The 57671-nt window shown below is 61.1% G+C and carries 47 protein-coding genes and 4 pseudogenes (1 of these 51 running past the window's edge); 25 read left to right on the top strand and 26 right to left on the bottom strand.

What is annotated here, in order from left to right; all coding sequences use genetic code 11:
• Positions 1-1325: 1325 nt before the first annotated feature.
• Positions 1326-1811 carry a transposase gene (locus GL300_RS27455; RefSeq protein WP_425495924.1) on the bottom strand — a complete coding sequence of 162 codons (486 nt, stop codon included), beginning with the start codon at positions 1809-1811 and terminating at the stop codon, positions 1326-1328.
• A gap of 894 nt (positions 1812-2705) precedes the next feature.
• Here GL300_RS27455 and GL300_RS16700 point away from each other — a divergent pair.
• Positions 2706-3455 carry an alpha/beta hydrolase gene (locus GL300_RS16700; RefSeq protein WP_155040803.1) on the top strand — a complete coding sequence of 250 codons (750 nt, stop codon included), beginning with the start codon at positions 2706-2708 and terminating at the stop codon, positions 3453-3455.
• A gap of 6 nt (positions 3456-3461) precedes the next feature.
• Positions 3462-4766 (top strand): glycoside hydrolase family 15 protein, encoded by a 1305-nt coding sequence (locus GL300_RS27295; protein ID WP_343043097.1) that lies wholly within the window; start codon positions 3462-3464, stop codon positions 4764-4766.
• A 55-nt stretch (positions 4767-4821) separates the two neighbouring features.
• Here GL300_RS27295 and GL300_RS16710 read toward each other — a convergent pair.
• From GL300_RS16710 to GL300_RS16720, 3 genes and pseudogenes are all read right to left on the bottom strand, one after another.
• A pseudogene (locus GL300_RS16710) lies at positions 4822-6063 on the bottom strand (glucoamylase family protein); the annotation flags it as partial.
• Positions 5976-8219, bottom strand: a complete 2244-nt coding sequence (locus GL300_RS16715) for a glycoside hydrolase family 3 N-terminal domain-containing protein (RefSeq protein WP_155040806.1) — start codon at positions 8217-8219, stop codon at positions 5976-5978. The pseudogene GL300_RS16710 and the gene GL300_RS16715, both read right to left, overlap by 88 nt.
• Before the next feature lie 24 nt (positions 8220-8243).
• Positions 8244-10136: an ATP-binding cassette domain-containing protein gene (locus GL300_RS16720; RefSeq protein ID WP_155040807.1), complete on the bottom strand. Its 1893-nt coding sequence runs from the start codon at positions 10134-10136 to the stop codon at positions 8244-8246.
• A 1628-nt stretch (positions 10137-11764) separates the two neighbouring features.
• Here GL300_RS16720 and GL300_RS26745 point away from each other — a divergent pair.
• A pseudogene (locus GL300_RS26745) lies at positions 11765-12087 on the top strand (IS3 family transposase); the annotation flags it as partial.
• Positions 12088-12775: 688 nt separating this feature from the next.
• A complete protein-coding gene (locus GL300_RS16730) occupies positions 12776-13303 on the top strand; it encodes a hypothetical protein (protein WP_155040809.1) in 528 nt (175 codons plus the stop codon).
• Between the two features lie 170 nt (positions 13304-13473).
• Here GL300_RS16730 and GL300_RS16735 read toward each other — a convergent pair whose 3' ends face one another.
• From GL300_RS16735 to GL300_RS16745, 3 genes are all read right to left on the bottom strand, one after another.
• Positions 13474-15084: a calcium-binding protein gene (locus GL300_RS16735; protein WP_155040810.1), complete on the bottom strand. Its 1611-nt coding sequence runs from the start codon at positions 15082-15084 to the stop codon at positions 13474-13476.
• 190 nt (positions 15085-15274) lie between these two features.
• Positions 15275-15454, bottom strand: a complete 180-nt coding sequence (locus tag GL300_RS16740; protein WP_155040811.1) for a hypothetical protein — start codon at positions 15452-15454, stop codon at positions 15275-15277.
• 772 nt (positions 15455-16226) lie between these two features.
• Positions 16227-16718, bottom strand: a complete 492-nt coding sequence (locus GL300_RS16745) for a hypothetical protein (RefSeq protein ID WP_155040812.1) — start codon at positions 16716-16718, stop codon at positions 16227-16229.
• Between the two features lie 147 nt (positions 16719-16865).
• On the opposite strand from GL300_RS16745, the gene GL300_RS16750 reads away from it, so the two are divergent.
• The gene (locus GL300_RS16750; protein WP_343043098.1) at positions 16866-17318 is read left to right on the top strand and encodes a LysR substrate-binding domain-containing protein; all 453 of its coding nucleotides are present in this window, start codon (positions 16866-16868) and stop codon (positions 17316-17318) included.
• 310 nt (positions 17319-17628) lie between these two features.
• On the opposite strand, the gene GL300_RS16755 is transcribed toward GL300_RS16750, so the two are convergent.
• A complete protein-coding gene (locus GL300_RS16755; protein ID WP_155040814.1) occupies positions 17629-18543 on the bottom strand; it encodes a LysR family transcriptional regulator in 915 nt (304 codons plus the stop codon).
• A 105-nt stretch (positions 18544-18648) separates the two neighbouring features.
• Between GL300_RS16755 and GL300_RS16760 the strand changes: the two genes are divergently transcribed.
• From GL300_RS16760 to GL300_RS16775, 4 genes are all read left to right on the top strand, one after another.
• A complete protein-coding gene (locus GL300_RS16760; protein WP_155040815.1) occupies positions 18649-19239 on the top strand; it encodes an isochorismatase family protein in 591 nt (196 codons plus the stop codon).
• A 68-nt stretch (positions 19240-19307) separates the two neighbouring features.
• A complete protein-coding gene (locus tag GL300_RS16765) occupies positions 19308-20387 on the top strand; it encodes an alkene reductase (protein WP_155040816.1) in 1080 nt (359 codons plus the stop codon).
• Complete coding sequence (locus tag GL300_RS16770) at positions 20384-21127, top strand: pirin family protein (RefSeq protein WP_155040817.1); 744 nt, start codon at positions 20384-20386, stop codon at positions 21125-21127. The genes GL300_RS16765 and GL300_RS16770 overlap by 4 nt, the downstream gene beginning before the upstream one ends.
• Positions 21128-21187: 60 nt before the next feature.
• Positions 21188-21388, top strand: a complete 201-nt coding sequence (locus GL300_RS16775) for an SDR family NAD(P)-dependent oxidoreductase (protein ID WP_211595158.1) — start codon at positions 21188-21190, stop codon at positions 21386-21388.
• 308 nt (positions 21389-21696) lie between these two features.
• On the opposite strand, the pseudogene GL300_RS16780 reads toward GL300_RS16775, so the two are convergent.
• Positions 21697-22098: pseudogene (locus GL300_RS16780) on the bottom strand (transposase); the annotation flags it as partial.
• A gap of 264 nt (positions 22099-22362) precedes the next feature.
• Positions 22363-23271: a LysR family transcriptional regulator gene (locus GL300_RS16785; RefSeq protein WP_155040818.1), complete on the bottom strand. Its 909-nt coding sequence runs from the start codon at positions 23269-23271 to the stop codon at positions 22363-22365.
• A gap of 115 nt (positions 23272-23386) precedes the next feature.
• On the opposite strand from GL300_RS16785, the gene GL300_RS16790 reads away from it, so the two are divergent.
• From GL300_RS16790 to GL300_RS16830, 9 genes and pseudogenes are all read left to right on the top strand, one after another.
• Positions 23387-24022: an RraA family protein gene (locus tag GL300_RS16790; RefSeq protein WP_155040819.1), complete on the top strand. Its 636-nt coding sequence runs from the start codon at positions 23387-23389 to the stop codon at positions 24020-24022.
• A 54-nt stretch (positions 24023-24076) separates the two neighbouring features.
• Positions 24077-25555 carry an ABC transporter substrate-binding protein gene (locus GL300_RS16795; RefSeq protein WP_155040915.1) on the top strand — a complete coding sequence of 493 codons (1479 nt, stop codon included), beginning with the start codon at positions 24077-24079 and terminating at the stop codon, positions 25553-25555.
• A gap of 16 nt (positions 25556-25571) precedes the next feature.
• The gene (locus GL300_RS16800; protein WP_246195222.1) at positions 25572-26525 is read left to right on the top strand and encodes an ABC transporter permease; all 954 of its coding nucleotides are present in this window, start codon (positions 25572-25574) and stop codon (positions 26523-26525) included.
• Between the two features lie 40 nt (positions 26526-26565).
• A complete protein-coding gene (locus tag GL300_RS16805) occupies positions 26566-27420 on the top strand; it encodes an ABC transporter permease (protein WP_246195223.1) in 855 nt (284 codons plus the stop codon).
• A 3-nt stretch (positions 27421-27423) separates the two neighbouring features.
• Positions 27424-29040 carry an ABC transporter ATP-binding protein gene (locus GL300_RS16810; protein ID WP_155040822.1) on the top strand — a complete coding sequence of 539 codons (1617 nt, stop codon included), beginning with the start codon at positions 27424-27426 and terminating at the stop codon, positions 29038-29040.
• Between the two features lies 1 nt (position 29041).
• Positions 29042-30190, top strand: a complete 1149-nt coding sequence (locus GL300_RS16815; protein ID WP_155040823.1) for an MFS transporter — start codon at positions 29042-29044, stop codon at positions 30188-30190.
• A gap of 600 nt (positions 30191-30790) precedes the next feature.
• Positions 30791-31147 carry a TA system antitoxin ParD family protein gene (locus tag GL300_RS16820; RefSeq protein ID WP_155040824.1) on the top strand — a complete coding sequence of 119 codons (357 nt, stop codon included), beginning with the start codon at positions 30791-30793 and terminating at the stop codon, positions 31145-31147.
• Complete coding sequence (locus GL300_RS16825; protein WP_155040825.1) at positions 31144-31746, top strand: ATPase; 603 nt, start codon at positions 31144-31146, stop codon at positions 31744-31746. The genes GL300_RS16820 and GL300_RS16825 overlap by 4 nt, the downstream gene beginning before the upstream one ends.
• Positions 31747-31924: 178 nt before the next feature.
• A pseudogene (locus tag GL300_RS16830) lies at positions 31925-32200 on the top strand (helix-turn-helix domain-containing protein); the annotation flags it as partial.
• A 245-nt stretch (positions 32201-32445) separates the two neighbouring features.
• Here GL300_RS16830 and GL300_RS16835 read toward each other — a convergent pair.
• The 7 genes from GL300_RS16835 to tnpA all read right to left on the bottom strand — a co-directional run bounded on the left by GL300_RS16835 (position 32446) and on the right by tnpA (position 40082).
• Positions 32446-34020: a thermonuclease family protein gene (locus GL300_RS16835; protein ID WP_155040826.1), complete on the bottom strand. Its 1575-nt coding sequence runs from the start codon at positions 34018-34020 to the stop codon at positions 32446-32448.
• 36 nt (positions 34021-34056) lie between these two features.
• Complete coding sequence (locus tag GL300_RS16840; protein WP_155040827.1) at positions 34057-35274, bottom strand: hypothetical protein; 1218 nt, start codon at positions 35272-35274, stop codon at positions 34057-34059.
• A complete protein-coding gene (locus GL300_RS16845; RefSeq protein WP_155040828.1) occupies positions 35274-36035 on the bottom strand; it encodes a hypothetical protein in 762 nt (253 codons plus the stop codon). Before GL300_RS16845 ends, GL300_RS16840 begins: the two co-directional genes overlap by 1 nt.
• A 77-nt stretch (positions 36036-36112) precedes the next feature.
• The gene (locus GL300_RS16850) at positions 36113-37522 is read right to left on the bottom strand and encodes a hypothetical protein (RefSeq protein ID WP_155040829.1); all 1410 of its coding nucleotides are present in this window, start codon (positions 37520-37522) and stop codon (positions 36113-36115) included.
• 256 nt (positions 37523-37778) lie between these two features.
• Positions 37779-39278 carry an IS66 family transposase gene (gene tnpC, locus GL300_RS16855; RefSeq protein ID WP_155040830.1) on the bottom strand — a complete coding sequence of 500 codons (1500 nt, stop codon included), beginning with the start codon at positions 39276-39278 and terminating at the stop codon, positions 37779-37781.
• A gap of 58 nt (positions 39279-39336) precedes the next feature.
• Positions 39337-39684, bottom strand: coding sequence for an IS66 family insertion sequence element accessory protein TnpB (gene tnpB / locus GL300_RS16860; RefSeq protein ID WP_155040831.1), 348 nt, complete (start codon positions 39682-39684; stop codon positions 39337-39339).
• Positions 39681-40082 carry an IS66-like element accessory protein TnpA gene (gene tnpA, locus GL300_RS16865; protein WP_343043091.1) on the bottom strand — a complete coding sequence of 134 codons (402 nt, stop codon included), beginning with the start codon at positions 40080-40082 and terminating at the stop codon, positions 39681-39683. Before tnpA ends, tnpB begins: the two co-directional genes overlap by 4 nt.
• An 847-nt stretch (positions 40083-40929) precedes the next feature.
• Here tnpA and GL300_RS16870 point away from each other — a divergent pair.
• Positions 40930-41961 (top strand): IS110 family RNA-guided transposase, encoded by a 1032-nt coding sequence (locus tag GL300_RS16870; RefSeq protein ID WP_155040832.1) that lies wholly within the window; start codon positions 40930-40932, stop codon positions 41959-41961.
• A 334-nt stretch (positions 41962-42295) separates the two neighbouring features.
• Here the strand turns inward: GL300_RS16870 and GL300_RS16875 are convergent, their stop codons facing one another.
• The gene (locus tag GL300_RS16875; RefSeq protein ID WP_155040833.1) at positions 42296-42733 is read right to left on the bottom strand and encodes a hypothetical protein; all 438 of its coding nucleotides are present in this window, start codon (positions 42731-42733) and stop codon (positions 42296-42298) included.
• 24 nt (positions 42734-42757) lie between these two features.
• Positions 42758-42934, bottom strand: a complete 177-nt coding sequence (locus GL300_RS16880) for a hypothetical protein (protein WP_155040834.1) — start codon at positions 42932-42934, stop codon at positions 42758-42760.
• Between the two features lie 704 nt (positions 42935-43638).
• Between GL300_RS16880 and GL300_RS16885 the strand changes: the two genes are divergently transcribed.
• Complete coding sequence (locus GL300_RS16885) at positions 43639-44121, top strand: DUF6634 family protein (protein ID WP_155040835.1); 483 nt, start codon at positions 43639-43641, stop codon at positions 44119-44121.
• A gap of 341 nt (positions 44122-44462) precedes the next feature.
• Here the strand turns inward: GL300_RS16885 and GL300_RS16895 are convergent, their stop codons facing one another.
• On the bottom strand, positions 44463-44840 hold the full coding sequence (locus GL300_RS16895) for a transposase (RefSeq protein WP_155040836.1): 378 nt from the start codon (positions 44838-44840) through the stop codon (positions 44463-44465).
• Between the two features lie 1500 nt (positions 44841-46340).
• On the opposite strand from GL300_RS16895, the gene GL300_RS27300 reads away from it, so the two are divergent.
• The 5 genes from GL300_RS27300 (at position 46341) to GL300_RS16920 (ending at position 51783) form a co-directional block, all read left to right on the top strand.
• The gene (locus GL300_RS27300; RefSeq protein WP_211595159.1) at positions 46341-46916 is read left to right on the top strand and encodes a DUF305 domain-containing protein; all 576 of its coding nucleotides are present in this window, start codon (positions 46341-46343) and stop codon (positions 46914-46916) included.
• A gap of 141 nt (positions 46917-47057) precedes the next feature.
• On the top strand, positions 47058-49424 hold the full coding sequence (locus GL300_RS16905; protein WP_155040837.1) for a heavy metal translocating P-type ATPase: 2367 nt from the start codon (positions 47058-47060) through the stop codon (positions 49422-49424).
• 226 nt (positions 49425-49650) lie between these two features.
• Positions 49651-50079 carry a hypothetical protein gene (locus GL300_RS16910; RefSeq protein ID WP_155040838.1) on the top strand — a complete coding sequence of 143 codons (429 nt, stop codon included), beginning with the start codon at positions 49651-49653 and terminating at the stop codon, positions 50077-50079.
• A 132-nt stretch (positions 50080-50211) separates the two neighbouring features.
• Complete coding sequence (locus tag GL300_RS16915; protein ID WP_155040839.1) at positions 50212-51288, top strand: YncE family protein; 1077 nt, start codon at positions 50212-50214, stop codon at positions 51286-51288.
• A 24-nt stretch (positions 51289-51312) separates the two neighbouring features.
• The gene (locus GL300_RS16920) at positions 51313-51783 is read left to right on the top strand and encodes a c-type cytochrome (RefSeq protein WP_246195224.1); all 471 of its coding nucleotides are present in this window, start codon (positions 51313-51315) and stop codon (positions 51781-51783) included.
• A 51-nt stretch (positions 51784-51834) separates the two neighbouring features.
• On the opposite strand, the gene GL300_RS16925 is transcribed toward GL300_RS16920, so the two are convergent.
• The 6 genes from GL300_RS16925 to GL300_RS16950 all read right to left on the bottom strand — a co-directional run.
• Entirely contained in the window at positions 51835-52245 is a 411-nt protein-coding gene (locus GL300_RS16925; RefSeq protein WP_155040919.1) for a c-type cytochrome, read from the bottom strand.
• 141 nt (positions 52246-52386) lie between these two features.
• Entirely contained in the window at positions 52387-53385 is a 999-nt protein-coding gene (gene dmeF / locus GL300_RS16930) for a CDF family Co(II)/Ni(II) efflux transporter DmeF (protein WP_155040840.1), read from the bottom strand.
• Positions 53382-53660 carry a metal/formaldehyde-sensitive transcriptional repressor gene (locus GL300_RS16935; protein WP_155040841.1) on the bottom strand — a complete coding sequence of 93 codons (279 nt, stop codon included), beginning with the start codon at positions 53658-53660 and terminating at the stop codon, positions 53382-53384. Before GL300_RS16935 ends, dmeF begins: the two co-directional genes overlap by 4 nt.
• A gap of 252 nt (positions 53661-53912) precedes the next feature.
• On the bottom strand, positions 53913-54878 hold the full coding sequence (locus GL300_RS16940; RefSeq protein ID WP_246195225.1) for an ATP-binding protein: 966 nt from the start codon (positions 54876-54878) through the stop codon (positions 53913-53915).
• Positions 54875-57040 (bottom strand): DDE-type integrase/transposase/recombinase, encoded by a 2166-nt coding sequence (locus tag GL300_RS26755; RefSeq protein ID WP_155040843.1) that lies wholly within the window; start codon positions 57038-57040, stop codon positions 54875-54877. Before GL300_RS26755 ends, GL300_RS16940 begins: the two co-directional genes overlap by 4 nt.
• Positions 57037-57671 carry the 3' portion of a hypothetical protein gene (locus GL300_RS16950; RefSeq protein ID WP_155040844.1) on the bottom strand. 100 nt of this gene lie beyond the right edge of the window, so only the last 635 of its 735 coding nucleotides appear in the window; its start codon lies beyond the right edge, outside the window — the gene reads right to left on this strand; its stop codon occupies positions 57037-57039. The genes GL300_RS26755 and GL300_RS16950 overlap by 4 nt, the downstream gene beginning before the upstream one ends.

The following is a 57671-nucleotide window of genomic DNA, read 5'->3' on the forward strand; positions in this document are numbered from 1 at the left end:
CCACAGCGCCATCGGATACAACGTCCCGAGCGCGCTGCACTTTCCCGGCGGCGTCACCAGCCCGCCGCCATGGCCAAGGCCGGAAACTCCGGCTTTAGATGGTCCAAAATTGGTAGGCAGGGCACAGGAGAGCAGGCTCCTATCGTGGCTGGATGAAAATTCAGTGGCAGGTCAATAACACGACGCAGTGATAATGCTACAGCACCCCAATCGGCACATTGCTGAGATTTTTAATAATACTGCTTTTCAGGACGAAGAATTCGAAGGGTGGTGTATGGCCTCGGCCGATGTCTTCAGCACCATGTTCAAGGGCGAGGTTCCGAGCGCAAGCTGAGCGTGGTCGCGAACTTGTCGCCGAAATTCTTGCATCTTGTTCTGCCCGCGTCGCGAGAGCTGAATGATTTGTCCGAGATAAAGGCCAGCGCGGCGGGATTGTCGGCCTGTACTACACGATGTCGCTGCAAGCGCTGGGGGCAGGCTGGTTGAGCCGAAAGATCCGAGGCAAGGGGGGTATCGGTGGGAGTGCCCGAGTGATCTCGTGGTGATCTCGTACTGATCTTTTACCCCGCAAGCGTTGCCAAGTATCGCCCGCGCATTGCCCGGCTATTGCTTGGGGTGGGGTAGGCGCGCGGGCTTGCCGGGCGACATCGGTCGCCATCTTGCGCATCGGATGCAGGCACGTGCAGGCGCGGGGCGGCAGGTTGAGTCGCGACCGTGTTTTAGGTCTGGCCCGAAGGGGAGAGGATGGGTTGTGCAAACCGCTCAACTGTGATCACCAACCCCACTGTGGTGATCGCTGCAATGACGTGATCAAAGCAATTGCTGCCCCGTCTAGCTACGTCTCCGCTGTCTTTTACAAGGGTTATTCTACGCGCTCAGAGACGCCGGGACGTTTATTGTGATCGGGACGCCCAAAGGTGGTCACGAGGTCTGAAAACGTCGGTGAACAAGCTCTGATGCGCGGGCTGGATCCCGCATGAGCGATTATGCGCCTCGGGGCTATTTCTGTCCTACAACGGGTATCAGAATGAATCTGGCCACAAAGCGATTCCCCCTGCCGTCGACCTCGCGCCCGCCATTTAGCGCATAAGGGGCCGCGTTCGGAGCGCGAGCATGGTGCGGCGGGAGATATCGCACATGAACGCTACCATTTCCCGCGCGATGGCCGTTTTCACGACGGTCGATTTCTTTCCGCGTCGCATAAGCTGACAATATCTTGTCGTCGGACGAGACTGCACTTTCCAGGCAATGACCTGAACCTATGGCAACTTCTCCTTGAGGATGTTGAGCTTTCGTTCGCCCTGTAGCGCCTGCAGACAGTAGCTTCAGGCCCCTCGATCAGTTTGTGGCGCACGCGGGCATTGCCTGCCCGGGTGAGGTCGCCGTGCTTTGGCGTCAAATGTTCGCTCGGGACCAGCCCCCAGATAGGCTATCAACTTGACCGGCGACTCGAACCGCCGCACATGGCTGATCTTGGCCATGAACGTGACGGCGCTGATCAGCGCGACACCCCTCAATGCTTGGAGCGCGTTCACCGCCGGTGCGAGATCCCATTCCGGCAAAATGCCTCGATGTGCCCGGTCCGCCGCTCCAGACGTTCCGTTCGGTCTGCAGCTTCTCTTGAACGGCGATTTGATGCGCGGGATTTGAGACCAGTGGCGACACCGCATCGTCAAGGGCTTGGTCCGCTGGTAGATACGTCCACGGCGCAGTACGAAGGCTGCTACGAGTTGTCGCCTATGCTGCGGATTCCCTGCCGCGCTTTCGCAGGCACGGACCAAATCACGCATCGCTCGCCAGACACAGGGCATCCAGTCGATCTGTCATGCCTCGCTCTCCGGCGCGAACGGGGATCAGCGATGGTGCGACCGCGCAGCATTCGTAGCCGAAGGCCCGCAGCTGCCTATAGAGACCGTATCCTGCTGGTCCGGCCAATAGCAGATAGAAAAGTCACCCCTCCCGGAAAGCTTCTTCAGGAATTTGTCGACGCTGCCAGAGGTATTCTCGAATGTGCCCTCATCACGATGCTGGGCATCAGCGGTCGCAACCGCGAATTTGTCCTTGGACACATCAATTCCAACGTAGATCGTTGGTCGTGCTGTGGGCATCTCTGTCTCCATCGTGAAAAGGACGGCACCTACCGCCCCGCGATCAGAGCACGGGATGAATCCTCATCGGCTGACAGGTGAAAAAGACATGCGGCATCACTCATTCGATCATGGAGATTGATCGCAGCATAGTCGCCACCTTCATGCTTGAAGGGCTTAGTTTGCCGTGCCCAATGCGCCGGTTTCGGTACGGATGAACCGGATATTGGGCAGGCCGAGCGCCGGGCGCTGCCGGGACCTGAAGATACGTCCTGTTCCGGCTTGACGAGGGCAGGAACCTTGATGTCCGGCAGACCGCTTCTTGGTGGACGTATAACCGGGTCTTCTCGCGACCTTCGACCATTCGCATTATGGCCTGATAGCCGGCCCCGCCTCGGGAGAGTTGCTCATCAATTGGATCGCAGCTGAAACATCCGAAGGTAACCGCATTAGCTGCCGCCATGATCGGTTCCACTGACCGGATCGATCCGGGTCATCACTTGGCAACTTGGTGTGGGTGTGGCGCGGATATATGATATCGGTGGTCCAGCGAGTTGGCATTTTGATCATACTGGCGTCCTATTGGAGCGTTCCGAGAACCGCAGTAGGATCGACAAGATGACGCATCTGCATGACATTTGGACCGCTGGCGCCCGTCGTACCGACATGTCGACGCCAGTCGGCACTGTCCCTTTGGTCGTGGCCGAACCCTCGGGAAAGGCGCACGGGACGGTTCTGCTGGTTCATGGTCGAAACGGCGCGCCCGGACAGGTGCAGATCGCCGAGATTGCGGACGCCTATCTGGGGCACGGATGGCGGGTCGTGGCTCCGGAGTTGCCACATTCGGCGGCCTTGCCCGGATCCGGAGCGCCAGAATGCGTGAGCTTTTCGGGTCATACCAATGCCGCGGCAGCAGCTTGGGACTGGGTCGCGCAGGAATGGCCGGGCCAGGCGCGAGGTTTGGCGGGGCATAGCCTTGGCGGGTTTGCCGTGGCGCATCTTGCGGCAGGATCGCCTGACACGCATCACGTTCTGGCCGTGTCGCCAGTCCTGTCAGGCCGCGCGCTGCTTATGGCGCGCGAGGCGATGGGACCAGCCGCCCTCGAAGAGGTCAGGCGCGAGGCACCCGCCTATTTCGCCGAGATGCAGACAGCGGATGCCGAGCCTGCTTTGAACCGGATCACCGCACCTTTGGCGGTCGTGACCGGTGCGGCGGATGGGCTGATCCCGCTGAAGGATGCCCGCGCCTATTTCGCCGCGGCCCCGAATGCACGCTTCTTTGCCGCTTTGCCGGACGAGCATCATTGCCCGGCGGGCGAGGCGTGCGCGCGTGCCTTGTCCGCCGCCCTTTCAGCGCTGGGTGCTTAGTTGCCCGTGCTTGACCCGGACTGGATCGCGGCGCAGCGGCTTGGCTCGGCCAAGGCAATGCGCAATGCATGCTCGGCCACGCATCTGACACGCCACCGTGCCGGATTTGGCTGGACCGTTCGGCCCGCCAAGGGATCTGTCCTTGCCTCGCCACGCATCGCGAATTGGGACCCCGAGCCGGATTATTTCCATCACTGGATCCGCGATTCCGCCATTGCCTTGCGCGCGGTGCCACTGGCCATGGCGGCGGACCCCGAATCCCGCCCTTTCTGGCTGAGCTTCATCACAGATTTCATCGCGTTTTCGCTGTCTATCTCGGACCCGACGCGGCAAGGTCCCGCAGCGAACCCCCTGCGTGCCTCAACCTTGCCCAGCCACGAAAACTACCTGCGTCCGGATGCGGAGCTGGCCGCGCTGCACGGCGCTGCGTGGCAGCAGGAACCGCGTGTGGCGGCCGATGGCTCGCCCGATCTTGAACAATGGAGCAGGCCGCAGGATGACGGCCCCGCGTTACGGGCATCGGCGCTGATGACCCTGCTTGACGATCTGCCCGAGCTTGCCAGCCCGCAGGCCAAGGCCTTGATCGAACGCGATCTTGCCCATGTCCTGCGCGTGGCGGGACGGCCCTGCATCGGCCCGTGGGAGGAAGCACCGCCGCGGCGCACGACCTTTACCCTGATCGCGCAATGGGATGCATTGGATCGTGGCAGCCGGTTTCTTGACGATCCGGGCGGAGGCATGCGCGACGCGGCTGAACGCATTGCGCGACTGATGAATCAGGCACAGGACGGGGCAAGCGGCGGTTGGCGGGAAAGCGTTGAAGCCCCCGAGGGCCGCCTGGACAGCGCAACCTGCCTTGCGCTGCTGCATGCGCGGCGCGGCGATGGCCCCTTTGCGCTGACTGGGCCGCGATCCCTTGTGACGGCGGCCGCGCTTGAACGGGATTTTGCGCGGCTCTATCCGATCAACCACGGGCGCGACGTCCCCGCCATCGGGCGTTGGGTCGAGGACGCCTATTTCAACGGAAACCCGTGGTATCCGACGACGCTGGGCTTCGCCGAGATGTATTACCGGATCGCTGCCGAAACCGCTGATCCCACGGCCTTCGCCAAGGCCGAGGGCTGGATGGCGCTGATCCAGCAGATGGCCCCCAATCCTGTCGGACCACTGCCCGAACAGTTCGATCGCGTCACTGGGCAGCCGGTCTCATGTCTTGACCTGACATGGTCGGCAGCGGCATTTCTGGAAGCAGCGGCAGCGCGGGATCTGGCCATTCGGGCAATGGCGGGTCGGCCAGATAGGGCGCGGTAAAGCCAAGCGCCCTCAGCCCGCGCTGTATCTCGGGCCGCCCCGAGACCAGCCGCCACAACAGACCCGAGCGGTGGTTCTCAAGCCCGATCACGATGGGGGCCTGATCGACGGCAAGGCGGCTTTCGGCGGCCCAGTCCTGCGACGGACTGAAGGCGTCGATGAAACCTGCCTCGCCCCAGATACGATCGCCCAGATCGTCATGCAGATGTCGCAGCACGGCCATCGCCTGATCCGGCACGAAGGGCAGTGAGCCAAGCGCCGCCGTGGGGGTGATCACGCCGGTATCTTCGGTCGGGGAATGCGCGACATAGCCGGTCGGATCATCGCTGGCGGTCAGGCCCCACAGGTTCGGGCCATAGCCTTTCCAGCCCTGCGGATTGCGCAGGCAATGATAGCGGTTGATCATCGCATGAGCGCGTGCCTGCACGCCGTAATCGGCATAGGCGTCACGCAGTCCGCGTGGGTCGATGCCAAGGAACGGATATTGCGACAGGAACAGCGGTCCACCCCAGTCGAGGCCCAGCGGCAACCGCGTGTCGCCATAGATCCGGCCATTGCGAAAGGCCGGGGCCATGGCCCAGCTTTGGTGATATGAGGTCGTGGGCAGGGGGTGGCTGCGTGACCCGGTGCCAAGGACAAAGACCGGAAAGGCCTCATTCCAGCCACGGATGGGCAGGGCGTTGTCGGCCCATGGACGGTTGGGGTGGCGATGCCACATCACCGCGCCATCCTCGCGCAGATGCGCGGCCCAGTTCACCGCGTCAAACAACGCCTGAATCCGCGCCACCAAAGAGGGTTCCTCGGCAAAATAGGAGGCCGCCCCCAGAAGGCCCATCATCAGGAACGAGGTCTCGACCAGATCGCCGCCATCGTCACCGACCATGAAGGGCAGTACCCGTCCGGTCGAGCCGCTCAGGAAATGCGGATAAACCCCGTCAAAGCGATCAGCGGTTTCCAGAAAGCCCAACACGCGTTCAAGCCGGTCAAGAACCTCGCGCCGGGGCCGCCAGCCGCGTTCGACGGCAACGATCTGCGCCAGCAGGCCAAAGCCGGTGCCACCGGTGCAGACGGTTTCCGCGACATCATAGCCGAAGTCGCCTGCCGTGCGTTCACGGGCCATGCCGCTGACCGGATGGCTCCAATCAAGGAAATACAGCAGGGTGGCCTGTGCGACCCGGTCGCGCAGCGTGGCATCGTCAAGGCCGCGGATCAATCTAGCCATGTCAGTTCCACCATCTGTGTATCGCGGCTGTTCGGGCCGACATGCAATCGGATCAGCCCCGGATCTCGGACCCATTCGGCCGTCTCCAAGGACGGGGCGATCGGGTAGCGGAACTGATCCGCAGTGACCCGGAAGCTGACCATGCGACGCTGGCCGGGAGGAATGGAAACCTGCCTGAAATCGATCAGCTTGCGGCCGGGCCGCGTGATGCGGGCGACTGGATCGCTGGCGTAAAGCTGGACGGTCTCGACCGTCGGGCGGGTTCCGGTGTTCTCGACGCTGATCCGCAGATCGACGGTCTGATCGGCCTTGGCCGTGGCGCTGGACAGGCGCGGGGCCAAGTAACGGACCTCTGAATAGCCCAGCCCAAAGCCAAAGGGGAATGAGGGCATATCGTCTGGCAGGTCCAGCCAGCCGGTCAGGAACTTGGTGAAGCCCGCATTGCCCGGTCGTCCCGTCGTGTCACAGGCATAGGTCAGCGGCACCTCGCCCGGATGTCTGGGCAACGAGATCGCAAGCCGACCCGAGGGGGAGGCCGCGCCAAAGATCAGGTCCGCGATGCCCTCGGGGCCAGCCACGCCGCCATGCCATGCGTAAAGCAGGGCATCGGCCTGCGCGGCGACCTCTCCGATGGCCAGCGGACGACCGGCAAAGACCACGACCAGCAGCGGCTTGCCGGTCTTGGCCAAGGCTGCGATCAGGCGGCGCTGCGCTGCCGGTAGTTCCGGCGAAAGCATCGAGGAAGATTCCCCCGCATGTTCCTTGGCCTCGCCCACAGCGACGATGATCACATCCGAGGCGCGGGCAAGGGCCACGGCTTCGGCCAGTTGCTTTGCCTTGCTGCGGGGATCGCGGGTCACGGTCGTGCCATGGACATTCAGGCGCCGTTCCAGCCACGGCTCATCGACGACATTCGCGCCCCATGCGACCTGTGGCTTTTGCCCGGTCAGCACGGCGATGGCCGCGTCCAGCGGCACGACATCCTCGGCCCGCCCCGACACCGCCCATGTGCCCAGCATATTCGCCCGGTCCGAGGCGAAGGGGCCGATCAGCGCCACTTTCGTCTGGGGGGCCAGCGGCAGCAATCCGTTGTTCTTGAGCAGCACCGCAGAACGCGCCGCCGCCTGCCGCGCAAGCTTGCGCCCGCTGGCGCGTGAGGGCGCTTTGGGCATGCCCGCCAGCCCGCGGAAAGGATCGTCCAGCAGGCCCAGCCGGGCCTTGAAGGTCAGAACCCGGCGGCAGGCGCGGTCGACAAGGTTTGTGAGGGTCGCCGCAGAGAGGGACATCCCGGCCTCGGGCGCATCAAGTCCGTCCCGAAGCAGGACGGGCAACTCGCGCAGGTAATCCTCGCCCACCATGTCCATGTCGACACCGGCATGCAGCGCGCGCGCAACCGCAAGCGGTGCCGGACCCAGCCCATGCGCCACCAACTCCTTCACCCCGGTATAATCCGACACCACCAACCCGTTGAACCCGTGCCGCCCCCGCAACCAGCCCTCGATCAACTGGCCATTGGCATGCATCGGCTGCTTGTTCACCGCGTTGAACGAAACCATGACGCTTGCCGCGCCCGCATCCACCCCCGTGACGAAAGGGGGCAGGTAGGTTTCGAGCAGGTCCTCCCATGCCAGGCTGACATTGTCATAGTCCCGGCCGGATTGCGGCGCGCCGTAGGCCACATAATGCTTGAGACAGGCCGCCACCCGTCCCGGAATGCCCAGACCCAGCCCTTGCAGCCCGCGCGTCGCCGCCTGCGCAATGCGCGAGGCCAGCAGGGCGTCTTCGCCCGGTCCTTCGGCCACCCGACCCCAGCGCGGATCGCGGCTGATGTCGAGCATAGGGCCGTAGACCTGATGCAGCCCCTCGGCCGCGGCCTCGGCAGCGGCAAAGGCGGCGGTATTTTCGATCAGCGGCATGTCCCAGCTGCAAGCCAGCGCGATGTTCAGCGGAAAGACGGTGCGATGCCCATGGATCACGTCCTCGGCAAAAAATAGCGGTATCCCCAGCCGCGATCCGGCCAGCGCGCGTTCCTGCATGGCGCGGGCCGAGGCAAGCGACTTGGTCCCGAAAATGGCGCCAACCTGACCCGCATCCAGCCGCATCGACAGTGAGGTCGGCTGCTGCGCGCCGGTCAGCAATCCCTCGCCAGCCGGCAGCAGGTTCAGCTGTCCGATCTTTTCGTCCAGCGTCATTGCCGAGATCAGATTTTCAACGGCGTCAGGGATCTTCATGTTTCCTCCGTTGCGGCGGCGTGTTTACTCGGCCGCATGGCGGGCGGCATCATAGGCACAGGTCATGGCAGGATGCAGGGTTCCGACACCATCGCGGATCTCCAGCATGGCAGAATAGAAGGGCGTGCCATCGGGGGCATAGGGCGGAATATCGCCATGCAGCACCGCGAGGATTGCCGTATCGGGCAGGTGCTGGGCCAGCGTCAGATGAAAATCTACGACGCCCTCGACATCCAATGCGGCGGTCGCCTCGTCCAGCACCAGAATATCGGGTCGGGCCAGCAGGATTCGGGCCAGCACCAAACGCTGCTTTTGTCCACCCGACAGGACGTTTCGCCAGTTCCTGCCCTGATGCAGCGCCTCATCCAGACAGTGGATGAAATCGCCCAGACCGACGCGCGACAGCGTGGCCGCCACGGCGATGTCGGATTGCTGATCGGGCCCCTCGGGATAGGTTACCAGCGCCTTCAGCGACATCCGGTCCGGGACGTCCGGTTCCTGACCCGCCAGAAACAGGCGCGCGCCCCGATGCATCGCGACCTGACCCGTGCCATAGGGCCAGATCCCCGCCACGGCCTTGAGCAGGCTGCTTTTGCCGCAACCATTGCGGCCGGTCAGGAATATCCGGTCGCCGGGATACAGGCGCAGCTTCGGCACCCTAAGAAAGGGCAGGGTGTCATGGCCGCGATGGTGCAGATGCAGGTCCTGCAAGGCCAGCACCGGCCCCTTGTGGCTGCGGATGTGGTTCATGCGGCTGACGCCGGTTTCCGAATAGAATTCCTGCCGATCGCGCACCCGCTCGATCGCGGCGGCAAGCTCGGTCAGGCGGGTTGCATTGGCCTTGAGCGTGGCGATCGCGGGCATCACGTTGATGAACCATGACAGCTCTCCGATCAACCCGGCCGTCAATTCGCTGCTGGCGACGAAATTGCGAAAGCTCAGATTGCCCGCCATGAAGGACGGCAGCGCCGGCAGATATGACAGCAACCGGGACGAGAGAAAGCCGTAAAGATCGTTGAAAAGCAGCATCCCTGCTTCCAGCCAGTTCTGCTTGCCCCAGGTCCGGTCCAGATCGGCATAAAGCTGGTTGTTGATCCGGCTTTGGGCACGTTCACCCCGGCCTGCGGCCAGTTGATCGACCCGGCTCAGCGTGATGCCCCATTCGCCCCGCCATGCCCCATTCTGCCGCTGCCGCCGGATGCTCAGCCGTTCAAGGACATGCCCCAGTTTCCATGCCAGGAAGGTTATGGCAGGGACATAGACCGCGACCAGCAGCAGGCACAGCAGGGCCGAGCCATATTCGCCCGGCACCAGATCCACATGCGAGGCGACGGGGCCAAACCAATCCGCCAGCGCAGCATTCGCCTGCGCCCCCCAGCGATCCAGAAAGGGAACGCTTTGGCTGCGCTCAAGCAAGGCCGTCGACACGAACCAGATCGCCGCAACCGCACCCCACAGCCCCATCGCCAGCCCGATAAGCCCGCCGTAAAGATTGGCCGAGCATTCATCGATACGCTGGTCCAATGCATCGGGCATCCGCGGCATGTCGCCCGTCTGAGAGCGATCGCTCAGCAGATCAAGGGCGATACGCCCATCGGCCAGGATCGCATCGTTGAATTGCCCGACCAGCCATCCCCGCGCACGACGATGCAGCGTGGTCGAGGTTAGGTGCCGGGCAGCGACCCCTGCGGTTCGTCCAAGAAAGATCGCAAGATAGGCCGCGGCCGCCAAAAGGATCGCATGGGCAGGTTCTACCCCCGCATCCGCAGTATGAAAACTCGCTAGAGATGCCAGGAAATCCGCACTTGCGAGGGCGACCCAGACGCTGGCCTTGCTGAGCAATGTGGTCACGGCAAAGATGATCACCGTGAGCAGCCATGCCTCGCGCCAGCGCTCGGACACCCAGTATGCGAACAATAAACCCCAGAACCTACTAAGACGTTTCACCCGCTTGGCCTTTTGGGTGCCGAGAAACGGCCACACTACCCCACAGCAACGCAAGGTCGCTCATGGGCCGAGTTCGGCACATTGTTTGAATTTTTAGCCGCATCGCCGACATGTCGGTTTTGCGACCTCCCTGTAGGTAAAGCGTAGCAAACCCGGTCGTCGGCGGCAAATTGCCGATGGCTTTGTGACGGTTATATTATTGGGCAGGTTTTGGATGCTTGCGCCCATATTCGTCGTAGGGCGGGCAAACCTGCGGCCCTGTCGTCGCTTTTGCTGCGCCCGCAACGCCAGTTTCAGAAGCCTTTCGTCGATAAGCGCAAACAGGCTATGTCCGATAACCGATTAGTCTGTTTCGATAAACGATCCGTAATGATGACAATGACTACTGTGACCGAGGTCACGGGCTACCTTCCTTTTCTTGAGCTCTGACATAATTTGGAACGGACATTCCCACTCAGAAAGCTGTCGTGACAGATGTCTCAGGCCGTCAAAACTGTTGCTCATGCGCCCCAGTCGGTCGCGTTATGTCAATAACATGAAGCCCCAGGCGAGACCCGAAGCTGCCATCTGGCAGCTTTTCGCGACGATTGCTCGCTATCCTGAGTTCAAGACGTTGCGCCGATGACGAAGTGCGAGATGTCGCCAATAAAATTATTATAGAATAATATATTGTTCTGAGCGGAAGCGGGTCGTCCTTCGTTCGGTCCGTGCGACTGAAAGGAACGCATCTCGTTACTTTGATGTTGCTAACGAACTTGCTCTGATAACAATACGTAACATCATGTCGGATGCGCCATCCACGTGCACGCGGGGCTAGCGCGAAAGCTCGCGACGATCTCTTCTCCACGACCGGGAAGGACGACTGAAAGCTTCGTGTTTTTTCAACCAAGCGTGTCACAGGCGATTTGCGTCATGTTCTATGTTCACAAAGCCACAATGTTTGCGGTTTGGTGATCATGTTTAGTATATTGAAAAATAATAGTAAAAAATTTTGACGGTAGGATGCCTGCCAAGAGATTACCCAGTAACACCCTGACCTCGAAGGGTGTGACGGTAACGGTGACGCAGACGAAGCAGGCGTTAATCGCAACTGTTATCACGCGCCATTGGCGGAAGATCATCCAGCATGGCGAAGCGTATTGAGGAGCAGATCACCTCGGGTCGGCTCTGTCGGAGCCACCATCATGGGTACCGAGAAGGACTGCAGCCCGGTACCTGTTGGGGCTGTTAGCACACGCATCAAGTTTGTCTGATCTGCGAATGCTGAGGAGTACCTTGGTCGGGTGATGAGCATCTATACTGGTCGTCCGGAATGCGCGAAACTACAGGGTTCCGAGGGGAAAGGAAAATGTAGCTAAGCCAAAACTGCCAGTCATCTTCATTTGTGCCCTGACGCTCACGGTAGGTGCCTGCGGGCCAAACACCGCTGCTCACCACCACTGGCGCAGTTGCTGGGGCGGTGGTCGCGGGTCCGGTCTGTGCGGTCCCCGGGCGTCTATCGGTGGCAGCGGCGCAGTGCGGATCAGATAGGGCATCATGCTCTGCCTGTTGAAAGCTGGATCATTTGAAACTGGAGTTTTTCGGCTAGTCTTCCTTGGCTGGGAAAGGGGCGGAAACGCAGGAAAGCATCGAAGTTAACACAGGCGCAGGAGGTGTTCATTTTGAATCATGGCGAGGATGGATCTGCCGCCACACCGGGATCAGCCCGGCGACCTGCTTCAACAGAAGGAAAATTACGGCGGCTTGTTGCCTGAGGAGATGTGGCGACCGAAGTTGCTTGAGGACGAGAATGCGCGGCTAAGAAAATCGTCGCGGCTCTCACCCTCGATCGCGAGATTGTGCAGGACGTTATTCGGCGAAAGCTTCGAAGCCGGAGGGATCGAGTGAACTGGTTCGCGGGATGTGCGCTGACTGGGCGCTCCTGCCGCCAGAGATTCGGCAGCTACGTCGAACGCGGTGGCCTCGACAAATACGCCCTGACGACTTGCCAGCATTGCATCTGGCGCGTGGTGTCCTGGCGTCAGGATCAATCCGTGCCGGATATGTTCACGCTGCCCGCAGAGGCAGCTCAGATCAGCAAGGCGACTGCAAGCCCGATCCGCGGCTTTCCAGTCGTTCCGTCGCATGTGGTACCCAGACAGCTACTTATACGAACAACCGCAAGGTTCGATAGGTCGCCGATGATGAGTTCGGATCCTGGCCACTCGCTCACAGTCCTTACAGCGGCGCTGATATCGGCGAGGTTCGTGCGATCGGGGCCGCAGCCGGCAACAGTGATGATGAGGCTTTCTTCGATGCCTAGTGCGCAGCGTCCGATCGCCTCGCAGCCGAGGCGACGGAAAACGGGGCTGCCGGACGGCGTGCGAGTGCGCGCGATGGTGAGCCTTTCCGAGGGAGAAATGCAGGTTTTGCAGGGCTTCTTGCCCGGACCTGTTCCTGGGATCAGGTGTAGTACACCGAAAGGAACGAGCCGATCTCAACGGGGAACTGATGCAGGCGACCGGAGGAAAACGCCCCCTCACCGGCGGTCCGGACGTCAAGTGCGACAAAATGGATCACCCCCTAGCCACTCCCCGTAACATACCCCAAATGCGTCGAAGGGAGGCCATTTGTCCTGCGCGCAGCTTTTGGAGCGTAAAATGCGTAAATGCACGGCTATTCTGATAACAACGCTGGTTGGCTTGGCTTCACCCGGCTTTGCAAATCCCCCATCCGACATTTCTGACCTGATCGGCGCACGTGGCGCCGGGGCTGAGACCCAGATGCAGGCACGCGGTTACGTGGATGTCGGTGGTAACAACACCTGGTGGAACGAGGCCACCGGAAATTGCGTCAAGGTTCATGTAAGCCAAGGGCGCTACAAGTCGATCGACAACATGCCCGCGACCCGCTGCGGCCAGGGCGAACCGCAACGATCTGCGTCATATACACCCCCGGGCCAGATCCCACAGGTGGCTTTGAACGCATGCATGCGTGCTGCCGATCAGTTTCAAAACGCTCGACCCGGAACGTCGCTGGCGGGCAGTGTTCAGCATTCGGGATCCAATTGGGTTCTGATGATGGATACAGGCCCGCAGTACAGGTCGACCTGCACAGTGACCAACTCCGGACGGGTCCTGTCCATGGATCCGCTTTAAGGGACTAGACATCCGTATCACCGCAACGGTTTCAGGGGAGCCGCACCCAGGCAATGGGTGAGGTTCCCCTGAGTAGGTGTGTCAGTCTACCAAACTTCGCTGGCCCGCCTCAGGCCTGCGTGGACCTGGATTGCGCTTGATCACCACAGCGGGCCGACGGGTTGGGCAGTTCAAGCGAAGATTAGGTCGTCCAACACGGCACCGATGCGGGTGTTGTGGATGGTGAGTAAGTCGCCATCGCCAAAATCGAACAACACATTTGCACCAACCTGCGACGCATGCGCGCGAGCCTGGGTCATGTTTGTCACATCGGCAAAACCCTGCAGGCGGATTTGATCGACCTCATCCTTGAAATCCAGGATCCGATCCTGATCGAAGCCCTGACCGAACACGAAAGTATCCGCCCCGGCGCCTCCAGTCAGGTTGTCGTTGCCGGCGCGACCCGAAATGACATTCGCCGCCGCATTTCCGATCAGCGCGTTGTTGGAGACTGACCCCTGGACAGAGATCGCGGAGCTTCCGGTCAGGACGACGTTCTCGACATTGGCATATACGCTGCCGGCCCTACTCAGGTCGATGCTGATGCTGGCGTTGATACGGTCTATACTGCTCCCGGCCTGCTCCACCACCAGATCGCCGATATGTTCGACCCAATAGATGTCATTGCCCGCACCGCCGACCATGGTGTCGGCACCTTGCCCGCCGATCAGCCTATCATCTCCAGATCCGCCGGTCAGAGAGTCATTGCCCGCACCGCCGTCCAGAATATTGGCACCGTCGTCGCCAATGAGGGTGTCGCGGCCCGCGCCCGAGACCAGATTCTCGACCCCCGCCAGCATGTCGGTTCCCTGTCCCGTGTCCTGCCAGTCCTTGTTCGACAGATCGACCCGCACCGAAACATTGCCAGCATAGGCGGCGGTGTCGATCCCGTCGCTGCCACGCAGCAAGTCATTGCCCGCGTCGCCTTGCAACAGGTCGTTTCCATCGCCGCCAATCAGCGTATCGTTGCCTGCACCTCCGTAAAGGCTGTCATTGCCATCATTACCGCGCAGCAGGTTCGTACCGGAATTGCCGTAAATGCCGTTGGCAAGGCCGTTGCCGGAACCGCTGTAACCGAAGTTGCCGATAAGGGTCAGATCCTCGACATTGGCGGCAAGAGCATAGTCGAAATCGGCATGGACATGGTCGCGTCCCTGGCCTGCTGCCTCGATCACCGCATCCTGCCGATCAACGATGTAGCGATCATTGCCTGCGCCGCCGACAAGGGTGTCGCGGCCGATATCACCGATCAGCAGGTCGGCACCGACGCCGCCAACGAGGCTGTCATTGCCGCTGCCGCCGCTGAGTGAATCGTCGCCACGGCCACCAAGCAACGTGTCGTTGCCGCCGAGGCCGTAGATTTCGTCATTGCTGCCGCGCGCTCCGTTCCAGAAATCGCCACGGGCACTGCCCTCGATCAGGAAGTTACCTTGTCCCAAGGTGATACGATCACTGACCGCCAGCTGCGACAGCGAGGTGCCGCGCGGGATCGTCGCCAGAGCATAGCTGCGTCCGATCAGCTCGCCGCCACCCAGCGTCGCGACGCCGGAATAATCGGGATAGAAGCTGATCCCGCCGAGCAAGGTCCAACTGCTGCCTGGGCCTTGCGAATAGACATCCATGACCCTCATGCTGCCAGCTCCGGCCCCACTCGTGTGAAACTCCAACCCCCATCCGGCATTGGCCAGACTGGGGCCGTTCAGCGTGACATAGGTGCGGGCAGTAACGGTATGGCGGGACATGGCGCTCTCCTGACGGGTCGCGCGTCGTTAGTCTTCGGAAAAAGGCGAGACAATTCGATATGGAAGATATGCGTCACAACATTGCGTAGTGTTGCGACCGGGACGCAGGAACTGACAGCCATCTTCGGAATCGGCTTTGCCAAATTGTTGATCTACAAGTACCGCCCTTATGACGGATAGGTGGCCTGACCTACGCGTCGACCCTGCGTTCTGGTTCGATTTTTGACGGCATGCCAAGCCGGATGCCCTGATCGAGCATACGCGCAGGATTGAGCACTTTACGTTCACCCACCTGTCGCAGCCCCGGCTGCCCATCCAGAAAACCATCGGCGAAACTGGCCTGCTGCATCAGTTCCTGCAGTCTGGCCATGGCTTCCGAACCCGGGATCAGGCCATGCAGCGCCGGGTCGGAAAGATCGACGATGGCAGCGAAATCCCCCGGATGGAGACGACAGGCGCACGGATGCGAGCCCGGCCGCCTGCAGTTCCGCCATTTTCAGCTCCAAGGTCGTATGGGCGTGGCCAAGAGTCCCCTCCGCGCATTGCTCAACGGCTCCGACGTTGTCTGGCCAGCGTCGCTGGAGACGATCTTCGGCACTCGACCCCACAGCTTGAGGCGAGTGCCACCGCACCGGCGACGGCGCGACCTGCCATTGTGATCCAGCCCGGCCTTGGCTGCGGCAGATCTTCCGCCCGAAGCCTCAGCGAAGCCGCCCAACGAATGGGTCGTGTTCAATGCTGATCAAGCGGGACCTCGCTCGGGCAGCTAGCCTCAGACCTTTCGAACAAAGAGTTCTGCGAAGCATTCAGTCTGTCGGCCGAGCTATTCCAGACCCTCAAATCATCGGGGATGCCGAATGCCGGATTGTGGGTGACGCTGGATGCGCAGGCGGATCGTGAAACTCCATGCAGAGGCACGTCGTGTTCGATGAGTCCTTGCGTAGTGCCGAGACCATTTATGTCCCCATGCATGATTGGGCGGATATCCCGAGGGCGGCGCGGCAGTTGAATTGCCCTCTGGTAGAGGTCATCGAGATGATCTGCGATACCCGACTGCCGAGGGTTGGGCGCCATGTCCAGCGCTATGGCTTTGCCGCGATCTTCGCGATCTGGCGAGCAGAGCAGGTAGCGAAAACGCGATCTCAGCCGAACTCTTCGCAATGTCGCAAGGCATTCCAAGGGGCGAAATGCTCAGCTTCCTGGATCGCGAGATGGCGACATCGCGGCGCGCGGCTGCGCCCCGCGCTGAAGGAGAGCGTCGCGTCCTGACCTCCGTGGATGTTGTAGCCTTTCATCGCGACTTCCTCAGTTACCGCAATCTCGCCCTTACTGCTGGCCTCAGTTAGGAACAGCTCGATGCTTTCCTTGATGAAAACGCCATTACGCCCGTGGCCGGCTGCAGGCGGATTTACCGTCGCAGCGACGTACCAGTCCTGATCTCCGCAAGGTAAGCCGCCTCGTAGGACGATCAGAGGTTGACAGGCCTTGCGCACGCTTCTGCTTTCCTTTGCGCACTCATTTGCTTTCTTTGGCTTTTTGGAGCCGAAGAAAGCAAAAGAGTGCGCAAGACCTCCGGAGCACCCGATTCGCGATCTGTGAAAACTGTTTCCAATCAGCCTGTTGGCACGTTCCATCGAGGCTCGGAAAAGGCAAAGCTTACTTGGAAAAGCAATAACGTGCGCAGGCGGAACGCGCTGTCTATATGGGGGAATTTCGTCTGCTGAACAGCGGGCGGATCGTATCGGAAGTTCAGGAATCAGACCCGGTGGGCAGAATGATGAATTTTCCGTGGCACCTCCCCGGCATACGTCGCGGTGAAGATCGGGCCGGACTGGCGGATGGCCGCCGTCGCCTCGCCAAGCTATCTGGCTGCACGAGGAACGCCACTCCACCCGAAGGATCTGATCGCTCACAATTGCATCAACATCCGTCAGGTTGCAGCAGGCGGCTTTTATGCCTGGGAATTCGAGAAGGGCGGAAACGAACTCCGCGTCCGGGTCGATGGTCAACTGACCTTCAACGGCTCCTACGAGATGGTCAACGCAGCGCTTCTGGGCTACGGCGTCGCCTATGTCCCCGAAGACATCGTGAAAGCCCACGTCGCTTCAGGTGAGCTTGTCGAGGTGCTGGCTGATTGGTCCCAGCCATTTCCCGGCTACTTCATATACTATCCAAGTCGGCGACAGAACCTTCCCGCCTTCCGTGTCGTCGTGGAAGCCCTGAGGCACCGCTGACGCCCTTCCATATCTCGGCTTCCGGCCTTTGATTTTAACCGAGTTATGAACTTTCGGGTTGTCGCAGTTATTGTGACCAATGGCGTGTAGGCACGGGTGTCGCCGAGACCGCCAAACTTTCGCGCCCTGCCAGAGGTGATGCGGGCTCGATCAAAGACATGGGCCCAGATGGGGTCATTCATGCGGCCGGTTGGTTCGACGTCTCGGATCAGCCCGTTCAAGTGACGATGGTGATGACGGCCGATGAGGGCGCGCTGCTACTTGAGCATCTTGCCGCAGCGCACCGCCGAAGCTCTGGACCAAGCTGGCCCTAAGCCAAAAGGCGCGCGGCTGCGCCCGCCTCGAACGCCTGAACGAATTCGGTGACGATCGCCTTCACCAGCCGCTCGGTGATCCTGTCCTTCTGCCAAAGCGCCGTCATTTCCACCGGCGTCGGTTCCCACCCCGGCAGGATCCGCGCCAGCGCGCCGCTCCGTTGGTGCTCCTCAACCATGAAGACCGGCAGGATTGCAATCCCAAGCCCCGCGAGGGCCGCTTCGACGAGTATAGACTGACGGTTCGCTGCAAAATCCACCTTGGGCGAGACCGTTGCGAACTGACCGTCCGCTCCCTGCAGTTTCCATTCCACCAGATCGCGACGGATCGCGAGCGCGGGCACTTTCGACAGGTCGCCCGGCGCCCGCAGATCGGGATGCGCCAATAAGAAGGTCGGGCTGGCGACCAGGACCCTCGGCAGGGTGGTGATGCGTTTGAACATCAGACCGGAATCCGCGATCGGCCCCATCCGGACTACCAGATCTATCCCTTCTTCGATCAGCGAGACATTGCGATCCGCCAGCGTCATCTCGATGCTGACCTCGGGATGGCGCTGCTTGAAGGCGATCATGGCCGGCGCGAGAACCGCGACGGCGATGTCGGGGGGAAGCGATAGCCGGACGTTGCCGGAGAAAGCCTTTCGGTCATCTTGAACCTCGGCGACGGCCTCCTCTGCGAGTAGGAACGCACCGCGGCTTCGGTCGAACAGCTGCTTGCCCTGCTCGGTCAGGCTGACCCCCTTACGGGAGCGGCGGACCAGGCGGACGTTTAGCGCATCCTCAAGCGCCCCCAAACGGCGCGAGAGCGTTGCCTTGGGCACTCCGATGGCCCGCTCTGCGGCCGCGAGGCCACCTGCCTCGATGATGCGGATGAACAGCGCAAGGCCGTCGTAATCGTTGAACGCTCTCATGTTCCATTTATGGAACGAGATGAGCGCAGAATTCAAGTCTGATCGGGGCTTCGTTTCAGCTCTAAATTCGTCAGCAGTTGAGCCGCCAACATATGGAGATACAGAATGCCTGCTGCTTTCACCGCCCAAGACACCGCGCTTCTGCTGATCGACCACCAAGTCGGCACGATGAAGCTGATCAAGAACATTGACGTCGAACAAGCCAAGCGCATGTCGCTGGCACTGGCCAAGGCCGCGAAGATCCTCAGGCTCCCTACGATCCTCACCTCCAGCCAGGAAGACCGGCTGCAGGGGCCGCTGCTGCCTGAACTCGAGGAAATTCTGCCGGAAGCATTCGCGGCCCGGGTGAAGCGTCAGGGCGTCGTCAACGCCTGGACCGATCCGAACTTCAAAGCCGCGGTCGAAGCCACGGGTCGCAAGAACCTGATTATGGCCGGCGTCACCACCGATGTCTGCCTCGTCTTCCCTGCAATCGATGCGGTGGACGAAGGCTACCGCGTGCAGGCGGTAATGGATGCCTCAGGTTCGCCCTTCGAGCTTTCCGAGGATATGTCGCGTCGCCGGATGCAGGACGCGGGTGTCATCCTGACCGCAACGAACACGATGATTGCCGAGCTGGCACAGGACTGGTCGACGCCTGAGGGCCAGCAGCTGATCCAGCTGCTCTTCAGCGAAGTCCTTCCGCCGATCGCCTGATCTCTCCGAATTACCAGCCCTCGCCGGACGGCGGAGGCCATGTCCTCGAATATTACGGAGCTTTGCCCATGACCACTGATATCTGGACCCCCGCGATCCTTGGCGGCATCACCTTGAAGAACCGCTTCGCCATGGCGCCGATGACCCGTAGCCGGGCCCTGCAGGACGGAACGCCCGGTCCCCTGGCCGCGGAATACTACGGCCAGCGTGCGGATCTGGGTCTGATCATCGCGGAGGGCGCCCAGCCTTCCGAGGATGGCCAAGGCTACATGGCGACACCAGGCATCTATACCGATGCACATGTGGCTGGCTGGCGTCCGGTGGCAGAAGCGGTCCATGCTAAGGGCGCGCGGCTCTTCATCCAGTTGATGCATGTCGGCCGGACTTCGCATCCCGACAACACGCCACACCACCGCCTTGGCTTCGCGCCTTCGGCCATCGCGCCGGAGGACCAGATCTTTACCCCAACCGGACCGCAGCCGATCCCGGTGCCGCGGGAAATGACGCAGGGCGACATCTGCGTCGCCGTGGCCGAGTTCCGCCAGGCCGCGCGCCGCGCGATTGAGGCCGGGGCGGATGGCGTCGAAATCCACGGTGCCAACGGCTATCTGATCCAGCAATTCTTCGCGCCGAACGCCAACCAGCGCACCGATGCTTACGGCGGCAGTATCGAAAACCGCGCCCGTTTCGCCATTGCGGTCGCCCGGGCTGTAGCTGACGAGATCGGTGCAGATCGCACCGGCATCCGCCTGTCACCGGGCGCGACTCTCGGTGGACTGGAAGAGGGCGCCGAAGGTCCGGACCTCTATCGTCATCTGGTCACCGAGTTGAACGGATTCGGGTTGGCCTATTTGCACCTCATGCATCTGGGCAACGAAGCCCTGCTCGCCGACATCCGCAGCATCTGGAACCAAGTCCTGATCCTGAACCGTCCCGGCCGCGCTCTGGCGGATGTCGGCAAGGATGTAGCTTCCGGAATCGCGGATATCGAAGCCTACGGACAGTTCGTCCTGGCCAATCCCGACTTCCTGGACAGGCTGAAATCCGGTGCCAAAATAAACCAGAGCGACCGCGCCAGCTTCTTCGGCGGCGGTGCAGAGGGCTATGTCGACTACCCGGTTCTCGCCGAGCAGGGGGCCGCGCAATGAAACCTGTCAAACTTGGCCTCGAAGCGAAGCGGAGCCATCGCAATGGCGGCTTCGGGATCGATATCCTCCACCCGGGCCTGAGACTCGACGGAAACGACAGCGGGATTGGCGCAATAGGTCGGATCGACCACGCCAACATTGGCGCCGGCACGGTGGTGCGCATGCACCCCCATCGCGACGACGAGATCCTGTCCTACATGCGGTCCGGCACTATGATCCACCGTGACACGGTGGGGAACGAAGAGGCCCTCACCAATCGTCGGATGATGATGATGAACGCAGGTCACACCTTCCAGCACGAAGAGCGCATGGCTTCGGAAGTCGCGATGCTGCAGATCTTCCTGCGCCCGCGCGCCCCCGATCTTGAACCGACGGTGCAGTTCCATGACTTCGAGGAGGTGACCAGCGACAACGACTGGCGGATGATCGCCGGGCCGATGGGCACGGCGCCGCTGGAAGTGCGCGCCAATGTCTGGGTTCAAGACACCCATCTGGGTCGAAACGAGCAGCGCGACATCCCGCCCGTGCCCGTCAAGGGGGCCACGCGACTGCTTTACGTCTTCAGTGGCATGGTCTCGGTCGCAGGCACCTCCCTGAGGGAGGGGGAGTCAATCGTTCTCGACGATGGCGCGTATGGCGTCGCGACGCGGGAGGGCAGTAATCTCGTGCTCCTCAGCACCGACACCAGTGCTCCCGTCTACAAACAGGGCATGTTCAGCGGCAACATGATCGGCCGTTGACGCATACCCCGGAGCGGTTTCGACGCTCCGGCTTTTTCTGTCAGACCAAGGGAGACTTTCATGTCCAAAGGAACTGCTGTCATCACCGGGGCCGCGAACGGCCTTGGCCAAGCCTACGCCGTGCGCCTGGCCGCGGATGGTTTCGACATCGCTGTCGCCGATGTCGCTGATGCCGGAGCGACCCGCGCGCTGGTCGAGGCGGCAGGGCGCAAGTTCCACGCCGCTGTAGTCTGTCGAGTTGCTCGGCGAGTGCGTAACTGAACGTTGCCGGATTGAAGCGGCGCTCGTCGACACCGGAGAAGCCGTTGGCATAAGGCAGGCCTAGCTGATCTATTGCCGTTTCGTTGAACAGGTCATAGTTGGTGGTGAAAATCCACGGGCGCGGCAAGGAACGGTCCCGCAGGACCAACTTTCTATAGAATGTTTCGTAGAGCGTTCCGACGGTGTTATCGCCATTGGCGAATGCGCCATTCGTGCATTTGTCCCACACGAAAGCCTGGACCTTCTGGATGATCGAATTGACCGTCTTAAGAATGTCCTTCGCCTTCGCAAGCGTGCTTCGAGAGTCACTTGTAAACGGTGCTCGTCGAGATACCGCTCAGCCCCATGGCCTGAACCTGGTCGTCGACGCGGCGGGTCGAGACGCCGCTGATCCAGGCTTCCTGAATGAAGGCCACCAGCGCCTGCTCCGAGGTCTTGCAGGCTTCGAGGAAGCCGGGGAAGTAGCTGCCCTGCCGCAGCTTCGGCACCTGCAGGTTCAATGTGCCCAGACGGGTATCAAGGGTGCGCTCTCGATACCCGTTGCGCCAGGTCGTGCGTTCACCGCTGCGCTCGTGTCGTTTGGCGCCGATCAGTCCGTCGACATCGGCCTCCATGAGCAGCTGCAGAACAGCCTCGGCGATGCTGCGCAGAAAATCTCCCTGATCATGCTTTGCCAGAAGCTCGGACAGGTCCATAGTGGGTCTGGTCATCGGGGTCTCCGTATGGGCGGTGGTTGAAGCGTCGAAACTCCACCTCGATCATACACCTCGATGGCCACCCCGGATAACACCGGCAGCGCCGATGAAATTACACCTCGTCCGAGGACGCTACCGTGATCTTCCAGCCGTTCGCTGCGCCACAGCATAATTATTGATTTGGCAACAACGCCCGGGCAAAGAAAATTGCATTGGAACCGTCTTTTTTCAGTAGGTCGCACCGAATTGCGGCAAATAAGACGGGCTATGTGACGCGTGTCAGGCCCCCGCACGTCCCGCATGCTCGCTGAATCCACGGATGTCCCTGCAGATCTGGGCCACGCCAGCGAAGAACTCCCGGTAGTAGTCGTTGCGGAATGTCACATAGTAGTTCAGTTCCGGCAGGTAGATGGGGGTGTCCACGACACGCAGGCGATCATCCTGCAAATATCGAACGAAAAACGATTTGGGCAGAATCGTGATACCCATCCCGCTTGCGGCCAGCTCGGCCAGCGCGCCCATGTTGTTGCAATTGATCTTTTTTTTGAAGGTCAGGCTTTCGTTGTCGATGATCGGGTAGAGTATCGGGCGCAGCACAGATCCTGACGATTGGGCAAGCAGCGTCATCGACAATAATTCGTCACGGGTGAGCGAGCTGCGGTCCCCCACCAGCTGTGGGCTACACATCCATACCAGTTCGATCGCGTCCAGCGGCGCGTTGATGAATTGCGGCTGCAACGTGCCCCGCGGACAGATCACGAAGTCGATCTTGCGGTCCAGAAGCCGGTCGATCAGCACATTTGACAGGTCGATCTCGGGTTCGATCTCGACGCCCGGATAGGCGGATTCGATGCGCTTTACCAGTTCTGGCAGCCAGGACATCGCGACAAGATCGGTCACCCCAAGCCTGATCTTCAGCGGCACGGCATCGGTGCCGCGCGCCGCTGATACGAGGCGGTCGTTCAGGCGCAGCATTTGTTCGGCAATTTGAAGGATAGCCTCGCCGCGCACTGTCAGGACAGAGTGCCGCCCGGAGCGGTCAAAGATCGGCTCGGGGAACTGCCGCTCCAGTTCCGCCAGTCGCTTTGAGATCGTCGATTGCGCGACGTGCAAGTAGCTGGCCGCAGCGTCAAAACTGCCCAACGCGGATGACCAGTAGAGAGCCTCCAACTGGCGGATCGTGAACATCTCTCGTCTCTCGTGAATAAAATGCACCTGTTAACGTCACTTAATATCGCTTTTTTAAAAAGTGAAAGCTGAATAGTGAAAGGAAGGGAAACGCACAGGCGATGAGGTAGGACACATGACAATCAGAGAATATCCGGCACTGCCACAGGTCGCCGCCGATTTGCTGCGTGACTATGAAGGCACGGCCAGTTCCATCATTAGTGACTGCATGGATCGTTTGCCGGGGGCGGTAGGGCTACTACCCTACCATATGTCGCAAACGATCATCGGAACCGCGTTTACGGTCCGCACACGTGCGGGCGACAACCACGCAATCCACGCCGCGCTGAAGTTGGTGCGCCCCGGGGACGTGATGGTGGTCGATGGCGGGGGCGACATCTCGCAAGCGCTGATTGGAGAGATCATCGTTCAGAAGGCGATGTTGGCTGGCCTTGCGGGATTTGTCATTGACGGCGCGATTCGCGACGTCGATGCAATCCGCGAACTTGGCTTTCCGGTCTATGCCCGCGCAGTCACCCATCGTGGTCCCTATAAGAACGGCCCCGGCGTGCTGAACCAGCCGGTTGCGGTCGGTGGCACAGTCGTTATGCCGGGCGATCTGGTCGTGGGAGATGCCGATGGTATCGTCACCCTATCACCCGCAACGGCAGCCGAGATCCTGCCAGCCGTCCGTGCGAAAGAGGAGCACGAGCGTCTGAAGATCGCCGAAATCCGCAACTCGATCAATGCGATGACCCGCCGCGCGGGATAAGACAATCACTTCGCTAAAGGGAGGAGCCTTATGCGACATTTTGGATTTCTGGCCATGCTGGCCTTTGCATCGCCTGCTCTTGCAGGAGCCGAAACTGAAGTGAAGATCGTCCTGCCCGCAGGGCCGGACCGTCTTGACCCCTGCGAGACGCCGCGTTCCGTGATCGGACGGATCATCAAGCAGAACGTCGTCGAAACGCTTGTGGAACTAAACTATTCCGACGCCACGCTGATGCCGCGTCTAGCGGAAAGCTGGAAGCAGGATAGCCCGACTGAGTGGACGTTCAAGCTGCGCCCTGGCGTCAAGTTCCACGATGGGGCGCCCTTCGATGCGGCGGCGGTGATCTACTCCATGGAACGCACCATCGATCCTGCGCTGACCTGCATCACGCGCACCAAGTTCTTTGACGGCGTGGATATCAAAGCGACGGCGGTCGATCCGCTGACGGTAACATTCACGACTGCCGAGCCCAGCCCCATCCTGCCCACCTTATTGGCGCAAATGGCCATCTCGTCCCCGAACACCCCTAAGGGCGTCTATACCAACGAACCCATCGGCACAGGCCCCTACCATTTCGTCCAATGGGTGCAGGGGCAGGATGTGGTGATCGAACGCAACGATGATTATTGGGGTGAGCAACCGGCTATCACCAAGGCCACCTATGTCTGGCGCTCTGAATCGTCGGTGGTTGCGGCGATGGTCGCCACGAACGAAGCCGACCTGGCATTCTCGATCGCTCCTCAGGATGCGACCGACCCGGCAATGGACAAAGTCTATCCGAACTCCGACAGCGCAATGTTCCGTCTAAGTGTCGACGTTCCGCCGCTGAACGATATTCGAGTGCGAAAGGCGATCAACCTAGCGATCGACCGTCGCGCGTTCCTTGGCTCGATCCTGTCTGATCAGGCGACCGAGGCGACACAGCAGGTCGGTCCCAATGTCTTCGGCTGGAACGACAGCCTGACGCCGTGGAAATATGACCCCGACGAGGCGATGCGCCTGCTGGCAGAAGCCAAAGCAGACGGTGTTCCGGTAGACACAGAAATGCGCCTGATCGGCCGCCCTGCGATGTTCGCCAACAGCAACGAGTTCGTGCAGGCCGTGGGCGAGATGCTGCGCGCCGTTGGCCTGAACGTGAACATGGAAACTCTGGAGATGTCGCAATGGCTGGAGGTGGCGAACAAGCCATTTGATCCGGCGCGCAAGCCCAACATCTTCCTGACCATGCACGACAACAACGGCGGCGATGCGGCCTTCACGGTCTATTTCAAGTATCATTCAAATGGACGTCAAAGTGAGCTCCACAATCCCGAACTGGACGCGCTGATCGAGAACGCGGCCACCCTGTCGGGCGACGAGCGTAAGAAGGCATATAATGAGGTCTTCCGAATGATCTACGAGGATACCGTGTCGGACGTGCCGCTGTTCCACATGGTCAACTACATGCGGATCGGCCCGAGGATCGACTTCACCCCGACGATCGCCAATGCGGTCGAGCTTCAACTCGCCAAGCTTCAGCTGAAATCGAGCTGATGGCCCGTCGGGGCGCATGTCGCCCCGACCGCTCCCACATCCGGAGGGCCCAATGGGCAGTTTCATCTTCAAACGCTCGTTCCAGAGCATTCTTTCGCTGATCTTCCTGGTCATCGTCGTCTTCTTTCTGGCGCGCATGACCGGATCGCCCGCTATGCTGTATCTGCCGCCCGAGGCGACGCAGGAGCAGCTGGACGCCTATAATGCGCTGCATGGGTTTGACGATCCGTTGATGGTGCAATTCGGCAGCTTCATCGCCGGGGTGTTCCAGGGGAATTTCGGCCAGTCGCTCCAATACTCTCGCCCCGCGCTCGACATGGTGCTGGAGGCATTCCCTACCACTCTCGCCCTTGCCGCCGTGACGATGCCGCTGGTGTTGCTGATCTCCATTGTGACGGGAGCGCTGGCCGCCTACCGCCCCGGCGGGGCGTTTGACCGGCTGGCGAGCCTGATTTCCCTGATTGGGGCAAGCATGCCGAATTTCTGGGTGGCGATCGTGGGGGTGCTGGTGTTTGCGGTGACGCTGAACATGCTGCCAACATCGGGCACGGGGACATGGCAGCACTGGGTGTTGCCGGTTGCAGTTCTGGTGCTTCGGCCTGCGGGCGTGCTGGTCCAGGTGATGCGCACGTCGATGATGACGGCGCTGTCCTCAGTCTATGTCAAGGCCGCGAAGGCCAAGGGCGTAAAAGCCCGCACGATTATCTTTGTCCATGCGCTCCGCAACTCGCTGCTGCCGGTCATCACGGTGGCGAGCGACCAAGCGGCGGGCATCGTCAACGGCGCCGTGATCGTCGAGAGCGTCTTCGGCTTTCCCGGTATCGGCAAGCTGATGATCGATTCCGTTCTGATGCGCGATTTCGCAGTCATCCAAGCTGCCATCCTAGTGACCGCGCTTGCCGTCTTCCTCATCAACATCATCGTGGATATTTCATATGCCTTCGTCGATCCCCGCATCCGTCACAGCTGAGCTGCAAGACGCACACGGGCGTCGTAAGGGCCCGGTCATCTTGCGATCGCTTTTGCGCGACCGCTATGCCACCGCCTCGATCATCTTCCTGCTGATCGTGCTGGCTTTTGCCATCCTGGGACCGTCGCTTCTGGCGGAGCAGGCAAGGGCACTGAACCTCAAGGGGCGGAATGCCCCGCCTTTCTCCCTGGACGCGGGGTGGATGTTCATCCTGGGTGGCGATGCGCTTGGCCGCAGCCTGTTGGCGCGGATCATCGTGGCCAGCCAGAACACCATCTTGATCTCGGCCACAGCAGTGCTGCTTTCGGTTCTAGTGGGCGGATTACTTGGCTTGGTCGCTGGGTATCGCGGCGGTTGGCTGGGCGACGTGCTTTTGCGGCTGGCAGACGCCATCATGACGTTCCCATCGATGCTGCTCGCAATGATCGTGCTGTTCGTGTTCGAGCCCGGCGTGTCCAACGTGATCTTTGTGCTCGCCGTCTCTCGCATCCCGATCTTCATGCGCACCGTCCGGGCCGAGGTGTTGGAGCTAAAACAGCGTATGTTCGTTGTCGCCGCCCGTGCGACGGGGGCAAGCACCAGCCGTGTTCTTTTCTTCCACATCGCACCGATGGTGCTGCCAACGATCATCAACCTCGCAGCGCTGGAGATGGCCTTCGTCATGCTCGTGGAATCCGGACTGAGCTTCCTTGGCATCGGCATTCAACCACCTGAGGTGACATGGGGCCTGATGGTGGCCGACGGCCGCAACTATCTGGGGTCCGCCTGGTGGCTAGCGTTCTGGCCGGGCCTGGCGATCATGTTGACCGCGATGTCCCTGAATCTTCTGACCAACTGGCTGCGCGTAGTTACGGATCCCGTCGAACGCTGGCGCCTTGAAACCGAAGCGAGGTAACCGATGCAACCTCTACTTTCCGTCCGCAACCTATCGATCCAGTTCCCGTCCCGCGCGGGTCTCGTCCGCGCGGTCGAGGATGTCAGCTGGGACGTAAACGCCGGCGAAACGCTTGCCATTCTTGGCGAAAGCGGTTCTGGCAAATCGGTCAGTGCATCGGCAGTGATGAACTTGATCGAAACGCCACCCGCCGTGATCCCCCAAGGCCAGATCCTGTTCGAGGGGCAGGATCTATTGCAAGCCGACGCCGAGATGCGCCGCCGCATCAACGGCAAGAGCATCTCGATGATCTTCCAGGATCCGTTGGCCGCGTTGAACCCCGTTTATCCCATCGGCTGGCAGATTGCCGAGACGATGCGCGTGCATGGCGTGGCGCACGATGTGGCGCAGGCCCGGGTGATCGAACTGCTGGCCCGGGTAGGCATCGCCGAGCCAGAACGCCGCATGAAGGACTATCCGCACCAGTTCAGTGGAGGACAGAGGCAGCGGATCATGATCGCCTCGGCGATCGCTCTGAAACCCAAGCTGCTGATCGCGGATGAGCCTACCTCGGCGCTGGATGTGACGGTGCAAGCGCGCGTGCTGGATTTGCTCAAGGAGATACAAGTCGAGAATGGCATGGGCATGGTTCTGATCACGCACGACCTGAGCGTGGTGGAGCGCGTTGCCGACCGGGTGGTGGTGATGCAGGCGGGCCGGGTCGTGGAAAGCGGAACCTCGGCGCAGGTGATGCAGCATCCGCAGCACGATTACTCGCGCCGTCTGCTCGCCGCGATTCCCGGCCGCGCGGGGTTTTCCGACATGGGCGCGGCAAAGGGCGATATCCTTGCCGTGCGCGGGGTCAGCAAAATCTATGCTGGCTTAGCGCGCCAGTTCGCACGGTCGAAGACCAAGCCGGTGCGGGCGGTCGACGATGTCAGCTTCACCATGGCCAAGGGCGAGACGCTTGCCGTTGTAGGTGAATCCGGTTCGGGCAAGTCCACGCTGGCGCGGATGATCCTTGGGCTGGACGATCCAACCTTGGGGACGATCCATTTCGAAGGCAAACCGATGCAGGGCCAATCCGCGGCCGACGCCTACAAAATGCGCCGCCGCGTGCAGTTTGTGTTCCAGGACCCGACCGCTTCGCTGAACCCCCGCATGACCGTGCAGCAGATCATTGCCGAACCTTGGGCAATCCATCCCGACGTGCTTCCGCGCAACCAGTGGCGAAGTCGCGTTGCCGAACTGCTGGAGCAGGTAGGGCTGAAGCCCGACCATGCCAACCGCCATCCACATCAGTTTTCCGGCGGGCAACGCCAACGTATCGCCATCGCGCGGGCCCTGGCGCTGAAGCCGGAACTGATTGTTTGTGACGAGGCGGTGTCGGCACTGGACGTATCCGTGCAGGCGCAGGTGATCGATTTGCTCAAGGATCTGCGTCGCGACTACGGGCTGTCCTATGTCTTTGTCGCGCATGATCTAGCGCTGGTTCGCGATTTTGCCACGTCGGTTCTGGTCATGTATGGCGGCAAGATCGTCGAAAAGGGGCCGGTGCGGCAAATCTATGGTAATCCGCAGCACGACTATACCAAGGCCCTCCTAAGGGCGAGCGGCGTGATCCCGCAGCAGGCGGCATGATGTGAAGGCACGCCGGCAGATACTGATACCGATTGTCCTGCCGATCATGGCGGCTGGGCTTCTTGTGCAATCGACGGTCCCGCTGGCGCGCATCCTGACTACTTATGCAGTGCTCGATCTCGGCTTCGGCTCGCAGGTGGTGGGGCTGCTTTCGGCAGCCTTCGCCATCCTGCCAATCTTCATGACCGTGATACTGGGCCGGGCAAATGACCGTGGCGGAGCCGTGACCTCGGCCATGACCGGGGCGGTCGGCTTGCTGGCGGGATGCCTGATCCTTTGGCTGCTGCCGCCTTCGCTGGCGTCAGTGCTGATCGCGACAATTATCCTCGGGATCAGCCAGACATTGGTTCTGGCCTCCACGCAGTTGATGATCTCGCGTAGTTCCAGCCGGGCGCACCGGGACGCCATGCTGGGCAACTACATGGTAGCCATTTCGCTTGGGCAGGCGGTGGGTCCGCTGTTCGTCGGTTCTGGCGGGGGCTTTGTCGTTCCTGTCTGTGGTGCCGTTTTCTTGCTGGTGGCGGTTGCCAGCCTGCTGCGTGCGCGGCCCAGACGCAGAGAACGCCGAGTGACCCCAGAAATTCCGCTTTCGCAGATTGCAACCACGCGCGGTTTGCCGTGGCTGATCATTCTGGGCAGCATCTGCGTCGCCTCGCAGGATTTGATCCTTGCCTTTTTGCCGGTTCTGGGCGCCGAACGTGGCATCTCTCCGGGCGTCGTCGGCTTATTGCTGAGCATTCGGGCCTTGGCTGCAATGGTTTCACGCGTTCTTTTCAACCGGATGGTTCAAAGATTTGGTAGGATATCGGTCACGATCTTCTCATCCGCGGCCGGAGGGACCGGGCTGCTTGCGCTTGGGCTTTCGCTTCCTGTCTGGGGACTTGCCATGGGTCTCGCGCTGACGGGCTTCGGGGTGGGGATGGCGTTGATCAGCACGGTGGCACTTACGATGGTCATCGCGCCGCCGTCGGCGCGTGGGACGGCACTCTCCCTGCGGCTTACCGCGAACCGTATCGCCCAGTTCACGATTCCGCTGATTTCAGGACTTCTGATCTCCCCTCTAGGGGCCGCAGGTGTTCTGGCAGTAGCCGGAGCGGCATTGACCTGTGCCGCAGTATCGGTCCCGCGCGGGATCACAACGAAGAATTGAGAGTGATTAGATAACTCCAGCACAAAGTGCGGCGCTTATTGACCTGCAGATACATCCCAACATCGACCAGAACATGCGACTGCAGGATGTCTGCCTGGAAAGCTGAGGTTTGAAGGATCAGCGTCACCGGGAAGGAGTTGTGGCGCTGATCTGGCATAGAGCTACGATACCCTTGCTCGCCGGTATGCCCGAAGCCTCGATGAGGCGCGAGAGTGTTCTGGACATCCTCATGGCCGCCCTGCTAGCGGCCGAGGTGAAAGCGGCGTCCTCTATGGGTGCAACTACTTCAGCGGCTGACGAGGCAACCGTCACTGCATTGGTCGAAGAGGAGACGACGCCCCTCCGTCGGCTCCGATTCCTGCGCAGATCGGCTGGTTTTTCGAACAGCTCGAGATCGAAGGCTTTCGCGGCGTCAACAATCATGATGCTCCGCTCGCCCTGAAGTTCAAGCCGGTCGTGGTCAGCTCGATTTCCGCGCCAAATGGAGTCGGCAAGAGCTCGATCTTTGACGCCCCCTAACCTTCGCCCTGCGAAAGTCATGGGACAGAAGCTTGATATTGAGGTGGCATTTTGCTACCTATATACGAGCAGGAGGTCCAGATGGCACAATCCGTGAAACTTGCTGATGAGGTCATGGCGCTGATTCGTCGAGAGGCAGACCTTCAGAGCCGGTCAGTCGCTGGGCAGATCACGCACTGGTTGAAGATCGGTCGCGCAATAGAGCGGTCTGGAAATTACGATCATGCGCGCATCGCCGCGGCATTGGAGGGTAAGCTCGACACAACCGAGCTCCACGCCGAAGAGGAAGCCGCTTGGCTGGAAGCTTTCACCGAAAAAATGTCCGCTCCCTCTGACGAGGAACACTCCTACCACGCCGACAGGAGGCGTCTTGGCCGCGGTGTTGGCCTCGATGCCGGTGGCAACCTGGTCTATGCGAGAGCAAACGTCGCTCCATGAAGCCAAGCCTTGTTCTGCTTGCTGGCCCCAATGGTTCGGGCAAGACCACCCTCTACCAGACCCGCGTCGCAGGGAGCTTCGCGGGTCCTTTTATCAATGCCGATATCATCCAGCGCGACGAGCTCCTGGATTCTTCGATGGCAGCATCCTATGCTGCGGCAAAGGTCGCCGAGAAGCGGCGGCAACAGTATTTTGCCGCTAGGCAGAGCTTCGCGACGGAGACCGTTTTCTCACACCCCTCAAAGCTCGGGATCATCGAGTCCGCGAGGGAGCTCGGCTATATCGTCATCGTCATGCACTTCAGCGTCGAGACGCCAGACCTCAATGTGGCTCGTGTAAAGGCCCGCACTCAAGAGGGCGGCCATGATGTTCCAGAGGACAAGATCCGTGATCGCTATGAGCGCGGCCAGCCTCTTATACGCCAAGCGGTCCTCCGCTCGCACAAAGGGATGGTCTTCGACAACTCGCGCCTGAATACTCCGCCAGAACTGATGCTTGTCTTCGCCAATGGGCGCTTGATCAAGTCCGAGGCGCTTCTGCCGAAATGGGTGCTCCGCACCTACGAGCGAGATCTTTTCCTGGGCCATGATCGCACGTAGGTTTGGTTTGAGATGGTTTAGCGTTTTTGCTTGATCCCGTGAGCTGGGCCCAGGTCCGCGATTTATTTGGCTTTCTAACCAAATTTCGTGAATGAGACCGTTTGCGGGGGCGGATTTTGGCCAAATTACCAAAAAGATGAAAATCCACGAAATCACCCGGTAATCTGATCTTGGTCATCTCATCCGCGGCCGACGCGATGAACTGAACCTCAGCCAATGCGATCTGGCCAGCATCGCAGGTATTGATCAGGGCAACCTGTCGAAAACCGAACGGGGGATTTCCAAAGCGACGCTGGAAACCTATCTGCGGCTGTGCAAGGGGCAAGGGGTCACGTCCGAGGACGCTACCTGTGCAAGGCCCTCGGCATCGACCTGGTCGCGCGTCCCCGGCCATGAGAATAGATGGCTGGATCAAGGGCCCGACCACACCCTCAGCCATGCTCACCCGACATGAGGAAAAGTGTGTTTCGGCGTGCAACTTTGGATCTGACTCACTTTCCGTGCAGATTTTCCGGGCAGCCGATCGTTGGCCATGCGATTTGAGCGCTTTGGGCCAGGAGACAATGGCGGGCCAAGAGCCAGTGAACCGCCCCGAGTTTCGCAGACGCCTTCACATTTCATCATTTGCCGCCGCTCGAACTCGGCGGGCTCGTGCACTGGAGATACTAGGCGGCGTATCGTCATCTATACGCCCTGCCGCTAGTTCAGTTTCCTGAACTCGTTAGGCATCTCGAAATCTCCCGACCAGAGTCCGAGCTTTGCAGCTCGGGCCGCCTCGCCTTGGACTCGGTAGGAATCGGAATATTGCAGATAGGGAACGGCCATGCCCATTGCGACAAGTTGCAACCCAAGATCACGTCCTCCAGCGCGGCAAATCCCGACCGCGCGGCCATAGCGGTCAGTGTCGGTCTGCTCGCAAGTGACGCCGCTGTTCCCTATCAGATCGACAAGAGCATCGCGCGCTGCCGCGCCGCAGGCAAAACCGGAGCCATCAGCCTTGCGGCAGGACTGCTTCATTTCAGGAGCATCGATGCCGAGGATGCGCCAGCGCTGATCACCGATCGCGAGCGTGTCGCCATCGATGACCCGGGCTGCCTGTCCATCATGCCCGGGCACAACCGACGAGAGTATAGGCGCCGCACGGCGCGGCGGGTGGATGGCCTCGCCGACGTCTGCACTCACCGCTGCAGCCTCGACGCGCAAGGCGGGCGTCTCATTGCCAAGCAGCCGTGCGCCTCCCGCGCCGGTCGCCCCGAGGTCCTCGCGGATATCCTCGATCAGCTGCTCCCTGTTCATCTCCATCGAGAACATGACCCGGCGCGAGGCGTCCTTGTCCTCACTTCCCTCGGCATCGCGCACGAGACGTGCCGAGGAATAGCCCGTCGAAGAAAGGTGATCGCGTGCCCAGGCGAGGATCTCTGGATCCTTCAGGCCGCCGAGACAAGTTTTGAGCGCATTTTGGGCGCGCTCCTGCGACAGACCGAGATTATAGAGGTAGGCCTGCTCGGGCGACTGCTTGCCCATGCCTTCCGACGAGGCGTGGCCCTCGATCTTCAGGTCGGAAATATCCATGCCCGAGCCCTGAAGGGTGCGGATCCAGGGCGTGCAGAACTCACGCAGGAACGTCGGATTGCGGATCTGGGAGCTGCCGACATCGAAGAGGATGTTCTGTGGCAGCGTGATCGTGCCATCCGCCGCAATCGCGCCGCCGGCGGCGCGGATTTTCTCGCCAAGCTCGGAATCCAGCATGCCCACCACGCGTTCCTGCTCCGCAGCAGCCGCCGCCAGGCGTTTGTTGACCTGGGCAAGCCCGTCTTCCGGGCTCATCGCTTCCTGCAGCGCGGCGCGAAGCCGCATATCGGGGGTGATCTCGACGGCATCCGCAAGGGTAAGTTTGGTGTCGGGTGAGAGCTCGACCGCACCCTTCAGCAGCCGTTGCAGGTCCTCCTCACGCATGAAGCGGCTGTAATTCGCGGTATCAGCAAGGGCGGCCCTGTCACCCGGCCTGACCCCAGCCTCGCGCAGCTCCCTCGCCATCTCATAGGTGCCGTCGGCAAGTCCGGCGATCACTTCCTTTTTTTGGGCATCGCTCATGTCGCCGAGGATCCTGGCCGCCTCGAGACTCTTCTTCTCTGCATCCGCCTGCCACCAGGTGAAGAGGAGGAGAAGGACGAAAGTGAGCAGGATGAAGGCCTCGGCGACGGTCAGCCCCATGATGGCGCCCCGCTTGTAATCGCGGCTCGACCCCATCGCATCGTTCTGTCTCAACGCCATTTTCAAATCCTACTCGTAAACAACTAGGTGCGGCACTCAGCCAGCTGCGGGCGTTCCAATGGCGACATCTTCCGCAGCCGCGGCGGAATTCGCGACGGCGCGTTCAAGCCGCGCGCAAGCCTCCTCGATCCCGGCACCAACCTTTTCGCTGGCGACCTTCAGGATCGCAGTCGAATCGGTCAGCCCTTCCTCGAAGCGGCGGGCCGCATCCTGCATAGCAGCGCCGGCGCCGCCTGCAGCCTCTCCAAAGGTGACCGCGCTGACTTCGACCATTTTCCGGGCGTCGGAGATGGCCGTGGCGAGACCATCCGAGCCACCCATCAGCTGCCCGGCTAAAGCCTCGGAAAGCTCGCGCGCCTTGCGCTCGGCCGCCATGAGCCTCGTCACCGTGAGTTCGGAGCTCTCCGCCAGCGTCTCGGAGGCAAATTTGAGCCGCTCGAGACCGTCCGTCACATCCGCAGCCGTGTTGCGACCCGCTTTCGCGATTTCCCCGGTGATCCCGGACATCTCCCGCATGACCGAGCGGATTTCCTCGGCTGCCTTGGCGCTGACCTCGGCCACGGCCTTGGTGATCTCCGAGAACGCCGCCTCCGCCTGGGCCTGGATGCTTTCACGCAAGGCTGGGCCAAACTCGGCCGCCGACTTCAGGAGCTCGGCCTGCATCTCGACCATCATGGCCTCGGATGCCGTGCGCATGCGAGCCTCGCGCTCGCTCGCCTGCTGCAGGCTCTCGGTCGAGAAGCTCTTAACCTTGTCGAGGCTGATCCCGAGCTCGGTGCGGAAGCGGCGCGCGGATTCGTCCAGCTCCAATCTGACCCTGCGCTCCCTCGCTTCCACGTCGACCTTGAGCTGAAGCATCAGCACGCGAAGGAAGACGCCGACGATGGTAGAAGAGAGGGCGACACCGAAGCCGGAGATGATCTCCGGGATGAGGCGTGCGGTCTCTGAGCCAGCCTCGATGACGAAATAGAGCGTCACCGCAAGCGATGTCAGGGTGAAGAGGAAGCCCAGGTAATAGGCGTTGTCGCCGATGGTCTCGGAATCCATCCTGAGCGGCGTCGCGATCCAGGTGATGATCGCATAGGCGAAGAGCACCGCCGCGGCAAACCCAGCCGAGACCAGCGGATGCGCTCCCCCGAGCTTCAGGGCGATGCCGCCGATGGTGCCCACGAGGAAAGCCAGCATGAGGGGCAGGGCTTCCAACATGGGATGACCGCTCGCGCCGTAGATCCGGTCACTCCTGCGCCGTGCCATCAGAGATCTCCCAGCCGCTTGTAAGAGGGCTTATGCGCGCCCTGCCGTTCGAAATACCTGAGCCAGAAATCCTCGAGCACCGCCGGGTCGCGAACGCCTTCAAGCGGGCGCGGCACCTGGTAGATCGCGACCTCGGCGTCGGCGAGCGTCGATCCGAGGCGCTGATGGCCGGTGGATTTCCGGAAGCTTTCCCAATTTCCGCCACGGTAGAAGCTCAAGGCCTCGCTGTTCTGCAGGAGATCGGAGACCAGCACGATCCGGCGCGGCCCCTCGAAGGTAACGAAGCCCGGTGTGTCGGCAACGAGCGACTGGAGGCTTTCCATGATGGGAGAGTGCTTTGCGGCCGTCGCCGTCGTGAGCTCCCGGATATTGGCCTCGAGGGGTTTAAGGAAGAGTTCGTCGTAGCGCCGTCCGATCAGCTCGGGGTTCTGGGTGAGCGAGCTGGCACTGGCCTTGTCCTGCGGCTTGCAGAGCGCGGGCGTGGCGTGGAAGTTGGCCAAATCCTCACTGACCACTCCCATGGTGAACTGGGTGCCGCGCGGTGCGTCGTCCACCTCCTTTTCAAGCCAGGCAAGCAATTGCGAGGCTTGCGCAGGCGAAAGCGGATCCGTCAGGTCCATGAGGATGGCTGTCATACCAGTCGGTCCCGCTTCCGGGCAGAGTGTCTCCGGATCAAGCGCCGACGCGCGTGCTGTGCGGTTTGACCACCAGAAGAGCCCGCCGACACCGGCAACCATGACTGCGGCCAGAGCCACCAGCATGATGGTTTTCCCGCTCCCCGCGCCGCCGCCCCTGCGGCTACGCGGCGCTGCGCGATATCTCGCTCTGCGCCGCGCCATTACGCAACCTGCCTCAGGTGGTCGCCCCGCTGGATATCCTCGGGAAGCCGGAACTCGCGTATCGCGGCATTGTAGGTCTCGAAGATCCCTTTGATGGCGGCGTCGACGGTTTCGCTCACCCGGTCGGCCTCGGCCTCGGCCGTGCGTTTGCGCCCATCCTCGACCTTGGTCGAAACGAATGGACTGAATTTATTGGGGAGCGCAAAGGAGGGAGGTTCGGCCTCGCTTCGCGCGGATCGGTTCGCATCGCGGTAGATCGAGAGAAGATGGGCGAGCTTCGTATCGCATTGATCGAGGAAGGCCTGCAGGTGCGAGTTGAGTGCGGTCTGGCCGAACAGCGCATCGATCGCCTCGGAAATCCCCTCCCTGACCTGGCGGTCTGCATCGCGGAGTTCGTCGATCGCAAGGTCGCGCTTTTCGGTCAGTTCACCAATCGCGCGGCTGAGGTCACGCTCATGCTCGGCGCGGGCCTGGTCGAGTTCCATCTCGACATGGGCATAGCCGGGGAAGGGATCGCGCGCATGCATGCCTTTCATGAAGGCCAGAATGGAGATGAGGAGACCAATGCCGACCAAGATCCAGCTGTCCATGCTGGAAAGGCCGAGAGGACTCGCCAAGAAAGCGGGAACCGCCCCTTTTATCGCACCCATCCAGGCGATCCCTTGATCGATCAGGTCCCTGAAATGGGCGATCATGAAGTTGAAGGCGGCCGCGAAGGCAATCCAGGCGAGGATTGACGCGGTGCCGAGCATCTTCCGCACCGGATGGGTATGGTGGATATTGCAGGCGAACGTGCCGAGCAGCGTGCTGAAGCCGACATTAAGGACGGAGAAGATGACCGCGGTCAGCAGCCCGCCGAGGAGGCCCTGCTCGTTGCCGCGGGAGAACATCACCGCATTCATCCCGCCTTCGATGACAACAAAGATGATGATCAGCGCGATAAAACGCGTCCATCCCTCGAATTGCTTCGCCGGCCGGTCGAGCTTGTGTTTTGCCCGGAAGGACTTGCGATGGGCATAGGTCTCGTTAAGCCGCTCAATCGAGCGGGTCATGGCAGCCTTCCAACCATGGACCGCCGTCGCGAAATCGCCCTGGGCCGTGCCCGCGACGATATCGACCTCTTTGCGGAACTCGTTGGCGCGTGAAAGCCGCTCGTTATAGGTTTTTTGGTTCCTCTCGAAATTCTCCAGCCCCTGACGGCGCGAGTTTCCGATGCGGTCGCGGATGGCTTCCTCGATATGATCGGGATTCGTCGCGCTGGCTGGCGGCTGGTTACGCTTCCCACGATCCTTCCCCTCCGCCTCGAGCTTCAACTCGCGCGAAATCTTGGCCTCATCGATCTCGGGAAAAACGGAAAGGGAGTTGATGAGGTCGTCGGAACGGAACATCGACTTCAGGCGCTCGAGCATCGCAAACCAAACAGTTTAGGGGCAATATTCGCTTATAGCGCGAGCAACGCCCGGCGCACATCCCGCCGAGTCCTATCTAATTGGACATTTTAGCATTCATAGTGACGTCTGGCACGTGGGTTTAGCAGATCCCCATCTCAGATTGTCGGGCTTTTAATTTCATCTGGTCACCGCTTCGCATGCGGGGGCAAGCGCGCGTCAGCGCAGGTTGGTGACATCTGAGATCATTGTGTCCCGTAAGCGTCCGGTCTAACTGCTATCCGTTCCAGTGCCATGGCAGCAGTTGATCGACTTTGGTGATCTTGTAATCCGAGATGCGCGCAAGGGTATCGGCGAGCCAAGCTTGTGGGTCGACGCCATTTAGCTTGGCCGTTTCAATCAGGGTGTAGGCGATGGCGGCGGCCTTGCCGCCTGCCTCGGAGCCGACAAAGAGGTAGTTTTTACGGCCGAGGGCGACGGCGCGCATGCCACGTTCGGCAGCGTTATTGTCGAGTTCGAGGATGCCGTGGTCGAGGTATGGGCGCAAGCGTTCTATTCTGGTCAGAGCATATCGGATAGCCGCGGCCAGCGGGGATTTGCCAGAGATCGTGGTGAGTTGCATGGCCAGCCATCGCTCCAGGTCGTCGAAGACCGGGGCCGCATGGGCGCGTCGCAATTCGGCGCGGCGGTCAGGTGGCGACCCTCTGGCCTGTGTCTCGACGGCATAAAGCTGCGCGATGCGGCCAATAGCCTCTTCGGCGATAGGTGAGCCCTGTGATCGGTGGATGTCGACGAACTTGCGCCGCACATGGGCCATGCAGGCGACCTCGCGGATGGCGCCGGAGCGGTAGAGATCCTCGAATCCGGCATAGCCGTCGGCGTGCATCCAGCCGCGGAAGCGGGCAAGGTGATCCTTGGGGTGCTGGCCTTTCCGATCTCCCGAGAACCGATACCAAGCCGCCGGTGGCGCGGTGCCTTCCCACGGCCGTTCGTCGCGGGCATAGGTCCAGAGGCGTGCCGTCTGGGTCTTTCCGGTGCCGGGGGCCAGCATGCTGACCGGCGTATCATCGGCGAAGATCGCCTCAGCCGACAGGACATGTCGACCGATGGCCTCGGCCAAGGGTTCCAGCAGGGCCGTGCTCTTGCCGACCCAGTCGGCCAGCGTGGAGCGATCCAGGTCAAGACCTTCGCGCTCGAAGATTTGGCTTTGGCGGTAGAGCGGCAAGTGGTCGGCATACTTGCTGACCAAGACATGGGAGAGGAGGCCCGGTCCCGGGCGACCGCGCTCGATCGGGCGCGAGGGCAGTGGTGCCTGGGCGAACCGTTCGCAGCACGAGCAGGTCAGCCGAGGGCGGACGATCCGGTTCACGATGAAGCGCCCGGGGACGTATTCCAGCTCTTCCGTCACATCTTCCCCGATCCGGCGCAGGCAGCCGCCGCAATCGGCACAGGCATCGGAGCCAGGGGTCAGTTCCACTTCCATTCGCGGGATATGATCCGGGATCGGACGACGCTTGGGTTTGTCCTTCTCCTCGATGTCGGGCAGCTTCATCCGCGCCGTCATCGCGGCGGCAGCGATCTCGCTGGTCTCAAGGGCAAGCTGAAGCTGTTCCGCCGTCTCGGATGATGCCCCGAACCGATGGGCGCGGTGCCCGGCCAACTGATGCCGCAGCTTCTCAATCAGGATCGCTTGCGCCTTCACCTCGGCCAGAAGCCGCGCGGTGAAGCTGCGCAGCTCCTCGGGGTCTTCCGGCAGGGTGAGGGTTTGATCGAGCATGCAAACATTTTATCCCACTGTATTCATTGTGGGAATCATTGATTGCAGGGCTGGTGGACTATCCCGCTGCCAAGGGGCGCCACGTCCGTTCCGGGGCCCGCCAGTCGATCCCCTCCAAGAGCATCGATAGCTGCGCCGGTGTCAGTGCGACCTTGCCCTCCTTGGCCGCGGGCCAGACGAACCGGCCCTTCTCCAATCGCTTCAGGAACATGCAGGCCCCCTGGCCATCCCACCAGATCACCTTGACCAAGTCGCCGCGACGGCCGCGGAAGACGAACAGATGCCCGGCGAACGGGTCCTGCTTCAGCACCGCCTCGGCCTGCGCGGACAGTGCCGCAAAGCCCTTGCGCATGTCAGTGACGCCCGCCGCCAGCCAGACCCGCGTGTTGACCGGCACGGGGATCATGCTGTCAGGCCCCGGATCAGGCGCGCCAGGACATCAGGATCGTAACTGCCGGTGATCCGCAGCCGATGACCGCCCGCAAGCTCGACCTCGATCAGCTCCTGCGGACGTCTCGGCTCGCTGGTCACGACCAGATCATCCTTCCTGACATGGTCTATGATCTCCACGGGCAGGAAGGCGGGGGTAGCCGCCACTGCCGTTGTCTCAGGGGCATAACGCGGATCGCGCAGCCACTTGAACACCATGTTGGCGTTCGCCGCATAACGGCGCGCCACCTGCGCAACCGAAACGCCTGGAGCCGTCGTCTGGAGGCAGATCGACCGCTTCTCTTCGTCCGACCAAAGCCGCTTTATCCGACGCGCCACGCTCGCACCATAGTGTCCACCATCTACAGCGGACACTATCTCCCACGCTCACCGCGCGGCAGGGCAGTCAGACCGGACGCTTACTGTGTCCCAGCTCACGCATGAGTTTCGCTAGAGACCCACTCGTTCGCAGCTCGACCGGGCTGCATGAGGGTCGACGGCAGCAGGTTTCCTTGCTGCCATCGGCTGTCAGTGCGTCAGGAGACCAAAGCCTTCCTGTTTCTTTGGTGACCCTCGGCCATCCTTCGTGCCATCTGTCCTGAGCGCAGGAAACGCACCGGCTCGGGATCATTGCTGGCGACGAGTTGCGCTTGCTGTCGATGAAGCGCGGAGTCGCATCGCTGTATGGCAAGCCCGCGATGGCGGCGGCCGGCATTGCATCGGGGCGCAGACGGTCATCGTGGAGGTTCATCAGCGAAGTGTCGCCCCGCTGTCGGCTGCGGTTTTCTGTGAGCGCCTCGGCGGGACCGACAAGACGCTGGCTAAGCTCGAGACCGGTGATGGCGGCGTCCGGCTCGAGACCTTGGCCATGGCCCTGATGGTCCTTGGGGAGCTCCACCGGCTCGGCGAGCTCCTAGACTCAGCCAAAGACGATACGGGCCTCTCGCTGGAACAGGCTAGGCTGCCGGAGCGGATCGTCAACCGCAGAAGGCGTCATCGAAAGGCACTGGCAAATCCGGGGTCAGATCTGACGAGATTGATGATGACAGGAGCGTCGTCCGATACCGATCGCGTGCGTGGTCATGGGGAACGGGCTGGTCCCGGTCAGTTCGAAACGGATGCGCGGCGCGCATTGTTGATGGGTTAGATGCCCCACCCGACGGTATCACTTCATGCCACGATGGTTGAGAGAACTTTGGTCAATCATTAAGAGGAGGCCTACATGTCGGAAGTCACGATGATCGGCGTCGATCTTGCAAAACGCGTATTCCAGATTCACGGTGCCCGCGCAGATGGATCGGTTGCTTACCAAAAGAAGTTATCGCGTTCGCAACTCTTAGAGTTTTTAGCGCAGCAGCCGAAATGCTGTGTCGCGATGGAGGCTTGTGCAACGGCCCATGGCTGGGGTCGCGAGATCCAAAAAATGGGTCATCAGGTCAAACTGATACCACCGATCTATGTGAAGCCGTTCGTGAAACGTCAGAAGAACGACGCTAATGACGCGCATGCCATTGTGGAGGCGGCTTCTCGACCGACCATGCGCTCCGTTGCTGTCAAAACGCAGGAGCAGCAGGCACGTGCCATGGTGTTCCGCACGCGAGAATTGCTCGTCGGCCAGCGCACACAGCTGATCAACGGCCTGCGTGCACATCTTGCGGAGTTCGGCATTGTCGCACCGACAGGACCAGCCCATCTGAAGCGCCTGCAGGACGCACTGTCTGATGAAAGCCTGAGCCTGCCTCAGGATGTCAGAGAATTAGGTGCCCTCTATCTTGAACAAATCCAGCACTTGGTGACCAGGATCGACGGCCTCGAACATCGTTTGAAGGCTGCTTCGGATCAGTCGGATACGGCGCGGCGCTTAAAGACGATGCCGGGGATCGGGCCGATCACGGCCATGGCGATCGAAACCTTCGCGCCGAATATGGAGGGCTTTCGTCGTGGCCGCGACTTTGCAGCATGGCTTGGCCTGGTTCCGCGACAGCATTCCTCCGGCGGCAAGCAGGTCATGGGTCGCACATCGAAAATGGGGCAGCGCGACATTCGACGGCTGCTTATCATCAGCGCGATGGCCGTTGTGACAGCAGCCACACGATACGGGAAAACAACAACCAAATGGCTCATGGCCATGTTGGAGAGGAAGCCCAGACTGCTGGTCGGCATAGCGCTCGCCAACAAAATGGCCAGAGCCGTCTGGGCCATGCTGACGCGACAGCACGATTACCTGAAACCTGAGGCAATTCTCGCGGCATAGGCGCCGAGAAAGCCCAGGGGACGTCGGAGAATGTGAGAAGATCGACGAAAAGTAAGGGCAATTGATCGTAAAGATCCGGATCCGTTAGCCATATGTGCCCAGAGAGCTGGATAGCTCTGATTGTTGATTTGGACCAGATCCGCGTATCGCCATACCGGCCAGTGGCGCTTGAAGCCACAACTGAAGGCCTGACACATGAAGGCAATCGATCACATGTTCTGAAATCAGAAATCCCTTGCATTTATTGGGGCATCTACACATGGGTGCACGCAAGGCGTAAACTGAAAGAGGTCTTCGATAGCGACGATTCAGAGATCGCCGCCGTGGAGATGTCTTAGAGCCCGGCGTCCAGTTCGGAAACGACATCATCTTCGATGCGTTCAAGGCCCTCGTCGAATGTCCTGCGCTCGGCCCGCGCCTCAAGGACGACCAAGGTGGCGCGCACCGTTCTGGCCAATTCGGTGTCGTCGAGTTCGAGAGGCTTTTTGGACCTACATTTCCTTCCTGAAGCTAAAGATGTAGCGCCGGCGGCACCTGCGCGTCCGGGATTTCGAGCACGGACCCCGCATCGACCGCTGGTGCTGATTGCACCAGGCTTCCGATCCCCTGCAGGTCGCGATTTGGACTTCAGCGCGTCGAGAAGCGGCAGGCGGATCTCGTCGGGCACGCGACGCAGCCAGTAGAGCACGCAGTGATGCGCGCGCGATTGCAGCGAAGCGCTTTTCTCTTCGCGCAGGCGATTGGTCTCGTTTTTGAGCGCAGTCTCGATCATGCGGCAGACTGCCGAGTTCCAGAGCTAGGTCGGCAGTTTCTTCAGCGTGGCGAGACTCTTGGGTGAGAGTCGCGGCGGCTTGGGGAATTCACCGGCGATGAGATCAACGGAATCCATCACGGGCTCGACATGATTGGCGTAAGTCGAGGGCCGGGCAATGCCCTCATCGGCCATCATCTCCAGCAGAACGGCATCATCCATCGGCGATTCCTTGACGCCAGTCGCGTAGTTGCGAGTTCAGGGAAAGGTAAAATCCTTGTCGCGAAATTCGGGTGATGGGGACCTCACTCCCCAACTGTAGAACATTTTTTATTTTTGTCCGTAGAGCAGATGAGGTTGAGATCTTGGCATGCAAGTGCCCGAACGCCGCTACGGCATGGTCCTATCTGGCCAGTTAACTTATGGGAGATGGGCAATAGAGGCTCGTGCCCGTGCCGTAGGCAGCGCCTCGGCGTGCTTGAGTTGGAGCATGTTGGCTCGTTGATTTTCCTCAATGCGGCAAACGGTCGCAGATGCTGTCCTCCCCTAGCTCAAACACCGTGCGATCACGGCGTTACCCGCCGCGAATTTGCGAAAAATCGAAATAACCAAGATATTCAAATAAAAATAAGTGAAATCAGTTATTTGAAGTGGTTGCATCAATGCCCGAGCTTCGATAGCGGGCCGACATGACGCAAAAATGCAAATACACGCTTAGGCGCGTTCCAAGGTCGGAGCGTGCACCACTTCTGGGCTTGGCCGCCTTAGTAGCAGGTTGGCTTATGTGCCCCTCTTGGCGCGCCTGCGGCGGATTCATCTCCCGCCACGGACAGCTTGCGAACAAGCAGTGGGGCGCGAACAGGCACGGGCGCCTTCATCCCCTTGCATGTCGGCACTGATCATCAAAATACAAAAAGGATACTTCCATGGAGTTCACCTCCGAACAACGCATTTGGTTTGACAGAGTGTTGGCCGCCGTCGCCGCAGCCGAGACCGGTCCATCCGATGCGGATATTGCCTCTGCCCCGGCTCTGGACCGCTGGCGTCCGGCAATCTCCCCGCAGGGTCATCTCATACTCTGGGGCACGGTCTCCGGTCACCCCATCCTGGGTGATAATCACATTACGACGTCCCAGCTCATTGCGATCAATGCCGCCGCAGGGTGGGCACGAACGGTGTCTCGCTGGTATCGGCTCGCACAACCCCTTGCTGCATTCGAGTCTGATCTCATGGCCAGTATGGGACCGAGGCCAGCCGAACCCGCCCGAATGCTCTTCGAGCTTCCGGGCTTCCAGTCGATCGAGGACCTCGAACTGCTCCCGAGGCTCCTTGCGGCCTATATCAGACGGGTCCGAGAACTTGACGCCATGGACCGCGCCAGTCGCTTAGCGGCCAAACAGACGGGCTGAACGTGGTTTTCCTCGTCACCGATCATGACCGCCAGAGCGTCGGGTTCAAGGTCGGCGTCGAGGCCCATCGTGTGCGGACATATGTTCGTGGAGTGCGATGCACGACCTGAAAAGCTGTTGTTTCCTACTTTCATGGGCGAAGAATGGCAATGTTGATCACAGGCGCACAAACTACCCGGCTCAGCGACCCGGTCGAAGCTTCCGATCGCTGTATAGCTGCTCGGCTGGGGTGCGTGGTCGTGGCGCTCCCGGGACGAAGTTGTCCCATAGGGCATCCTTCCATTCCAAAGAAAGGATCGCACCATCAAACCGTGGGATCAAGCACCTAGCAACTGGATCTGTCAGGTGGGATGGGCCGCCCATTTCTGACGGCCTTTGCACAACGCATTCGCGATGGTGACTAGCTTTCTGGCGACGTCGGTGATGATGACCTTGTGCGGTCTCCGCGCCTTGCGAAGGCGATCTGCGAAGGATCTCAGGCTGGGGTTGTGATGTGCCGCAACCAAGGCCGCTTGGAACATCTCGTGCCGAAGGGCACGGCGACCACCGGCGAACGCCCTTTTCCCGCGAAGGGTCCCGCTGTCATGCGCGACCGGGGCTAACCTGGTGAGTGCGGACGCTTCTTCTTCGGTGATAGTGCCGAACTCGGGCATTTCGGCGATCAGCATTGTGCTGGCAACCGGGCCGATCCCCGGGATGGAGCGGAGGACGGTGGCCATCTCCGAAAGTGATCATCCCTCGCGATGGCCCGGATGATCCTGTCTTCAAGCGTCTTGATCACGCAGTCGATCCATTGCTTCAACTCGGTGTCCACGTCCTCAAACATCGCAGCGGCACCTAGTGAATAGATGGACGAGGCACGGTTCATTTTCGACAGTGTGACCGCGTTCTTGCGGTTCTCTAAGGTCATCGATGGCCGCCTCTTCGAGGAATGACAAAGATACCACCAATCGAGGATCCGCCTCAGTCGCCCGGCAAATACCCATGAACACAAGGCGACAACCGTCCGCTGAGGGCCACTCATTTTGCTGCGCATGCAAACTGGAGAACTGCCGCATGCCGCGCGCATGTCCACTTCGGGCTCCGAACGCCGATTTCGTCCATGCCGGCCATCATGCCGTGGCGCGCCGTGGGGCGGTCGCGGATGGGACCTTCCGGCCGTTCGCTGCATGTGCATCGTGAGGAACCTTTGCCTGGATGTCGTCAACGCGAAGGGCGGAAAGCAGCCTGATGGCGGTGCAGCACAATCTCGAGAGCATTTGTAAGAAGCCGCCGTTCGCCAAGGCTGGGGGAAATAACGCCTCTCCATTCACTGGGCGCATATTGAACCAACGCTGTCGTTTTTGCCGCAGGTTGCGTGCCTTAAAGCGCTGCATACGCAACAGCAGCGCGCATGCAGGTTCTACCTGTCCCAACATGGTCCTCTCAGCCGAAACCTAAGGGCAGTGCTTCCAAGAGTGCTTTGACTTCTAGGCGCCTGCCCTAGGGCGACCCGGAAGAGGCAGATTGACGAGGACTGGCAGCTGGGCGCAAACTTAACAGGCCTACAAGCCAGATTCTGCAGACGATCGGGACAAGAATTCGGTAGGTGGCAGCTGGCTCAGGAATGCTGTCAGCCGGAACAGTTGAGATGCTCAGGTGTTTTGCGTCATGGGCTATGAGACGACCCGCATGACCAAGGCTTCACACGGGCGGATGCTGCTCGTGAATGCAGCAGCCTTCCTGTTCATGGTGGCGTTTTTTGCACACTCGGTGATCGCAGGGGGGATGATGTCGCACTCGCCCGTTCCCAGCAACCACGCCTATGTTCTTTCTGAAGCTAGACATGGGAGTGCCGCCTGTGATGTCACCCCTTTGCAGAGCGTGGCCAAAGCTTGTGCTGCCTTGGCGCATGATCACGGCGATGGCTCTGGAGCCCCCCGTGTTGCGGAGACGTCTGTCATCTGGCGCTTGCACCGCACGAGGTCCTGTCTCCACAGCGCATAGGGCACGAGGAATCAATCGTTCTCGTTTCTGTGCCGCTCCTCAGTGGACGCGTGCTCGAAGGTCCGCGCCGCCCTCCGCGGCTTCTCGTCTGATCTCATCGCGAGCCTGCGGGACTTGCGCCTGGCCTGACCTCGTCTTGCCGGCGCTTCTCTCCTTTCGTCAGAGGAAGCCACACGTCGGATTTCCCAGAGGCAACCTGCAGGACCGCGTCGAGACCTGCCCTAAGCAGAAACGTGCCGCAGGATGGCGGCTTAAACTGTCCAAATTACCAATCCACGCTCAGGAGAACAGCTATGGGTAAACTTTCCTTCACTGCAGCAATCGCCGTGCTTCTTGCCACGCCCGGTTTGGCGCAAGACGCCGCTCCTGCTCAGCAGGGAGCGCCTGCGGGACAGCCCGAGCAGACGGCGGATCTGTCGATCCTGCCCCAGGGGTGCCAAGACGCGATCCAGCAGTCCGGAATGCCGGGAATGATGCACGGAGGTATGATGGGCGGCATGGACATGTCCAAGATGATGGGCGGCATGGGCCGCATGGAGGGCATGGACGAGGCCCAGAAGGCGTCCATGGACGCCATGATGAAGATGAACGTCCCCATGATGGCAACGCATATGATCAAGGATCCCGACCTTGCCTTTCATTGCGGGATGATCGCGCATCATGCAGGCGCCATTGCGATGGCGGAAGTCGAGCTGAAGTATGGCAAGGATGATGCATCAAAAGCGATGGCTCAGAAGATCATCGACGCGCAGGGGCCGGAAATCGAAGAGATGACGGCTTGGGTCGAGGAGCATACGGCCCAGCAATAAGCTACCGGCCGCCGGCGCCTGAAGCGTCGGCGGCTCTTCCTTACCCTGCAATTCCCTGTCCTGTGTCCCGACATGCCAGGATGACCCAGGAATAATGAAAGGGAGATCACGGTGCGGAACCTGTTCGGGAAAGGACATACCATGTCGACGCCTCACAGTGATCATACCGCTCACGGCCAGTTGCACCGAGGCTCGAACGACCCCGGTGACAGCACACATCGGGTCAAGGACCCGGTCTGCGGCATGATGGTCGACCCACACACGTCGACGCATCGGGCAGAGCACGGCGGGCGAACCTATCACTTCTGCTCGGCCGGGTGCCGGACGAAGTTCCTGGCCGATCCGGCCCGCTATCTCGATCCGGCCATGTCCGCGGCATCCGAGCCAGTGCCGGAAGGCACGATCTACACCTGCCCGATGCATCCCGAGATCCGGCAGGTCGGGCCGGGATCCTGCCCGATCTGCGGGATGGCGCTGGAGCCTCTGCTGGTCAGCCTTGAGGCTGAACCGAACGAGGAACTGATCGACATGCGGCGCCGCCTGCGGATCGGGCTGGCGCTGACGATCCCTGTCGTCATCCTGGAGATGGGCGGGCATTTCCTGGGGCTGGACCACTACCTCGGGCAGCGCACGTCCAACTGGCTGCAGCTGATCCTGGCGACACCAGTCGTGCTCTGGGCCGGATGGCCTTTCTTTGTGCGTGCCTGGCAGTCGCTGGTGACCCGCAACCTCAACATGTTCACCCTGATTGCCTTGGGGACAGGCACCGCGTGGGTCTACAGCATCGTGGCAGCGGTATTACCCGGCATCTTCCCTGATGCGTTTCGCCAGCATGACGGATCGGTCGCGGTCTACTTCGAGGCGGCCTCTGTCATCACCGTGCTGGTGCTGCTGGGTCAGGTTTTGGAACTGAAGGCGCGCGAAGGCACCAGCGGGGCGATCCGGGCCCTGCTGGACCTGGCGCCGAAAACGGCCCGGCGGATCAGGGGGGATGGCACCGAAGAAGAGGTGTCGCTCGACCTGGTGCAGGTGGGCGACCGGCTCAGGGTCCGTCCCGGCGAGAAGGTCCCCGTGGACGGCGCGGTTCTGGAAGGACGCAGCGCGGTGGACGAGTCGATGGTCACGGGTGAATCCATGCCCGTGACCAAGGAGGCTGGCGCCACGGCGATCGGCGGGACCATGAACCGGTCCGGCGCCCTGGTGATCGAGGCGCGCAAGGTGGGACGCGACACCATGCTGGCGCAGATCGTGCAACTGGTGGCCGAGGCGCAGCGCTCGCGGGCGCCGATCCAGCGGCTTGCAGACCAGGTCTCTGGGTGGTTCGTGCCGGCGGTGATCCTTGTGGCCGTGCTGGCCTTTGTAGCCTGGTCCGTCTGGGGGCCTGCGCCGCGTTTCTCGTTCGGGCTGATCGCTGCCGTCTCAGTCCTGATCATCGCCTGCCCCTGCGCCCTCGGCCTCGCCACCCCGATGTCGATCATGGTGGGGGTCGGCCGCGGCGCGCAGGCCGGCGTCCTGATCAAGAATGCCGAGGCTTTGGAGCATATGGAGAAGGTGGACACCATCGTGGTCGACAAGACCGGCACCCTGACCGAAGGCCGGCCCGCCGTCACCGCGATCGTTCCCGCCCCCGGATGGACCGACGCCGAAGTGCTGCGTCTTGCAGCCAGCGTGGAGCGGGCCAGCGAACATCCCTTGGCCCTTGCCATCGTGCGGGCAGCGGAGGACCGGGGCCTGGCAACCGCACCTGTGGCAGAGTTCGACTCGCCCACGGGCAAGGGCGCCCTGGGCATGGTCGAGGGTAAGCGCATCGCCTTGGGCAATGCCAGGTTCCTCGCCGAGGAGGATGTTGATGTCGCGTCCCTCGCCGCCCGCGCCGACGCGTTGCGTGCCGATGGCGCCACCGCCATCTTCCTGGGCGTGGATGGCGAGCCTGCCGCAATCTTTGCCATTGCGGACCCGGTCAAATCGTCAACGCCCAAGGCCCTCGCTGCCCTCAAGGCGGACGGTATCCGGGTTGTCATGTTGACCGGCGACAACTGGATCACGGCAAGAGCCGTAGCGCGGCAGCTTGGCATCGACGATGTCGAGGCCGAGGTTCTGCCCGACCAGAAAAGCGCCGTGGTCCAGCACTACAAGGCGGAAGGGCGGGTCGTTGCCATGGCGGGCGACGGGGTTAACGATGCGCCCGCCCTGGCGGCCGCCGATGTCGGCATCGCGATGGGCACTGGCACCGATGTGGCCATGGAGAGCGCCGGCGTCACCCTGCTCAAGGGCGATCTGACCGGCATCGTCCGGGCACGGCGTCTGTCCGAGGCGGTCATGCGCAACATCCGGCAGAACCTGTTCTTTGCCTTCATCTACAACGCCCTCGGCATCCCGGTCGCGGCAGGGGTTCTTTATCCGGTCTTTGGCCTTCTTCTGTCGCCGATTATCGCAGCCGCCGCCATGGCCCTGTCATCGGTCAGCGTGATCGCCAATGCCGCACGGCTGCGGGGCGTGAAGCTGTGAGGACATGGCCTGGTCATATCACCGATGCGGGCGCGGCACATTGCCGCTCCCCCTTTCCTTCGGCCAGTCTCTGGCTGAAGTTAGAGTGTGTCAGACGCATGAGGCATGACGTGCGCACCATCCACAATCGATCGCCGGGCGCGTTTGACAGGACACCGTGGGGCTTGCGTGATGACCCTGCCGGCAGAGTTCCCGAAAAGCTGGCCTCTCACTGCGGGACGATGCGATGAACGCGCATTCCGGATTTGCCAAAGGACGCCTTCGGGATTGGCTGCGGCTCGCCGCCGTAGCCCTCCTGCTGGCGGCCTCGGTGGTTCTGGTTCTGCAGACAGCGGCTCATGCAGGGATGAGCGTCCAGACGATGCCTCAGCAAGCGACAGCTTCCATGCTGGATCATCACTGCTCCCATTCTGGGGCAAAGGCTGACGCCTCCACCCCGTCCATTCCCAATCCCTGTAGTCCTGGCACGGAAGGCCTTGGGAACCACGGCGACAGTTGCGAGCAGCTTTGTGCAATGACCGTCGTTCTGCCCGATCCCTTGACGATCCTGTCGTCTGCCGGCAGAAACATTCCGGATATGATCTGGACAGGGCTTTGGGGCCATTCGGCCGGGGCGATCCTGCGTCCGCCGCGCCGCTTCGCCGTCGCATCATAGCGCTTTCGGCCAAAGGCTCACCGGTCCCTTCCCGTCAGCCCATCGGCTGCGAGCGCCATCCCATCCAGATTTTAGAGGAAGACGGACGTTCCTGCGTAACGCCGCACCTCACAAAAATAGGACGTAAAACCCATGAAACGAACTGCAATGGCCCTTTGCGGGGTTTTGGCGGCAATGCTGCCTGCCGCAGCCCTGGCCGACACCTCACACGACGGCCATCACCCTGCCGTGCAGCAAGGCCAGACCGCGGCGCTTGGCACAGGCGGAACTGTCTATTCCGCCAACGAAGGCGACAGCACCATCAGCGCCCTCGATCTGGCCAAGGGAACCGTCAATACGGCGGCCATCCCCGTGGCGCCCCATAATGTGGACCTGACGCCTGACGGCCGCTTTCTCCTCGCGGTCGGCACCCCGCCATCCGATGATCATGGATCGGAAGGGCATGGTCATGATGGAGGGACCACTGGTCTTCTGGTGCTGCTCGATCCGCAGGATTTGTCGAAGCCCCCGGTGACGGTCGAGCTTGGGGATCATCCTGCCCATGTCGTGCCTGGTCGGAATGGCCGTGCCTTCGCCTCGCTTTCGGGCAGCAATGAGATCGCGGTGGTCGATCTGGCCGAAGGCACCGTGGTCAACCGGATCGGAACCGGCGCCTATCCGCATGGGCTGCGCCTGAGTCCCGACGGCGCCGAGCTTTACGTGGCCAATGTCGAGGACGGGTCTGTTTCGATCATCGACACGCGGGATCTCAGCGAGGCAGCCCGCATCACGGTCGGCGCCACCCCGGTTCAGGTCGGCTTCATCCCTGACGGCACCCGCGCCTATGTCTCGCTGCGCGATGAAAACCGCGTCGCGGTCATTGATACCGCCCTGCGCCAGGTCGAGGGCAAGATCGAGGTCGGGCCGGGTCCGATCCAGCTCATGGTGACGCCCGATGGTGCGCAGGTCTATGTTGCGAACCAGGGCTCTGAGGACGCGCCGAACAACACCGTGTCCATCATCGACACGTCGGGCGGCAAGGTGACGAAGACCGTGAAGACAGGCCTTGGCGCGCATGGCGTGTCGATCTCGGCGGACGGGGCCTTCGTGTTCGTGACGAATATCAACGATGACAGCGTCTCGGTCATCGATGCCCGGCGGCAAGAGGTGGTGGCGACCGTGCCGGTCGGCGATAGCCCGAACGGCATCGCGTATGGACCCTCACGCTGACGCGCCGAGTCAGGGGGCACCGGCTTGTCCGGTGCCCCCAAGTCCGCACCACCAGATCATTCAGGAAAGAACATCATGAGAGTATTTTGGATCGCGGCGCTTGCCGTCCTGGTTGCGGGTGGCGCCTGGTGGGTTCTGAACCGCCCCGGCACCGGTATCTCGCCAGAAGGCGACCAAGCGCTTGCCGCCGTGACGATGCCCGCCACATTGTCGGCCGAAGCGCGCGCCGGCCAGAAGGCCTTTGCCAGGAACTGCGCTTCCTGCCATGGCGCCGATGCCGAAGGAAAGTCAGGAGTCGCGCCACCGCTGATCCACAAGATCTACGAACCCGGTCACCATAGCGACGTGGCGTTCGTGATGGCCGCAACCAGCGGCGTCCGAGCGCATCACTGGACCTTCGGCGACATGGCTCCGGTGCCAGAGTTGACTGATGCTGAACTGGCCCACATCATCCGGTTCGTGCGGGAGGTTCAGGTGGCGAATGGCATTATGTGAGCACGGGCATTATTTGCGGCAGTCATGCCTTGGCCGTCCTCAGAAAGGCGCTCAGTCGCTGTTCCGCGCTGCCTGAAGCGCCTGTATTCGCGCGGGCCAGGTCGATTTGATATAGGCAAGGATGGCGATGATGTCGTCATTCTCCAGGATATCACCGAATGCCGGCATGCCGGATGTCATCCGAACGTCCAAGTCATCCAGGACCGCCTTTCCGCCACGGAGGATATAGTCAATCAGCATTGCATCGTCGTGATGCCACGTGTGACCTGTCTCGTCATGCGGCGGGGCGGGCATGACGCCATCCTCGCGCATGATCTGCCAGTCCGGCTGCCCTTCCAGCTGAGCACCGTGGCATGCCGCGCAATGCTCGGCATAGAGCTGAGCGCCCCGCTGCAGGTCTTGCGCTCTGCTGATGGGCCAGGTGGCCCAGACGGCTGCCCCGACAAGCGCCGGGACCAGCATCCATCGCAGCCAGACAGGAAAAGGGAATGGGACGTTTGCTGGCACTACCGAGAACTTGCTGCCCTTTGAAGAAAGGTCAACCTCCGCAGGAGCCTGCATCTCTCAACAGCTGGAGCAGAAAAGCGCATGGGATAGCTTGCCTCACGCTGCCCGTTCGACCTCGACAGTGAGATGCGAAAGATCGTGGATGTGCGAGAGCTTTGCACGATAGGCTGCCGGCTCCTGCGGGTCTGTTGACCGGATCGAGAGGATTGCACCGTGATGTCCGGGTCCGAGTTGCCAGACGTGCAGGTCGGTGATCCGGTCCGAGCCTGTTTCAATCGCGGAGCGGATCTCCTCCGGCAAATCCTCCTCCTCGGAAGCGTAGTCAAGCAGCACCCGACCCGTGTCCCGGATCAGACTCCAGGACCATCGGGCAATCACCAGAGCCCCAACAATGCCCATGGTCGGATCAAGCCAGTTCCAGCCGTAGAGGCTGCCCATTGTCAGCGCCACGATCGCCAGCACGGAGGTCAGGGCATCCGCCAGGACATGCAGATAGGCGGCTCGCAGATTGTTGTCGGTCGCATGACCATGGTGCTGGCCCGGCGCGTGGGAATGATCATGCTCATGATGCTCATGATGCTCACGGTTATGAGGATGACCGTGACCGTGCCCGTGGCCATGATGGTGATGGCCATGGTCCTCGCGCAGCAGCCAGGCGCAGAGCAGATTGACGATCAGACCGACTACGGCCACGGTAATCGCCTGGCGAAAGCTGATCGCAACTGGGCTGTAGAACCGCATCAGGCTTTCCCAGGCGATCAGCAGGGCGATCAGCGCCAGCACGACCGCACTGGCAAATCCCGCCAGATCCCCGATCTTGCCGGTGCCGAAGGTGAAGCGGGCATTGCGAGCGTTGCGCCGGGCATAACGATAAGCGAGCGCGGCAATCAGCATGGCCCCGGCATGGGTAGACATGTGCCACCCGTCGGCAATCAGGGCCATCGAGCCGAAGATACTGCCCGCAGTGATCTCCACTACCATCATCGCGGTTGTGATGGCTATGACCAGCCAGGTCCGGCGCTCGTTCCGTTCGTGATTATCGCCGAGATAGACGTGCTCGTGCGGGCTGGCCAACCGCGAGGCCTGGATGTTCATTTGAGATAGGTCCTGATGATGTCGATCAGTTCGCCCGCGGCCTCTCCGCGCGCCACGTCCTCGTCCCGGTCCGGGTTTGAGATATGCTCCCGGATATGGTCCTCGATCAGCTCTGCCGTCAGCCCGCCCACTGCGCCGCGGATGGAGGCGACCAGGTTCAGGACCTCGCCGCAGGGAGCATCCGTGTCCAAGGCGCGTTCGACGGCCTCGATCTGGCCCTTCAGGCGGCGGACACGGGCCAGGAGTTTGGTCTTGTGCTTCGTCGTATGGCTCATAAGATAGGGGGATACCCTATTTTATGGAGAGTGCAAGATCGATATCACGTATCGTGGGACGACTGTTTTGCTCTCCGACGGAGGCATTCCCGTGCCAGGATTACAGGAAGAATGAGCGGCTGGTTTGAGGAAGCCGCGTTACGGTATGTTTCGAGGGCCGATTGTCGGCTATGGGCCGAGTGCTCACGCTGCAGCCGCAATCGCTGCGACTTGCACGAATGACGGCTGAGGGCTCAAAGCGACTGCCGGATCTCACTCCAACGATCGAGCCCAGAACAACCTGTCGCTTGGGAACATACCGCGATAGTTTTCGTGGGTGAAAGGGTTCATCAGGCGGACCATCTTGGTCTTTTCGGCCCATGCCTCCACGAAATGTGCCCTCGACAGGATGGGTTCCTCTGCCATGCGCGCGGCCATGATCGCCTTGGTAGTGATCTCGATCATCACCCCCCAGCGGTTGGCGGCCGCCGTTGCTAGGCGGTGATAGAAATCCTCGGTCAGCAGTTCCTGCGCTGGCTCAAGTCCGGTCTCGATGCCGAAGCTGCCGACGATTTCATGCATGACCCGGTAATCGTCCGGCAGGTCGATTTCCTTCAGCCGCACCTGAGTCATAAGGCGGAAGAGTTGGGGTTCTTCCATGACATAGCCAGCCAGTTCCGGAACGCCGGACAGGATCAGGATCAACGGCCAATCATGCGATTTCAGCAGGGTCTTGAACGAATCGAGCACGGCCAGACGCTCGGTTTCTGACTTGCCGCGGAAAATATGCTGGGCCTCGTCGTAGTGAATACCCACCACACCCTGGGCTTTGGCCTGCAGCACGACCTTTTCCCAGATCCTTGCCTGGGTGTTTCGCGCAGTATCGGAGACCGGATAGCCGAGCGATCTGAGCGTCGTGCTGCCGATGCCTTTCCAGCCGGTCTTGCCCTCGAGCAGGCAATGGACGAAGCGCGCAGGCTTGCCGCAGGGCAGGTGGGCTTCGCTGTCATTGAACTGCTTCACGAGATGGTGGATTTCGCGTGTCTTTCCGGTCCCGGAGGCGCCGGTGACGAGAAGCCCCTCGGCCTCGAAGCGGCCCCCGCTCTGCAGATTGCCGAGATAGCGGCTGAAAATCAGGGCCAGAGACCGCTGCAACTCTTTTCCGCGGGCTAGAGGGAAATGCTTTTCCGCCAGGGTGCTCGCCGTGCTTGCCACGGCGGGGATGATAAACGGGTTCAAAACTTGCTCTCCTTGATCGGGCTGAATAGCGGGGATGGCGGCTTGGATTCGGTTGTGGTCGCGTCTGTGATGGCACGGGTGTTGGTCCTTTGGTCGATGGCGGCCCAGCCGACACGGTTGCGGCTCATGATCTGGCCGGGCGGCACGGTATCGAGGGGTCTGCCGACATTGACGCATTCCACGCCGAGCAGTGTATCGGCCTGTTTCTGCAGTTTATCCAAACGATTATATGTTGAAGGATCGTTCGACGGAGTGAAGAAGCCGTTTTCTCTGGCGCGTCGGGCGCGGGCGGCCTTGAGGGCGGCGTCGTCCAGCTGGCGGCGCTGCGGATTGCTCTCCACGGCTCCCGCCATGACATCGAAAATCTCGTCCAAGGTGAGATCCTTCAGGGCAGTCATCCGCAGCTTGGCCGTGATCTCTCCGGGATGTCCTTCCAGCGTGATACTGGCCAGACCCGGATAATCGGGATCGACATGCACGGTCACCCGCTTGTCATTTCGGCTATCCATGAACCGCTGAAGTTCGCCCGAGTTGTAGGGAACGCCTTTGAACAGCACGCCTTCGGAGGTGACCGAGCATTCCGCCTTCAGGCCCAGATGCAGCCTTCTATCCCTAGCGCTCGGTGCCTTGATTTCGCCGTAGGCCTGGATCACTTCAGCCAGTTTCTGCCTCGGCGTTGCGCCGAACATGCCCGTCCCGTTGTGGGGCGTGAACGGATATTCATCGACCATGTAGCGGGTAATCACGCCGTATAGCTCGTCGGGGGTCAGACCAGCCTCGGCCACCGGATTATACCCCGGCAATTCGCCCGGCCGGCTGCCGGCATAGCCAGGCAGGAAGTTCAGCAGGTCCCATTGCATTGTGCCGAAGAAGCGCTCGACGTATGGCTTGTCTGTCGCATGATGGGTCCTGCCATCGATGGTCGTGGCACCAACCCCGAGTTGTGCCCCACGGACCTTGGCGTTGCGCATGGCTGTCCCGTTATCCGAAATATTGGTCCTGATCCTGACCGGAGGTGCTGGATCGTGCTTGCAGCCGTAGCGGCGTGCCTCGCGGGTTTTGTCGCGCATCGCCATACGAATGAGTTCGAGGGCACTATCTGCCGAGGGATTATCAGCGATGACCCAGCCCAGAGGTAGACGGGTCGCGACATCGACCTTGACATGCAGCCATAGCCGCCGGATTTCGCCCTTTTTGAATTTTTCCTTGGCCTTGTCCGGATGCAATGGTTTCACGCGGACTTTCCCGGATGCGTCCGCGAAGATCGACAGGCAGACTTCATCAGTTTCAGTGTCCTCGCCATATTCAATCGCTCGGATATCGGTGGAACCGGCAGCCTTGAGGTTAGGTGCCTGGCGCGCGCCCTCGCGCGCGATCACCTTGGCGGTCTGGGAGAATTGCTTCAGCCGCGTGCGGATTGTCGTGATCGATGGTAATTTAATACCTGCAGCGATCGCCTCAGGCGATGGCTCGAACGCTTCCTTGGCGAGTCGATAAAGTGACGCAAGCTTCGTCTTAACCGGCCTCAGCCAATGCTCCATCACATAGGCGATGAAGCGTTCCTGAAAGTTATCCAACCGCTTCCGCTTCTCGTCCTGGGGGCCTTTCTTATGCTCGCGATGCATCAGCACGACCGGGTTTTCGCCAAAGCGACGGAAGAGCTTGAGGTATTTCTGTAGGGTGCGGCCCTTCGGCATGGCCATCGCGGGCTTTACCGAACCACCGCGCGAGGCGCGGAAGAGGTTTTTCTTGCCCGAGATTTCGCCGGCCCTACGGCGAAGTTTGGAGGCAATATCGGGGCGATCGAGGAATCTTTGCGTGAGCTTGTTGCCCTGTTTCTCCAGTTCGATCATCGCCAGAACCAGCGCGAGGCGGGCGTGAATGTCTTCGCGCTCCTCTTCGGACAGCTGATCGATATGGTCATAGCCGCCGGTATAGGCCAGCAGTTCCTTGTTCTTTTCCTGTGCGGCGGGCGAGACTACCTCGCATTGCATCATGCGGATGGCTGCATCGACCCTCTCATAGGAAATGAGAGCCGTCTGGGCACTGTCCTGCCCCTCCACGGCATAGCCTGTTTCCTCCTTGCCGACGACCGTCCAACGGTAGCCGTCAAGGATGAGCAGGGTTCCCAAAGGGACGGCATAAAGGGCTGGGGTCTTCATGCGCTCAACCAGATGTGGGAATGCTCGTTAATGACGGCGTGCCAATCCGCGCCGATGACCTTACGGCCGATCAGGCGCAGGACGGCCTGCCACACATCGGCGCGTGCCAGATCGCAGGCCGCCATCAGTTCCTTCGCCAGCCAGAAATTTGTCTTGCGGGCCATGTCGATGACATGTTGTTCGCCTTCGGGATTCGGAGTGTTGAATTCGTCCCAGATGCGCCTGAGGTTGCCCTTATAGGCGCTGGTATAGTCGTCTGCATTCACCACGATGGCCTGATCGGCGAAGTCTCGAGGCATGGCAGAAAAGAGGGCATCGATCTCCTGCTGCACATCTGGCCTCGCCAGACTCGACCCGTTGCGCACGAAGACCGCGCGACGATAGCCGTCGCGGGAAGTCAGGCGCTGGTCGAAGTGATGCTGCGCCCATTTCCCGCGCGGCGAACGATAGGTGATCGGCGGAAGCTGCACTTCAAGTCCATAGAAATCGGGGCTCAACATCGCATCCAGCGCGGTGCTCGCCTCAGCTTCGCTCTCGAAGTGATAGACCTTGCGCTGGCCCTTGGTGGCCGGCGTCGCAAGCGCCATCGAGACGCGCTTGGCGGTGTTGCTCCGCGTCAGCGGGTTCCGAA

The sequence above is a fragment of the Paracoccus litorisediminis genome (assembly GCF_009711205.1).
In the GTDB taxonomy this organism is placed as follows: domain Bacteria; phylum Pseudomonadota; class Alphaproteobacteria; order Rhodobacterales; family Rhodobacteraceae; genus Paracoccus; species Paracoccus litorisediminis.

What these genes read in the sequence shown, in the direction of transcription:
- GL300_RS27455 (WP_425495924.1), bottom strand. Translation starts at nt 1,811, where the DNA reads ATGCCCTGTGTCTGGCGAGCGATGCGTGATTTGGTCCGTGCCTGCGAA.
- GL300_RS16760 (WP_155040815.1), top strand. Translation starts at nt 18,649, where the DNA reads ATGCCTGCTGCTTTCACCGCCCAAGACACCGCGCTTCTGCTGATCGAC.
- GL300_RS16885 (WP_155040835.1), top strand. Translation starts at nt 43,639, where the DNA reads ATGGAGTTCACCTCCGAACAACGCATTTGGTTTGACAGAGTGTTGGCC.
- GL300_RS16935 (WP_155040841.1), bottom strand. Translation starts at nt 53,660, where the DNA reads ATGAGCCATACGACGAAGCACAAGACCAAACTCCTGGCCCGTGTCCGC.
- GL300_RS16870 (WP_155040832.1), top strand. Translation starts at nt 40,930, where the DNA reads ATGTCGGAAGTCACGATGATCGGCGTCGATCTTGCAAAACGCGTATTC.
- GL300_RS16755 (WP_155040814.1), bottom strand. Translation starts at nt 18,543, where the DNA reads ATGAGAGCGTTCAACGATTACGACGGCCTTGCGCTGTTCATCCGCATC.
- GL300_RS16880 (WP_155040834.1), bottom strand. Translation starts at nt 42,934, where the DNA reads ATGGATGATGCCGTTCTGCTGGAGATGATGGCCGATGAGGGCATTGCC.
- GL300_RS16735 (WP_155040810.1), bottom strand. Translation starts at nt 15,084, where the DNA reads ATGTCCCGCCATACCGTTACTGCCCGCACCTATGTCACGCTGAACGGC.
- tnpB (WP_155040831.1), bottom strand. Translation starts at nt 39,684, where the DNA reads ATGATCCCCGTGCCGGTCAACACGCGGGTCTGGCTGGCGGCGGGCGTC.
- GL300_RS16875 (WP_155040833.1), bottom strand. Translation starts at nt 42,733, where the DNA reads ATGATCGAGACTGCGCTCAAAAACGAGACCAATCGCCTGCGCGAAGAG.
- GL300_RS16785 (WP_155040818.1), bottom strand. Translation starts at nt 23,271, where the DNA reads ATGTTCACGATCCGCCAGTTGGAGGCTCTCTACTGGTCATCCGCGTTG.
- GL300_RS16825 (WP_155040825.1), top strand. Translation starts at nt 31,144, where the DNA reads ATGAAGCCAAGCCTTGTTCTGCTTGCTGGCCCCAATGGTTCGGGCAAG.
- GL300_RS16905 (WP_155040837.1), top strand. Translation starts at nt 47,058, where the DNA reads ATGTCGACGCCTCACAGTGATCATACCGCTCACGGCCAGTTGCACCGA.
- GL300_RS16800 (WP_246195222.1), top strand. Translation starts at nt 25,572, where the DNA reads ATGTCGCCCCGACCGCTCCCACATCCGGAGGGCCCAATGGGCAGTTTC.
- GL300_RS16820 (WP_155040824.1), top strand. Translation starts at nt 30,791, where the DNA reads ATGGCACAATCCGTGAAACTTGCTGATGAGGTCATGGCGCTGATTCGT.
- GL300_RS16715 (WP_155040806.1), bottom strand. Translation starts at nt 8,219, where the DNA reads ATGAAGATCCCTGACGCCGTTGAAAATCTGATCTCGGCAATGACGCTG.
- GL300_RS16850 (WP_155040829.1), bottom strand. Translation starts at nt 37,522, where the DNA reads ATGCTCGAGCGCCTGAAGTCGATGTTCCGTTCCGACGACCTCATCAAC.
- GL300_RS26755 (WP_155040843.1), bottom strand. Translation starts at nt 57,040, where the DNA reads ATGAAGACCCCAGCCCTTTATGCCGTCCCTTTGGGAACCCTGCTCATC.
- GL300_RS16775 (WP_211595158.1), top strand. Translation starts at nt 21,188, where the DNA reads ATGTCCAAAGGAACTGCTGTCATCACCGGGGCCGCGAACGGCCTTGGC.
- tnpC (WP_155040830.1), bottom strand. Translation starts at nt 39,278, where the DNA reads ATGCTCGATCAAACCCTCACCCTGCCGGAAGACCCCGAGGAGCTGCGC.
- GL300_RS16795 (WP_155040915.1), top strand. Translation starts at nt 24,077, where the DNA reads ATGCTGGCCTTTGCATCGCCTGCTCTTGCAGGAGCCGAAACTGAAGTG.
- GL300_RS16740 (WP_155040811.1), bottom strand. Translation starts at nt 15,454, where the DNA reads ATGGCCAGACTGCAGGAACTGATGCAGCAGGCCAGTTTCGCCGATGGT.
- GL300_RS16745 (WP_155040812.1), bottom strand. Translation starts at nt 16,718, where the DNA reads ATGGAACGTGCCAACAGGCTGATTGGAAACAGTTTTCACAGATCGCGA.
- GL300_RS16915 (WP_155040839.1), top strand. Translation starts at nt 50,212, where the DNA reads ATGAAACGAACTGCAATGGCCCTTTGCGGGGTTTTGGCGGCAATGCTG.
- GL300_RS16835 (WP_155040826.1), bottom strand. Translation starts at nt 34,020, where the DNA reads ATGGCGTTGAGACAGAACGATGCGATGGGGTCGAGCCGCGATTACAAG.
- GL300_RS16925 (WP_155040919.1), bottom strand. Translation starts at nt 52,245, where the DNA reads ATGCTGGTCCCGGCGCTTGTCGGGGCAGCCGTCTGGGCCACCTGGCCC.
- GL300_RS16845 (WP_155040828.1), bottom strand. Translation starts at nt 36,035, where the DNA reads ATGCTGGTGGCTCTGGCCGCAGTCATGGTTGCCGGTGTCGGCGGGCTC.
- GL300_RS16895 (WP_155040836.1), bottom strand. Translation starts at nt 44,840, where the DNA reads ATGGCCACCGTCCTCCGCTCCATCCCGGGGATCGGCCCGGTTGCCAGC.
- GL300_RS16910 (WP_155040838.1), top strand. Translation starts at nt 49,651, where the DNA reads ATGAACGCGCATTCCGGATTTGCCAAAGGACGCCTTCGGGATTGGCTG.
- GL300_RS16810 (WP_155040822.1), top strand. Translation starts at nt 27,424, where the DNA reads ATGCAACCTCTACTTTCCGTCCGCAACCTATCGATCCAGTTCCCGTCC.
- GL300_RS16770 (WP_155040817.1), top strand. Translation starts at nt 20,384, where the DNA reads ATGAAACCTGTCAAACTTGGCCTCGAAGCGAAGCGGAGCCATCGCAAT.
- GL300_RS16840 (WP_155040827.1), bottom strand. Translation starts at nt 35,274, where the DNA reads ATGGCACGGCGCAGGAGTGACCGGATCTACGGCGCGAGCGGTCATCCC.
- GL300_RS16790 (WP_155040819.1), top strand. Translation starts at nt 23,387, where the DNA reads ATGACAATCAGAGAATATCCGGCACTGCCACAGGTCGCCGCCGATTTG.
- GL300_RS16700 (WP_155040803.1), top strand. Translation starts at nt 2,706, where the DNA reads ATGACGCATCTGCATGACATTTGGACCGCTGGCGCCCGTCGTACCGAC.
- dmeF (WP_155040840.1), bottom strand. Translation starts at nt 53,385, where the DNA reads ATGAACATCCAGGCCTCGCGGTTGGCCAGCCCGCACGAGCACGTCTAT.
- GL300_RS16765 (WP_155040816.1), top strand. Translation starts at nt 19,308, where the DNA reads ATGACCACTGATATCTGGACCCCCGCGATCCTTGGCGGCATCACCTTG.